Genomic DNA, 57,671 nt, shown 5'->3' with positions numbered 1-57,671 from the left:
TAATCGTTACTAAATTTTACGATAACGATATTGACACGCCTCCTGTATTAGCGCTCGGCGACGAAATACATGCTATAAATGATGTCGCAATCCATGACATTGTTTCTAAACAACTATCGATAACATCAAGCTCTACGAAACACGGAAAGATGGCGTGGATAGCGGACGAAATTCTTCGCTCAGACGATCAACAACTAAAAATTACATATAGTCGTGGCGGAAAATCTGACAATAAAATAGTGCCCCTATATGATATGCAAACGAGTGGTATGTTTAGCCAACCAAAAACTCAACCTGTGGGGTATAAAATTATATCTGACAACATAGGCTATTTAGACCCCAGCAAAATCCAAGGCGATGACATGCCAGCGATAAAAGCAGCGTTCAATGAAACCAATAGCATTGTGGTTGACCTCCGGAACTACCCAAGGTTTATAGTGCATGAACTAGGTGGCTGGCTTATTAAAGAGAAAACTCCTGTAGCAAAATTAACGACTTTTAATATCGATAACCCAGGTGAGATAGTTAATCTCACTATGGACTACATTGAACCGCGTAATGAACATTACGACAACCCCATAGCGGTTTTGGTAAACGAGAATTCTAAGAGCTTACCTGAATATACTGCTTTAGCATTAAGGGCCACGCCAAAAGCAACTGTTTTCGGACGAACGACTGAAGGAAGCGATGGCAACATGTCTCACATTCTTTTACCTGGACCGATTAATACAGCGTTTTCTGGTATAGGCGTTTTCTATCCAGACGGAAAACCAACACAACGTATCGGTATAATTCCTGACATTAGAGTTGGTCGAACCATCGAAGGCATCAAAGCCGGTAAAGATGAAGTGTTAGATGCTGCAATTAAATTCTTAACCGATAAACATAAAGAAAAAATTGCGACAGCAAATTAAATGACCAATTAATAACTGAACGTAAATTCTAAATTCAGAATTTATTCTGTACAAAATTAAGGCGACGCTACGTAAATTATTCAAGGGTAAGTCTAGTAACTTTTATCAGATTTCACGTAGCGTTGCTTATTTAATATCCACAAACACAGGGAAGCGTGATGATGCGGACTTAGTAAGAGATTTTTTACTAAACGAATGACAGTATTCAACACGGAGTAGCACAAAGAACTGCAACGCATTTGGTAAACGAAGCTAGAATGCCCCCTTGAAATTCAAAATATCATAGTGCGCATAATCTATATTATGTTAAATCCTATTAATGTGAGATTATAAGACATATGATTTGTGCGACAGGCAGTCCTTAATTACGCAACTATCTTAACCCTCTCTAATGTCCAATACTCTTAAGTATTGGACATTAGGTAATTCGGTAAATATAATCCTTCATCAATCCAGTTCCACGTATTTTGTCATTTATGCAAGCAACGCCGCTTATCGATACTTTTGATAACCTTAAACAGCAACAAGCATTAGTTAGAGATCGATACCTTCATAATAGCTATCCAGATCTCGCTCATTTCTTGGAATCACTATCACCAACTATTTTAGATATCGAAAACGAGCTTTGTTTTGTGATGGAATTTCTCTATTTAATGGGACGCAAATCAAATGGCACTTATATGCGTTTTCGAAACGAAATTGAGCGTTGGTGTCTTTATTGTTGGCAAGCACGTGCTAAAAGTATCTTCGATGTAACCCGCAAAGATCTCGAAGCCTATATCGATTTTGTGTATCAGCCTGATAAGGATTGGATTGGCACTTCGGTTCAACAACGCTTTATCGACGTAAATGGTTTAGCAAAATCAAATCCTAAGTGGCGTCCGTTTGTGGCCAAACTTGCAAAGTCGCTTACCAAACGAAATCCGTCACAATCCGCACCCGTTGATAGTTACCGTCCTTCGCAAGAATCGCTAGTGGCGACCTTCACAGCGCTAAGCGTTCTTTATCAACACGCGCAAATGGAAGATGTTTGCGATAAAAATTACGTGCCTGTCGTTAAAAAATCTTGTCCATACTTAATTAAGCAAGTTCAACGAAAAACGCCTGACACGCTTAATCAACTGCAATGGGAATATGTGTTAGGCATCACCAAAGAATCAGCGGATGAAAATCCAAAATTTGAGCGCAATCTGTTTATTATTGCGACATTAAAGAGCCTATATCTTCGCGTTTCAGAGCTGTCTGAACACGCGAAATGGTCACCAAAAATGTCTGATTTTTCAGTGGATGATGATGGATTTTGGTATCTAACAGTATTCGGAAAAGGTAATAAAGTCAGAGACGTAACTGTGCCAGAGGCATACATGCCCTATTTAAAACGTTATCGTGTGTCACGTGGGCTGCCTTCCCTACCCGCGCCTGATGAAGATACGACTATGCTCAATAAATTACGTGGTGCGGGCAATCTTACTGCACGTCAAATTCGACGCATTGTCGAAGAAAGTTTTGACCTAGCTATCGCAGCATTAAAAAAGGATGGTTTTGTAGATGACGCAAATTACTTAATGGCTGCGACAACACACTGGCTTCGTCATACGGGCGCTACTGAAGATGCAGGTAGCCGGCCACTTAAACATCTTGCCGACGAACTTGGCCATGCATCATCAGAAACCACTGACCGAAATTATATTCAAAGTAATATCAAAGATCGCGCGCGCTCAGGACAGCATCGCAAAGTTTGATAAACGAGAATTACGACACGCACGTTACAGCGTAATTTTAATTGCTTGTTTCAACTAACCCCGCTATCTTTTCGCAAAAGATTCGCCATAAGTGGCTAAAATACCAGCAAACAGTTTTTCAGTTAGCACATGCTAAAACGCTAGCACGGTCCAGTTCACAGTTAATCTACTTTCGCAACATTTCTTTTACAATAAAGGTTTCAGGCAAAATTTTGCGACTAATGTCCAATTTCCTATCTTAAATCCCATAGTTTTACAACTACTTTATCTTGATCTACTTGTCTTGACTGGGCAATATTTAGCCGCTAACTTAATGAAAACGTGAAAGTTCGAGGAAGATTATGGCGAAGTCAATTTTGGTTTTATCAGATATCAACGAGTCTGGAAATTGTGCGTTAAACAAGGCACATGAAATAGCGGCACCTTTAGGTGAGCAGATTGAAGTGGTACGTTTTGTTAAAACGGGCAGTAATCAGAATAACCCAAGCGATATCGCCGCCACCAAAGACAATCTCCAAGCTTCCATCGACCGCATTTTTGCTGATTACCCTCACAAAGAAAACATCATCAACCAAGTAGTGGTTACCGACGACATTGTAAGTTGGGTTAACACGCACTGCGAAAATAATGATTTTGATTTAGTGGTTAAGGCAGGACATCGCTCTGAAACCTTCTTCCACACGCCTTGTGATTGGGAGTTAATTCGCACATTGCAGGTTCCTGTGTTAATCGCCAGCCAACAGCATTGGCGTAACAAACACGCAATTTTGTCAGCAATAAACCCCGATGCAAAAGACGATGCTCACAAAGCGTTAAACGACACCATTTTGCAATGGAGTAAGAAATGGGCACACACGTTCGGTTCAACAGTGAATGTAGTCTATAGCCTTCCAGTACCAAACATCTTAAAAGAACTCGATATAATCGACATGGAAGAATACGCCAATAAACACCGTGTTGAAGGTGAGCAAAAAGTGACAGCGTTGTTAGAAAAACACGGTTTAGCTGACGCTAATATTCACATTACTGCAGGTGCACCAGATCGCACTATTCCCCACTGCGCTAATGAGCTTAAAGCAGAATTAGTCATTATGGGAAGTACAGGTAAAAGCGGCCTTAAAGGATTAATCTTTGGCAATATTACCGAGAAAGTAATGCACAATCTGCGCACCGATTCTCTCTCTATTGAACTCGAGAATAATTAGTTCATTGCACCTAAGTTAAGTAAGTACGCTGGTCAACAATAGCAATGCCGCGAGAGGAAAATATGTCGCAAAAAACAAATCCAATTGTTCACTATGTCATTGTTTGGCCATTAGTACTTTTTGCATTTTGGCTATTACTCTCTGGATTTTTTAAACCTTTGTTGCTCGGATTAGGTGTGGTTTCGGTAGTAACTGTTGTTTCATTACTTTACAAAATGGACAAACACGACGAACAGACTCAGCCACTACCTCTTTCTCCTCGCTTTTTCGCTTACGTTGGATGGCTATTGGTTCAGGTTTTTAAATCCGGTATTCAAGTAACAAAACTAGTTTGGACACAGGGAAAAACTGTCGAGCCGACATTAGCTACATTGTCTATCAGAGATAAATCTGTCAACACTCGTGTGCTTTATGCTAATTCCATTACTTTAACACCTGGTACGCTGTGTATCGATATTGATGAAGAGAACGTTACCGTCCATGCCCTACAACATAAATCTGTTGAACAACTTGATAAAGGTGAGATGGCGCGAAGGGTTGCTAACGTCAATAAAGAGGGAGAATCATCATGATTTTGGCGGCAACTTCCATCGCAATTTTATCCGTAATGGCTTTAGCACTCGCCAGAGCGTTAAAGGCAGAAACTGTCTACGACCGCATTCTCGGCGTAAATATGTTTGGCACTAAAACCGCCCTCTTTATTGCAGTAATGGGTTTTTTAGCTGGCCGACCAGATTTTCTCGATATTGCAATTGTTTATGCGTTGATTAACTTCATTGGCATGGTCGCGGTGTTGCGTTTTTTTGAATACACCTGTGACAACGCGGATAGCGGCGTTGAGGAGCAATCGAAATGATTTTAGACGTGTTGAGCGCTATTTGTTTATTACTAGGCGCATTTTTCAGTCTGACAGGTGCCTTTGGCTTATTTCGGTTTCCGGATTTTTTTACCCGAGTTCACGCTGCCAGTGTTACGGATTCGATTGTGACTCTCTTAATTGTTGCGGGCTTAATGCTGCGCACTGACTTTGACTTGGTCACAGTAAAACTACTATTTATCGCTATCTTCCTATTGCTAACCGGACCGACTGCGTCACATGCTTTAGCAAAGTCGGCGCGTCATGGTGGTCTGTTAACGATGCCGGAATCTAAGAGTAACCAAAAGGACAGCAATTCATGAATGAGTTTATCGATATTGTCTTGCTTGGGATGCTTGCAATTACCGCTCTTGGCGTCATTGTTCTAAAAGATCTGTTCGCGGTTGTCATGCTGTTTGGCGTTTACAGCTTGTTGTCAGCGTTAATCTTTGTCAATTTAGACGCAGTCGATGTGGCGTTTACAGAAGCCTCTGTTGGTGCAGGAATTTCAACGGTTCTTATGTTGGGCACGTTAGCGCTAACCGGGCGTAAAGAAAAGTCGACTAGTACCATAAAACTCATGCCTTTGCTCGTCGTGTTGGTCACTGGCGGTGCGCTTTTGTATGGCACGTTAGACATGCCGCCATTTGGCGATCCAAATAACCCTGCGCATCAGCATGTCGCTCCGCGTTATATTGAAGAGTCTCCAAAAGAGATTGGCTTGCCAAATATGGTTACCTCGGTATTAGCGAGCTACCGTGCTTTCGATACCTTAGGGGAAACAGCCGTGGTATTTGCTGCGGCAATTGGCGTTCTTAGCATTTTGGGACTCCCAAAATCTGAACGCACTGCACTAGCATCGGGTCTTCAATCGCACTTGGTACTAAAAGTCGTTGCCAAACTCATTATTCCACTAACAATTTTGTTTGCCCTCTATGTGCAATTCCACGGCGATTATGGACCCGGCGGCGGGTTCCAAGCTGGGGTTATTGCTGCTGCAGCAATCATTCTTTACGCATTGGTCTTTGGATTACCTGTCGCACTCAAGGTATTGCCACCAAGTACGCTTAACATTCTTGTTGCAAGTGGCGTCCTTATTTATGCAGGCACTGGGCTAGTAAGTTTTGCACTTGGCGCTAACTTCCTCGATTACAATGTTTTAAGCAGCGATCCTGTCGCTGGTCAACATCTCGGCATCATTCTTATTGAATTAGGCGTCGGTATTACTGTATTCGCAGCGATGCTAAGCATATTTTTCGCGTTTGCTAATCGCGCTGAAAGGAAGAATATCTCATGAGTTTTGTCACCGATTATTACAACTACTGGGTCGTAGTATTTTTAATGATGGCAGGGTTTTATGTTGTCATTGCAGCAAATAACTTAGTCAAGAAAGTCGTTGGCTTGGGAATATTCCAGACGGCTGTGTTTATGATGTATATCACTATCGGTAAAGTCAAAGGCGGCTCCGCACCAATAGTGGCTGAGGGCGTTGAGAGTTTCTCTAACCCGCTACCTCATGTTCTTATTTTAACGGCGATTGTGGTTGGTGTTGCCACCACTGCCGTCGCCCTCGCCTTAATTATTCGTATCAAACAAGCCTATGGCACGATTGAAGAAAATGAATTTGAAGACAAGGAAGATCTTATCTAATGATTGACCAACACCTTGCTATTCTGCCAGTCGTGCTGCCTTTAGTTGCAGCGCCCCTGTGCTTTATTCTACCAAGACATTCACTTGCTTGGCTCGTTGCCTGTGCAACCAACTTCGTTAGTTTTGCCGTCGCGCTATCCTTATTGTTACTCACCATGGAACAAGGCGTAGTTAGCTATGCGGTTGGCGGCTGGTCCGCGCCGTGGGGGATCGAAATGCGCATCGATGTCGCAAGCGCCATCGTTCTTTGCGCGGTGAGCGGCATTTCATCCCTCGTTTTAATTTATGCCAAAGACAGTATTGCCCATGAAATAGCCGCCGAGCAATGCAGTCTGTTCTATACAGCCCATTTGCTGTGTTTAACCGGGCTATCAGGCATTCTAATTACAGGCGATGCCTTTAATTTGTTCGTATTTTTAGAAATCTCTTCGTTAGCAACATACACCTTAGTAAGTTTAGGGCGTGATCGCCGCTGTTTAACCGCTGCATTTCGCTACTTAATTATGGGCACCATCGGGGCAACCTTTATTTTGATTGGTGTTGGCATGCTTTACATGAAAACCGGCACCCTTAATATGATGGATTTGAGTGAACGCCTCGCGTTACTCGATGGCAATCGCACGCTTAACACTGGACTGGCGTTTATTTTGATCGGCGTTAGTATCAAGCTTGCCCTCTTTCCTCTGCACATGTGGTTACCACCGGCTTACACACATGCACCGTCGGTGGTTAGTGCGTTTCTCGCAAGTACCGCAACTAAGGTTGCTGTGTATGTAATGATCCGCTTTATCTTCACGATATTCGGCGCGAGCTATGTGTTTGAAGAAATGGGCATGAGCATCATCTTATTAGTGTTAGCGATTGTCGCTATTTTCAAATGCTCTTTCATGGCCACCGTCCAAAGTAACGTGAAGACCGTACTTGCCTACAGTAGTGTGGCGCAAATTGGCTATATGATTTTAGGTATTAGCCTTGCGACGTCACTTGGATTAATGGCGGGCTTGCTCCATATCTTTAATCACGCCCTCATGAAAGGCGCGTTGTTTATGGCAGTAGGATGCGTCGCGCTACGCACAGGTTCTGTAGATATTAAAGCCTTCCAAGGTTTGGGTCGTAAGATGCCGTGGACGATGGCAGCGTTTACCATTGCGGGATTAAGTATTATTGGTGTGCCGCTCACTGCGGGGTTTGTCAGCAAGTGGTATTTAGTCACTGCGGCGCTTGAGCAGCAACACTGGCTGATAGCATTCTTCTTATTAGCAGGCTCTTTATTAGCAGTGGTCTATATCGGACGAGTATTAGAAGCTGCCTATTTTCAAAAAGCTGAAAACGATGTGTCCATTCAAGAGGCTCCTCTACTTATGTTGATCCCTATGTGGCTTTTAGTTGTTGCGAATATCTATTTCGGTATTGATACGTCAATGACAGTAGGCGCAGCAGAGTCTGCAGCACAGTGGTTGACCACAACAAACGTTACGGAGGCTAACTAATGGATTTATGGACAGCCTTTGATATGGGGCAATTAGTCAATGCTGCTATAGTGACGCCTTTAATAGGGGCGATACTTGTGATGTTGCTTGGAAAACAGCCCAACTTGCGCGAAGCCGCATCTATCAGTACTGGTGTGGTATTGTTTAGCATTGTGTTAGCCATCACGACGCGAACCTTTGAGCTGTTTCCTACGCAATCTATTGAGACGGCTACACAGTGGATCAGCATCCTACCTAACTTAGCCATTGAATTTTCAGTTGAGCCACTGGGTGTCTTATTCGCGCTGGTTGCAAGCCTGCTATGGATAGTGACAACAGTGTACGCCATTGGTTATATGCGAGGTCACGGTGAAATAAATCAAACGCGATTCTTTACCTGTTTTGCGCTAGCAATCAGCACGGTGATGGCGATTTGTTTCTCCGCTAACCTACTGACTCTATTTATCTTTTACGAACTACTAACGTTATCGACATTTCCGCTCGTAACCCATGCAGGTACTGAAGATGCAAAACGTGGCGGGCGTATTTACTTAGGTATCTTGTTAGGCACCTCGATCGCGTTCCTATTGTTTGCCATTTTAATTACTTGGGTCACAGCAGGTACGTTAACCTTCAGCGAAGGCGGTATATTGTCGCAACCGTCTAGTTCAACGACTGGGCTACTCTTAGTGCTGTTTTGTTACGGTGTTGGTAAAGCGGCCATTATGCCGTTTCACCGTTGGTTACCCGCGGCTATGGTGGCGCCAACGCCTGTGAGTGCCCTACTACACGCGGTGGCTGTCGTAAAAGCGGGCGTGTTCAGTATCCTTAAAATTGTGATTTACATTTTCGGTATTGAATCACTCACTCAGATCCCAACAGCAGATGTCATGCTCTATATCGGCGCTGCCACAGTGCTACTTTCATCATGCATCGCAATGACCAAGGACAATTTAAAGGCACGTCTGGCATATTCGACTGTTAGTCAGCTCAGTTATATTGTAGTAGGTGCGCTGCTCGCTTCATCGGTTGCGGCTGCTGGTGCAACGCTGCATATTGCGACTCACGCCATCGGTAAAATTACCCTATTCTTTTGTGCAGGCGCCATTATGGTGGCTTCACACAAGAAGAACATCAGCGAAATGGTAGGTCTTGGTCGTGTTATGCCCTTCACCATGGCAGCATTTGCAGTGGGAGCGCTCAGCATCATTGGCCTGCCACCGCTAGCCGGTACCTGGAGTAAATGGTATTTGGTTGTTGGTGCGCTCGATAGCGACAAACTGATTATCGTCGCGGTATTAATGATAAGTTCGCTGCTTAACATTGCGTATTTATTACCAATTCCAATCAAAGCATTCTTCGCGAAACCTCAGGATGGCGAAAATACAGAGAAAAAAGCATGGTCAACCGCCGAGATTAAAGAAGCTCCGCTCCCAAGTTTATTAGCCATTGGCTTCACGACACTAGGCTGCTTTGTGTTGTTCTTTTACCCGCAACCATTAATTGCGCTAATCAACCTAATTCCCGGTGTTTCCACTGGCATAAATGGAGGCTTCTAAAATGAAAGAGAATGAACAGCAAGACTTCTTTGATAAGCCTTCCAATATTCAGATGATGCTCAGAGTGTTTTACGTACTTTGCGCCGTTTTAGTATTGGTTGATTTCGTTGTACATCGCCACATCTATCACGATTGGGAGAACATTCCCGCTTTTTACGCCATTTATGGATTTATTGGTTGTGTTGTCTTGGTATTAATTGCTAAAGCCATGCGCAAAGTGTTAATGAAAGAGGAAGACTACTATGATAAGTAGCTTGTCACAGATGCTACCATCGCTGCCGCCTTTCTTGCCCTTGATGATTGGCGCGCTTGCCGCAATATTTTTACGTGGTTACCTGCGCAGCTTCATTATGCTCATTACCCCGATCTGGGGTGCACTTGCGCTAGCTGGTATTGAGCCAGGGGTGTACTGGAGTTTTGAATTTATCGGTTACCAATTAGAGCCAGTTCGGGTTGATAAATTAAGCTTAATTTTCGGCTACCTCTTTCATTTAGCTGCTTTTATTGCGGTCATTTATTCATTACATCTAAAAGACACCATTCAGCACTTCGCTGGTCTTAGTTATGCATCTAGTGCTGTTGGCGCTGTGTTTGCGGGCGATTTGCTGACCTTATTTATTTTTTGGGAATTGTTAGCACTCACCTCCGTGTTCTTGATTTGGGCTAGACGCACCGATCGCGCTTACAGCGCTGGCATGCGCTATATCATGATCAAGGTATTATCTGGCGTATTATTGCTCGTTGGCACTATTATTTTTATTCATCAGACAGGCAGTGCCCGCTTTGAAGATATTGGTCTTGAGCATGAGGGAATGCTCAACATAGGTGCATGGTTAATCTTTATTGCATTTGGTATCAAATGTGCGTTTCCCTTTGCCCATACGTGGCTTACCGACGCCTACCCTGAGGCAACACCGACCGGTACTGTCTTTTTGGCGTCATTTACCACCAAGGTAGCCGTGTATGCCCTAGCACGTGGTTTCGCAGGCACTGAATTGCTGGTATGGATAGGCGTTACTATGGCATGTTTCCCTATTTTCTATGCGGTAATAGAAAATGATCTACGCCGAGTCCTAGCCTATTCGATGATTAACCAAATTGGTTTTATGGTTGTTGGCGTTGGTATAGGAACGTCACTGGCGTTAAACGGCGCTGTTGCTCATGCATTTAATGACGTCATTTTTAAAGGGCTGTTAATGATGAGCATGGGCGCAGTACTACACATGACAGGTCGAATAAATGGCTCTGAGCTCGGCGGCCTTTATAAGAGTATGCCCAAAACCACAATATTATGTGTTGTCGGGGCAGCATCAATTTCCGCCTTCCCGCTGTTTAGTGGGTTCGTGTCAAAATCGATGATCATGAGTGCCGCTATAGCAGAGAATTACGAAGTTGTTTGGTTGCTGCTATTGTTCGCTGCGGCTGGTGTATTCCATCACGCGGGCATTAAAATTCCTTATTTTGCCTTTTTCGCTCACGACTCGGGCATCAGGACCACTGAGCCACCAAAGAATATGCTTGTTGCGATGGCACTAGCAGCAATCTTATGTGTTGTTATCGGTAGTTTCCCAGCATATACAGTCTACGCGTTATTGCCATGGAACGAGCACTATCAACCTTATGATGTGACACATGTGTTAACCCAGCTTCAACTATTGTTCTTCTCTGCAATGGCGTTTGTATGGCTTAATCTGAAAAACATGTATCCGCCAGAGCTGCCTTCGACCAATCTCGACACAGACTGGCTCTATCGAAAACTCGCACCTGCATTCGTTAAGCCGATATTTAGCGCATTGCGTAACAGTGTTGAACTAGTAGAAAACGCTGTAATTGCGGGCGTTAAAGGTCTTATCAATCAGTCGTACGATGGGAAAAAAGAACGACCACGTGGCTATTTCGCCAAGCTGTGGCCCACCGAAACTATGGTGATGTGGGTAGCGCTGCTGTTAGGCGGGATTTTGCTGATGTATTACTTTTAGTACGGCGGGCGTTAAATCGACTAGTTAAAGAAAAAGCCAAGCAACAGCTTGGCTTTTATATGTTTAAATGACTTCCGTTGTTGCAACGACTTCTTTATTCCACACTTGAGGCGCTGTTGAGTTAAAGCGAGAGATTGTTTTCTCGCTATCGCCTTTGAGTAAATAGTATTGGTTTTGATAAATATTCCAACGGCATAAGTCAATTGGCGTCACTTCTGACGCGTTAACGGAATCGACCGCTTGTGAGCGCTCTAACGCTGCGGCGACTAATTCAGAGCAGAAAAATTTACTGAAATCTTCATCATTCCCACCGATTATCGAATTTGTATCAAAGAGTTTTTCGAACGCGTCGACTGCAGACATCAACGCCTGCCCTAGATCATAAGAAATCGCTTGTTGAGATTGATGATAGAGAAAGTCAAAAAAGGCTTGGGCATTAAATCGGTGCTGACGAAGCTGCTCGGATAATGGTAACCACCACACATCGCCATCGTAGTCTTCCAAAACCTGACTAAAACGCGAAATTGCTACCCCTTTTTTCCCTGTTGATTCGATAATCTGATTAAAAAACTGTCCGTCACTTGCATCAGGTAACTGCGTTTTTAGAATAATTCCGACATGAGATACTTGCGAAAATGTCGCTAGTTTAATGACTTTGGAGAATGCACCGTTGCCGCCAAAGGCAATCACATCACCCGGTTGCATTTGGGCCCTCGCTTGTTGATATCCAAGTTGTTGCGCTTTCATTTGCCATCCCTCCATGGTCAATTTCAAATTCTCAAAGAAATACTATTTAGATTGCCTTAAAGAATAATACTTAAAGACCATTAGGTTGTCGAACATGAGTAAAATTGAGTAATCGAGCTCAAACGAATTCGAAAGACAATTGACCTAACGCATAACTACTTTGATTAGTTAATTATCCGAATAAATATTGATCTTTATCAATATCGGCGTATAGTTTCAGAAAATACTGAAACTTCAGAAGGTAATAGTCTAATGATAATAGCACCTAAATTAGAATCCTTTGTCATGCATTGTGGCGAAATGGGCAGTCGTTGGGGATTTAACCGCACAGTTGGCCAAATGTACGGTTTGATGATTATTTGTGAGGAGCCATTAACGGCAGTAGAGTTAGCGGAAACACTTAATATTTCTCGCGGCAATGTCTCTATGGGCATCAAGGAATTACAATCTTGGCGTTTAATTAGCGTTACCCACAAACCGAAAGACCGAAAAGAATATTACTCGCCTGCTGGCTCAATCTGGGATATGGCGATTCGCGTATTTGAAGAGCGCCGCAAACGAGAGGTTGACCCTACCCTGTCTTTACTTCGCGATAATCTACTTGATGAACCGACTAACGAAAAAGAAGAATATGCGCATAAGCAGCTCCATGAGATCCATGATCTGTTAGAAACCGTCACTCAGTGGGCTGGCGAGCTGCAAACAATGAATCCGGAAAACCTTACAACCCTCATGAAATTGGGTTCTGGTGTCAGTAAGGTACTGGATATAAAAGACAAACTACTTGCCAATAACAGCTAAGGAGATGTCATGATTGAAGAAACACTGATGCTGTCGCGTATTCAGTTTGCCGCCAATATAAGTTTTCACATTCTATTTCCGACAATCACCATCGCGTTAAGCTGGTTTTTAGTTTACTTTAAGGTAAAAGCCAATATCACCAAAGATCCTGTGTGGATGCGCATGTATCGCTTTTGGGTCAAAATATTTGCCCTTTCCTTCGCTATTGGCGTTGTATCTGGCGTTACCATGTCTTTTCAATTCGGTACGAACTGGCCTCAGTTCATGGAAAAAGTCGGCAATATCGCAGGGCCTTTGCTCGGCTATGAAGTACTCACCGCATTTTTCTTAGAGGCGTCTTTTCTAGGTATCATGCTCTTTGGTATTAAGCGAGTGCCGCCTGTTGTTCATACCATCTCAACGATAGTGGTTGCCGTTGGCACTAGCTTATCAGCATTTTGGATCCTCGCGTTAAACTCGTGGATGCAAACGCCTCAGGGCTTTGAGATGATCGACGGTGTAGCTTACCCGACGGACTGGTGGGCAATTATATTTAACCCATCTTTCCCTTATCGTTTAGCGCATATGCTTATCGCTTCTGGATTAACAGCGTCATTTTTAGTCGCTGGTATTACAGCGTATCGTTTGCTTAAAGGTGACAACAAAAAAGCACCAACCAAAACGCTGAAAATTAGTTTAACCGCGGCGATGATCTTAACAACTTTACAAGTCTACGTTGGCGATTTACATGGTTTGAACACGCTTAAGCATCAGCCTCAGAAAGTTGCTGCCATGGAAGGACTTTGGGAAACAGAATCTGGCGTACCTTTATTACTATTTGCAACCATCGATGAAGAAAATCGTGAAAATGGTTTTGAAATCGCGATTCCTAAACTTGCTAGTTTGATCTTAACCCACGAATTTGATGGTGAGCTTAAAGGACTTAATGAGTTTGAAGGTAATCACCCACCAGTAGCCCCCGTTTTTTATGCTTTTCGCATTATGGTCGGTCTGGGATTCTTCATGTTGGCCGTCTCTTGGATAGCCCGTATTACCTTGGCAAGAAGGAACGAATTACCGAATTGGATGCTTAAGATTCTCGTCTTGATGACATTTTCGGGATGGATCGCTACGTTAGCTGGCTGGTATGTCACTGAAATTGGACGCCAACCATGGCTAGTCACTGGCGTACTAACGGTCAAAGAAGCTGCAACTGACATTGCGCCATCGAATGTGATGTTCTCACTCGTTGCATACTTAATTACTTATGTTGTGGTGATGTGGGCGTATTTACATACGTTACTCGTCATGAGCCGACGTGCCGTTGAAGTAGAAGAAATTTCTGATAATGAGTACTACTCTCACACCCAACCAATGAAGGAGGCTTAAATATGTTTGGTCAAGAAGCACTCGCACTGATCTTTGGCGGCTTAATGGCGCTAACTATTTTGCTATACGCTATTCTCGATGGTTATGATTTGGGCGTTGGTATGTTGTTGCCACTAGAAAACGACAAGCAAGCAGACGAAATGATCGCCTCGATCGGCCCGTTTTGGGATGCCAATGAAACTTGGCTAGTAATGGCAATGGGCCTTCTGTTTATTGCCTTCCCACTCGCTCATTCCATGGTGTTTAAAGCCCTTTATTTACCAACATTGGTGATGTTAATTGCGTTAATCATTCGTGGAATTGCGTTTGATTTCAGAGCCAAAGCCCTATTTACCCATAAACCGATTTGGGATCGCGCCTTTAAATACGCATCACTAGTCGCTTCAATTGCGCAAGGCTACATGCTTGGCCAGTATGTTGTTGGTTTTGAGCAGAATAGTACAGCGATTTTATTTAGCTTGCTAAGCGGAATTGGCGTTGCCATGGCCTATTCATTGATTGGTACTGCCTGGTTAATCATGAAATGTGAGGGAGATTTGCAAGTTAGAGCCATTCGCTGGTTCAAGATTGCGCTCATCGTTGCGGCTATTGGTGTACTGCTGGTGTCGATAGTTAATCCTATGGTCAATAGTGATGTGGCAAAGCGTTGGTTTAATACCCCAGCCTATTGGCTGTTGCCAGTTTTATGCGTTGCATGTTTCGCCATTGCCTATGTAGAAATTAGTAAGATACGAGAGCGTAAATGGCAAGACACTACCAACGATGAGCGCTGTTGGGCTCCATTCCTGTGGACGGTAGCGATATACGTTTTATGCTTTACAGGTTTTTGTTTGAGCTTTTATCCAGAAATTGTCCCGGGCAAACTTACAATTTGGGAATCGGTGGCTGCGCCACAAGCACTAAACTTTTTACTGTGGGGGGCCATGATTGTTATACCGACGATCTTGGCGTATACGGCATACTCTTATCGCGTGTTTTGGGGTAAGGTATCGCCATTACAGTACTATTAAACGACATTATTTAAATAATTTACGAAAAAAGGGCTCATTTGAGCCCTTTTTTAATCTGCATGAAATAAAGTAATTAATCAATTTCAACCATTTGGCGTTTATCCGCAGACCAAGTCACGTGATATTTCTTACCTGGTGCCTTATCAACACGCTCAAAAGTATGAGCGCCAAAGAAATCACGTTGGGCTTGGAGCAAGTTTGCTGGTAGCGTATCCATACGGTAAGAATCATAATACGCAAGCGCGGAGCTAAATGCACCACAAGGAATCCCATCCAAGGTCGCTTTGGCAATTGCATGACGCCAGTTGTGCTGATATTTAGCAATTTCCCCCGCAAAGTACTCATCTAACAATAAGTTGCCTAAATCTGAATCACGATTATAAGCATCGGTAATTTTTTGTAGGAATGCCGCTCTAATGATACAACCTGCGCGCCATATTTTCGCAATGCCGCCAAAATCAATTGGCCAGTTTTGTTCACGAGCCGCTAGTTTAATTAATTGGAAACCTTGTGCGTAAGCAACAATTTTTGAGCAATAAAGTGCATCGTGGATCTGCTCGATACAATCTTTGCGCTCTTGCACGTCTACTTGTGCGATTGTTGGGCCAGTTAGCAATTTCGCTGCGCGAATACGGGCGTGTTTTAATGTCGATAGTGAACGAGCGAATACGGATTGTGCAATGGTTGTCGCTGGCGCGCCTACCTGCAGTGCACCAACCGCAGTCCACAAGCCTGTGCCCTTTTGACCTGCTTTATCTAAAATTACATCCACCAATGGCTTTTTCGTTTCTGGATCGAATTCACGCAGCACATCGCTACTAATTTCCATCAAGTAACTATTTAGAATACCGTTGTTCCATTGCTCGAAAATATCGGCGATTTCCATAGGCGACATAGATAATGATTCACGCATAATGTGGTATGCCTCGCAAATCATTTGCATATCAGCATATTCAATGCCGTTATGAACCATTTTTACGTAATGGCCACTGCCCGCTGGACCAATATAAGTAGCACAAGGCTCACCTTGAGGTAATGGCTGCGTATGGTGAGTTCGCTCAAGTGCACGACCTGTTTCTGGGTCAACTTTGGCGGCAATAGCATGCCATACTGGCTCAATGCGCGCCCACGCGTATGGGTCGCCGCTTGGCATTAAACTCGGGCCAAAACGTGCCCCCACTTCACCGCCAGATACCGCCGTGGTAAAGAAGTTAAATTTACCGCGATAGCGCTTTTCACGCTCGATAGTATCGGTCCAAAGGCTATTGCCAGTGTCGACGATAATATCATCAGCCTTAATCCCCGCGTCTATTAACTTGCCACACACGTCATCGACTGGCGCGCCTGCAGGGATTGACAAAATAATAAGATGCGGTGCTTTTAGTTTACCGAGCAATTCAGTGAACGAGTGACATGGGATTATGCGAGGTTCAGTAGTTGTGTTTTCTGCTGCATCGGCACTTAATGTCTCTTCAACCTTATTGTGGTCAAGGTCGAAGCCTGCAATTTTATAACCATTATCCGCAAGGTTCAGTGCGATGTTTTTACCCATAACACCTAAACCGATAAAACCAATGTCGCATAACGCCGTTTGTTCTGTCATCTTTTGTACCTTAATGCAGAGGATTGTGAAGTTGGCGCGGAGTATAACTTAATTACTATGTAAAAATAATACCAATCCTGAAATTCTCTAAACTAATTTCGCCGTAGTTAATGTGCTTTGCGTCATAAAATGTCACCTAAAAGCATTGGTATGTGTAATTTTGTTACATTAATGTGATATTCCTACGGTTTGTGAGGCTATTTCTAAAAATTCTAACTCTTGACTATTCTTCAATCGATTTTGGGTTTATTATTTTTCAATCCCCTTCATTTTCCTGAACTTACATACAAAGATGAACCAATTTTTAGATCTTAACTTTATGGTGACCCTACTAGGGCTTTTCGGTATCGCTGTTTTTGCAGTATCCGGTGCCTTAGACGCTGCACGTAAAGAAATGGATATCCTTGGTTTTATGTTAATTGGCACCGCAACAGGCCTCGGTGGCGGTACTATTCGCGACGTCCTTTTGGGGAACCTGCCTGTTTACTGGATTATGGATGCGACATACGTTGGATTGTGTATGTTGATGTCGCTAATGACTTATTTCATCGCGCCAAAACTAGAATCACGAACCAAAGCGCTAATTTGGATGGATGCCTTAGGGCTCGCCCTGTTTTGTGTGACAGGCACTCAAATCGCGGCATCGGTTGGCGCACCGCCGTTAATTTGCGTTTGTATGGGTGTTGTTACTGCCTCTTTCGGTGGCATTATTCGTGATGTGTTGTGCGGTTATGATTTAGTGTTAAGTAACAGAGAACTTTACGTAACCACAGCCGTTGCTGGTGGTTCAGTATATTGGTTGTTACATTGGGCTGGCGTATTAGAAAGTGTCGCAATGTTAGGTGGTTTTCTTGCGGCATTTGGCCTGCGCAGTGCCGCAATCATTTGGGGGCTGTCCTTACCCTCATATCAATCCAAACGATAGATTAGATGTTAATCACGAGCTTATTGAGTTCGAATTCTTGGTCCATCAGTTGGCCTATAATATTTTCGCCACAAAGGTGATGAGCATATTGCATGTGAAGACATCTCACTTTAGTCCAATTAGTGATACCGCCGATGCCGTATTGTTCAAAAAGCTTTATATACCCAAGGTCTTCTAGCCGAGCATTATCTTCTGGAAGCATCGCCTCCCAACGCGCTTTAACATATTGCTGATGGTTCTTGTAAAAAACATCACGCAAGTCTTCGTCTTCTTCTAAGCGCTGCTCTATCGATTTTGTCCAACCACTGGTTTCAATTTTATTGATTGCCTTGTGTAAATCTTTAGAACACAGCCAATACATTGTTGGGAAAGGCTTATCCGCCACTAAGCTCCTAGTTTGCAGTACCGTTGGTATTCCTTTTTCAGTTTCATGGGCAATTTTGATGACACCACGTGGCATTCTACCAAGCTGTTGGTTAATGATTTCAAGTTGCTCTTGTGTTAATTGACTATTGGACATGCTCTGACGCTCTTTTGAAAAAATTCGCGCGATTATACAGATAATTTTGTTGTTTTGACTGTAATTGTTGTATGTTCTGGTAAAATCCGCCGCAATAATTTGATCTGTATTGAAAATTAAGGGCTCCTTTTGCAATTACGCGACATCGATAAAGCGACTTATCGCAAACATTTTAAGCACACCACTTTTGCAGCCATTGGTTGTTTGATGGTCGGAGCACTAGCTATTTCGACAACGCTAATAGCGCTGTTTGGAAACCCACAAGGCAGTAATTTCAATTTCAACTTAACCGGTGTGGTTGTAACTATTGTATTAATGGCCATCGCAGCAAGTCGATTAAAGGACAAGCCTTATTTTAGTGAGATTGTATACGTGTCAAAACTTAAGTTTGAATTGTCACATATTAATCGGAAATTAAAAGCCATCGAAAAATCAGTGGCGAATAACAACCCTGATGCGTTTGATATCATGGCCTTTTATTACCAAGCAACGCGTCAGGTTTGGGAACTCGATGATAACAACATCACTTTGAGTGAGTTGAACGTCAAGGAAGGAAAATTCTTTGAGAAAGTCAATCAAGCAAACTTTCAAACCGATGTGAACCGCTATTCACGTGATTTATTAGAGCAATTTTCATAAGGAAATTTCGTGCATCAATTAACGAACGAACAAGAGCAACAACTTTCTCATTGGCTAAACGATGAAGCGCCTAGCCAAACCCTGTGCCTTAACGCAGTTAAAGGATATCTATTTGCTGTAATCGCCAGTCCTGATCCGATAGAAGTGTCACAATGGCTGCCAGTAATTTTTAACGACGAGGCCGATAAAATCCCAGATGAAATCACCATGATTCTGGCACAGCTTTATAATCACACCAGTGATTTGGTGTTCGACGAGGGTTATGCACTGCCAAAAGTCACTGAGTTTTCTGAGGAAATGGTCGAAGCCAACTTTCTCAGTGGTCATCCGTTACACGAGTGGTGTTATGGCTTTGCTTGTGGTGCAAACTTCTATTCAAATAAATTACTCGATAACATGACTGAAGAGTCTGAAATTCTTGAGTCGTTCACATTAGCCATTATGGCATTAACCTTCTTCGCCGATCGCCAGATGGCACAAGAAGTGGTGGATAGCCAGGATAATAGCAACATTAATCTTTTTTCCCCTATTATGTATCAAATGATTGTTGATCTTGTACCTGAATACGCTGCACTCGTAGAGCAAGCTGCGTTAAGTACCGGACTTTACGATTTTGAAGAGTCTGAAGGCTGGGGTGAAGAATAAAGTAAAGTTTAAAAAGTCTGCTAAGCTAATAATATAGTCTTAGGTTAAAAGAGGTGTCCGATGCATTTAGATCTCGATATTCATAATTACTATGAAAAGTTAATGATTGAACACCTCGTTTCCCATCCCGAATATGGTGAATTTGATAAAGAGTTTATGGCAGACGTATGCTGTTTAGCGCTGACACAATTACCCGCCCGTTATATCAGACATGAAATTGATATGTCTTTCTATCTTAGCTCGGATGATCGTCTCAAAATGAATTATCAAGTTGATCAAGCAGTAAAGGCGGCAATTGAATATCTACGTAATAAAGCCGAGCACCGCCCGCAAGCACAGTAACTTTCGATTAGCGAATTACGTTAATGCTTTGCTGATAAAACTTGGCTTTTCCGCCTTGTTGCCACGTCAAGGTCAAGCGCCACTCCATCACAGGTAATGCACAGGCACCTAGTAAAACTTTAGTCGTATAGTTATTGTCTTTGTCGTTATTGGGTTGAAAAAAAACCGGAACTATTCCCATATCCATCGAGATGCCTTCCAATTTTCCTTGCAGATTTGACACGGTACCGTTGAATGATGCTTGCATTTCAAATAGCTCTTCAGCCCGCATCTTAACGGGAACAGAGAGCGTGATTTCCGCTGCATTAAAAGTCTGGTATTGAGTAACTTCTTTCTGCGATTCTTGCGTGTCGTTACAGCCTGCTAAGGCAAGTAAACTGGCTAGTAAAATTCGTTTCATTTGCTTACAAATTGATTTTTGATGCACGGATTATAGCGATATTTTTGCAACTTTCTGCGTATAAAAGCGTCACTTAGTTAATATTTGTCAAAATATTTCTGAATTCTCCTTCTGCAAATTTCATCTTTGATCTAAATCAAGCTACAATACCGCCGTTTTAACGTATGATAACGCTGCAAATTGGTCATGGTGGAACCGTAATGAAACCATAGCTAATGCAGCACGGGTCCTTAGTAATTTTTATAAAAATAATTAAGGTTTTCAGCCGTTACCTTCGGGTTCGGCATTCACAAGCAAATGTAAGCACTGGAAGCAATAAGATGAGTCACACTAGTCCATCACACGCTGATTATAACTACACTGTTGTCCGCCAATTCGCGATTGCCACTGTAATTTTGGGGATTGTGGGTATGGCAGTTGGTGTATTTATCGCAGCACAGCTCTACTGGCCAAGTTTAAATTTCGATACTCCTTGGTTAACCTTTAGTCGGTTACGACCGCTTCACACTAACGCCGTAATTTTCGGTTTTGGTACAAGCGCCCTTTTCGCAACGTCTTACTACGTTGTTCAACGCACCTGTCAAGTCAGGTTATTCAGCGACAAGCTTGCCGCATTCACCTTCTACGGTTGGATGGCAATCATCGCATCAGCAGTTATCACTTTACCACTAGGTTACACCTCGTCTAAAGAATACGCTGAATTAGAATGGCCAATCGATATCGCTATCGCGGTAGTATGGGTTGCGTATGCCATCAACTTCTTTGGCACCTTAATGAAACGTAAAACGTCGCACATCTATGTTGCGAACTGGTTCTACGGTGGTTTCATCTTAGTTGTAGCTATCTTACATATCGTAAACAGTGCAGCAGTACCTGTATCATGGTTAAAATCTTACTCAGCATACGCTGGTGCTACCGATGCAATGGTGCAATGGTGGTACGGTCATAACGCGGTAGGTTTCCTATTAACTGCTGGTTTCTTAGGTATGATGTACTACTTCGTTCCTAAGCAAGCTGAACGCCCGGTTTACTCTTACCGTCTATCTATCGTTCACTTCTGGGCGTTAGTTGCACTATACATTTGGGCTGGTTCACATCACCTTCACTACACAGCGCTTCCTGATTGGACGCAAACTGTAGGTATGGTTATGTCTGTTATCTTATTCGCTCCTTCTTGGGGTGGTATGATCAACGGTATCATGACGCTATCAGGTGCATGGCACAAATTACGTACTGACCCTATTCTGCGTTTCTTAATCGTTTCATTATCTTTCTACGGTATGTCTACCTTCGAAGGCCCAATGATGTCTATTAAGACTGTAAACGCATTATCTCACTACACTGACTGGACTGTTGGTCACGTACACTCTGGTGCATTAGGTTGGGTTGCAATGGTTTCTGTTGGTGCGCTATACCACATGATCCCACGTCTATACGGCAACACTCGTATGTACAGCAAGTCACTGATTAACACTCACTTCTGGTTAGCAACTATCGGTACAGTACTATACATCGTAGCTATGTGGATCTCTGGTGTTATGCAAGGTCTAATGTGGTCTGCTGTAAACGCTGACGGTACTCTAACTTACAGCTTCGTAGAAAGTGTTGAAGCATCAATGCCATTCTACTTAATGCGTACTATCGGTGGTGCATTCTTCTTGTTCGGTATGTTCATCATGCTTTACAACGTTATTAAAACAATTGCTGCGCCGAAAGGCTCACTAATCGAAGAAGAAGCGTAAGGAGCGAATGATGTTTAAAAAATTAAATCATGAACGCGTTGAAAAGAACGCTGGCTTACTTGGTATCTTTACTATCCTTGCGATCAGCTTTGGTACATTGGTAGAAATTACGCCAAACTTATTCTTAGAAGAAACCAACCGCCCTATCGATGGCATGAAGCCTTTAACGGCACTGCAGTTCGAAGGTCGTGATATTTACATTCGCGAAGGTTGTGTTCAATGTCACTCGCAAATGATTCGTCCGTTCCGTCATGAAACAGAGCGTTACGGTCACTACTCATTAGCTGGTGAATCTGTATGGAATCACCCATTCCTATGGGGTTCTAAGCGAACTGGTCCTGATTTGGCACGTGTTGGTGGTCGTTACAGCGATGCATGGCACGAAGCACATCTAATCGATCCTCGTGCGGTTGTGCCTGAGTCAAACATGCCAGGTTTCCCTTGGTTGGCTGAAAACACGTTAGACGGTGAATTGACTGCTCAGAAACTTAGCATCTTCAAGAACACCTTTGACGTTCCTTACACCGACGCTGACATTGCAGGCGCTAAAGATGCTGTTAAAGGCAAAACTGAGATGGAAGCGTTAATCGCTTACCTGCAGTCACTTGGCACGAACCTAAAATAAGGAGTTCCCATGGATTACGGTACATTTCGTGGCATCGTAACAGTGGGAATGCTGATTTTGTTTATCGGCATTTACGCTTGGGCTTACAGCTCACGACGCAAGAAAAGCTTTGATGAAGCAGCAAACCTAGTATTTGCTGATGAGCAACCAAAACAGAAAGATAAAGATCAGGAGAAGAGTACACATGAGTAACTTCTGGAGTGCTTGGATTATAGCCGGATCACTTATTGTTATCTTTGGCTGTGCATATTTATTACGCATGGTTATCGTTGACACTATGGGTGAAGAAGGCAAGGAAATGTCGCACAAGTTTGACGGCATTGTTGAAATGAACAACCCGCTTCCACGTTGGTGGACAATCATGTTCGTAGTGAGCATCATTTGGGGCTTAGGCTACTTCATCGTGTTTGGATTAGGTAGTTACCAAGGCATCATTGGTTGGAAGAGTGCGAATAAGCAAGTTTATTCACTTGCTGATTCTAAAGCGCAAAACGCAGCCTCTCGTGCCAATAACGAACTTGTTCAATACGTTAACGAATTAGACACTGCTGACGCCGTATACGGTAAAACTTATGCGAAATACGCAGCAATGTCTGTTGATGAGTTAATGCAAGACGAAGAAGCGTTAAAAGTTGGTCAACGTCTATTCATCCAAAACTGTGCCCAATGTCATGGTAGTGATGCACGTGGTCAACGCGGCTTCCCTAACCTAACTGACAACGATTGGTTATTCGGCGGTAGCTTTGACAAGATCAAAGAGACTATCAATGACGGTCGTATCAGCACTGGTATGATTGCATGGAAAGACGCGCTAGGCGGTGACGAAGCGGTTAAAGACGTAGTAACTTATGTACGTAGCCTAAGTGGTCGTAGTGTAAACACTAAAGACGCAGCGGCCGGTAAACTTAAGTTTGGTCTGTGTGCTGGTTGTCACGGCATCGACGGTAAAGGTAACCAAGCGCTTGGTGCACCTAACCTAACTGATAACATCTGGTTATACGGCGGTTCTACTGCTGCTATCACTGACTCAGTTGCTAAAGGTCGTGCTGGTGTAATGCCACCTTGGAGAGATATCCTTGGTGAAGACAAGGTTCACGTATTATCTGCATACGTATACAGCCTGTCTAACAAAAAATAGATTGTAACAATCTAATGAGGGGCTTCGTGTTGCGAAGCCCCTTTTTTTAAGATAAAAATCCACATCGAGTGTGTTACCGTTAGCAAAATCTTTTTGAGTTAACGCCAATACATTTATCCACTGGAGTTTTTTGTGAACAAAGTAGAACCATGGTACAAACAAGGCTGGCCTTGGGCGTTAATCATCCTTCCTCTTATCGTTGTTGTCGCCTGTGTCATCATGTTAATGATAGCGATCGAAAACAAACCAGATCTCGTCGCCGAAGACTACTATAAAAAAGGTAAAGCGATTAATGTCGACCTTTCTCGCCTCGATAAAGCATATCGATTAGCGCTTAAGTTCCGTCTAAACGTTGAAGGTGAAAACATCAAACTTACTCAAACGTTTGGCGAGCCACAAAATGCAGCCCTCAAACTGCGTTTTATCCACCGTACCCAAAAAGCGAAAGACTTCGAGCTTCTATTAACTGCAAACGCTGCCGGCGAGTTTGAGCAAACGCTTAACAAGCCACTTGAAGGCAAGTGGACTATCCAATTAGAATCATTCGACGCCAGCTGGCGCATTCAAACCGTCGATAAGTTCCCAACAGATATCGACACTATGTTAGATTCATTCGCAAATAGAATGTAATGACACATCATCACGATTGTTTCCACTGTGGGGAGGAGATCCCCACAGACTTTGAGCAGTCCGTAACCATCGACAATAAACCACAGCCAATGTGCTGTATCGGTTGTGCTGCCGTAGCTCAAACCATTGTCGATAATGGATTAACGGGTTACTACCGCCATCGTACTGAAAAAGGTGTTAAAGGCGCAGAGCTGGTGCCGGAAGAACTGCGGACACTCCAATCCTATGATCTGACTGAAATCGAGCAAGAATTTACCGTTGAAAGTGGAGATGTAAAAGAAGTCATTCTTACCGTCGAAAATGTTACCTGTGCAGCTTGTGCATGGTTAATCGAACGTAAACTGGCGACTATTGACGGCATTATCCAATCGAGCGTAAATACGTCGAGTGCTCGCTTAAGTATCAAGTGGCAACACAAAATCCTTAAGCTATCGGATATCTTGTTGGCCCTTGCTGAAATTGGCTATAAGGCCTACCCGTTTAAAGCAGACGTCGCTGAAGAAAATGAAGTTGCCAGCGCTAAAGCCTATCTGCGCCGGGTTACCATTTCCGGCCTAGCCACGATGCAAATAATGATGTTTGCTATGGCGACCTATGTCGATATGCCAGGTGAAAGTAGCACATTAACTGAGGGCTTTAGCGACTATTTTCGCTATGTGAGTTTGCTCTTTGCTCTCCCCGTTGTCTTTTATGCAAGTTTGCCTTTCTACAAGAATGCTTTTAGCGCCCTTTTAGCAAAACGGCTTAACATGGACGTTCCTGTCTCCATTGCTATTTTGTTGTCATTTTTCGCCAGTGCTTATGCAACTCTAACCGATCAAGGTGAAGTTTACTTCGAGTCAATTTGTATGTTTGCGTTCTTTTTGTTGCTTGGTCGCCATCTAGAGCAATCAGCGAAACGAAAAGCAGCGCAATCGAGCTCTAACTTACTCAAACTCATTCCGTCTACTGCAAGTTTGATGGAGGGCGATGACATTTCTAGCGTGCCAGCAAAAACTCTTAAGAAAGGTCAACGAGTGTTGGTTAAGCCCGGCGAAGTGATTCCATGTGATGGCGTCATCGCGACAGGTAAAAGTCACTGTAATGAAGCGGTATTAACGGGTGAACAACTGCCAGTCGCAAAGAACGTTGGTGATTGGGTATTTGCCAGTACCATCAATAACGATCAGACGCTTGAAGTGATTGTTAAGGAAGAACGTGGCGGCCAATTAATCACCAAGATAATTGACCTACAAGAAAAAGCGTCGAATGATAAACCTAAGCTAGCGACTATTGCTGATACGCTTTCAAGCTACGTCGTTATTGGTATTCTGCTGCTTGCTGCTGCGACTTACATTGGCTGGTATTTTATTGAACCAAGTCATGCGCTTTGGTATTCACTCGCCGTCTTAGTTGCTACCTGCCCTTGTGCACTTAGTTTGGCAACGCCTTCAGCCTATACCGCTGCAACCACCAAACTACAGCAGTTCGGGTTATTGGCTAAACAAGGTAAGACCTTAGACACGCTAACCCAAATCAACCATATCTGTTTTGACAAAACAGGGACGCTAACCACTGGTGAGTTTTCCGTTGATAAAGTGATTTTGGCGGATACATCATTTTCGCAAGAAGCAATCCTTGAGCTTGTTAGCGCAATCGAGCTCCAGTCTAACCACCCTATCGCGCAAGCATTTAGTCAATATGATAGCAGTACTAATACTGTAAAAGACTTGCAAACAGTACAAGGTGGTGGCTTGAGTGCCAATGTCAATGAATCTGTTGTTAGGATTGGTAGTCAGAATTTCGTTTGCCAAGAAAAAGCCTTACCTCAAATTTTTGCTGAGCACGTGAGTCCAAGCCACAGCGTCGTCATTTTTGTTAGCATTAACACACAATGCGTTGCCAAAATTGAGTTAAGTGACAGTATCCGTGTTGAAAGTAAACAATTGGTGACTGCACTTCACGCCCAAGGCATAGAAACAACTATGCTCACAGGAGATAGCTCAGATAATGCGAAGTTTGTCGCGCAGCAACTTGGAATTAAGCATCTACGCCAAGGGCAATCGCCGCAAGACAAGCTTAATTACCTTAAGAATACTCAGCAAAACAATACTATCGTGGCAATGTTTGGCGATGGCGTTAACGACGCACCAGTACTTAGTCAGGCTCATCTGTCATTTGCGATGGGAACTGGCGCCGATATTGCCAAATCTTCGGCTGATATTGTAATCTTGCACAATGATTTAGCAGCGATTAGCAAAGCGATTGAACTCGCTAAACGTACCAAGCGCGTTATAAAACAAAACTTCGTTTGGGCACTGGGTTACAATCTAACCGCTGTTCCTTTTGCGGTTGCCGGTTGGCTTCCACCTTGGGCGGCAGCGATTGGAATGTCCCTAAGCTCTATTATCGTCGTGGTGAATTCACTGCGATTATTAAAGGTAAAATAATGAACATTATTCTGCTCCTTATTCCCGTTGCTATTGGCGTGGTTATTCTTGCCTGTTATCTGTTTATTTGGGCAGTAAAAACAGACCAATTTGAAGATTTGGATCGTCAAGGCTCCAACATCCTGTTTGATGACGATGTAAAATCGGGCAAAGATAAGCCACCGCAATAGCAAGGAATTGAGTTTGGCTAACTATGATTTTTGGGCTGCACTTGTCGTTGGGTTATTAAGTGCAGGCCATTGTTTTGGCATGTGTGGTGGCGTAGTAGGCGCTTTCTCGTCCAACATCCCTCTACACCATCGCGTGAGTAAAGCACATCGTATTCAATACGTGCTCAGCTACAACATCGGTCGTATAGCCAGCTATACGCTAGCAGGCGCGTTCATCGGTTACTCGGTGAGCTTCTTCGCGTTAAAATCATCATCGGTTCTCTATTGGCTACAATTTGTCGCTGGCCTGATGCTCGTCCTGATCGGGTTATATTTACTTGGCGTCGGTAATGCGGTGCGTAAGACTGAGCTCATCGGCAAACATTTATGGCCGCGTATCGCGCCATTTGCCAATAAATTTATTCCTTTTAAATCTCCCCTTTCAGCAATGCCATTCGGTTTAGTATGGGGCTGGTTACCTTGCGGACTGGTTTATAGCACGCTGACATGGTCTGCAGCATCTGGCTCAGCACTAAATGGCGCCTTGATCATGTTAGGCTTTGGTCTAGGTACACTACCGGCAATGATCTCAATGGGTTTTTTCTCTGAACAGCTCAAGAAGCTGTTAAATAATAAGGTAATCAGAATCTTATGTGCCTTGGTAATTCTTGGCTACGGCTTAGTGATGATGAGTAAAACCTTGATCCCTTTTATAATTTGATCTCGCTCAACCTTCTTTTAGATGATAACATTACGCAAATTAATCCTAAATGTTTACGAAAGGTGTGTAAATGAGCAGTAGTTCATGTTCAGGTGTTGGTAGCATTCATTGTCAAAGCTGCAGTATGTCTGACTTGTGTATTCCTTTTTCATTAAATGAAACGGAAATGGATCAACTCGACAATATCATCGAGCGCAAAAAGCCAATACAAAAAGGCCAAATCATTTGTAGCGCTGGTGACAAGCTAAATTCGATTTTCGCTATTCGCTCTGGCAGTTTTAAGAGTTACACCCTAAGTAGCGACGGTAACGAGCAAGTTGTTTCCTTTAACCTTGCTGGCGATATCATCGGTTTTGATAGTATCGGTCGCGGTGTCCACCAAAGTTTTGCCATCGCCCTTGAAACTGCGATGGTTTGTGAAATCCCGTTTGATACAGTAGAACAATTGTCTGGTCGTATGCCTCGCCTGCGCCAACAAATGATGCGCTTGATGAGTGATGAAATTCTCAATGATCAAGCTATGTTAATGCTGCTAAGTCAACGCAATGCGGAAGAACGATTAGCCACCTTTATTAGCTCCTTAGGTGAACGTTTTGGTGAGCGCGGATTTTCTTCGAAGGAATTCCGTTTGACAATGACACGTGGCGACATCGGGAATTACTTGGGTTTAACGGTTGAAACGATTTCTCGATTATTAGGTCGCTTTAAGCGAGATAAGATTATCGAAGTGACGGGAAAATATGTCACTATTCTCGACAAAGATGCATTAGATACAGTCGCAGGCGTCGTTAAAGACTAATTCTAGTCGTCAATTACCCTAATTATTGAAAGCCGATGATTTATCGGCTTTTTTTTGATCTAAATTCGCTTGGGGTTCGACTAAAGTTGGCATACTATAGAAATAGTTAACAGCGAAAGAGACTTAAATTATGATGGAATACAAGAATATATTGGTAATGGTTGATCCAACTAAAGAGGAGCAACCTAGCCTAAAACGCGCTGTATTTCTCGCCCGTAGTTATGGCGCAAAAATCTCAGTGATTTTATGTGTTTATGATTTATCTTATGAAATGACATCCATGTTGTCGCAGGAAGAGCGCGATTCAATGCGTAAAGTCGTGCTTAGCCAACACGAGCAATGGCTAAACGAAGTCATAGCCGACTACAGTGACGTAGCAATGGAAACAACTGTTGCATGGCACAACCGCCCTTTCGAAGCTGCCATAAAACAAGTGTTAGCCAATAAACACGACCTTTTAGTTAAAACAACTCATCGTCATGACAAGCTAAAATCAGTCATATTTACACCGACCGATTGGCATTTGTTACGTAAATCGCCTTGCGACGTGTTACTAGTAAAAGATCACGATTGGCCAGTCGATGGCACCATAGCCACCGCAGTTAATTCTGTTAGCGAAGATAGTGACCATATCAATCTTAATGCTAAGGTACTGCAACATGCGGTCGATATGTCGAAAGTGATCAATGCCAACGTTAAAGTCATTAACGCGTATCCTGGCACACCAGTAAATATCGCCATAGAGATCCCAGAGTTTAATAGCAGCGAATACAACGATAGCGTTAAAGCGCATCACGATGAAAAAACTAAGGCACTTGCCGCCGATTTCGGGATTGACGCAACTGACTGTATCGTCGAAGAAGGCCTCGCTGAAGACGTGATACCCCGCATCTCAACAGAGCTTGACGCAGAGCTGGTGATTATCGGCACCATCGGTCGTACTGGTTTTTCAGCGGCATTTATCGGCAACACCGCGGAACATGTTATCGATGGCATTAACTGTGATCTACTTGCCGTGAAACCAGACGGCTTTGAATGCCCAGTGGACGAAGATTAGCCTACGTTCAATATTTTAGAAAAAGGTCGCATTTGCCCAGCGTGCTGAGCTAGCTTTAGCAGCGCGTTTGGGTATAATGCGGCCTTTCTTTTTAGCAATTGTTTTACTATGTCTGATCAAATCACTTCCCAGCAAGCGGCTGATGAAAAAGCGCTTAAAAAACTCGATAAAAAACTTAGCCGCAATGTCGGCAAGGCCATTAGTGATTTCAACATGATTGAAGACGGCGACAAAATCATGGTGTGTTTGTCTGGTGGTAAAGACAGTTACGCAATGCTAGACATCTTATTAGCGTTAAAAAAACGTGCCCCCATCCACTTTGACGTTGTCGCAGTAAACCTTGATCAAAAGCAGCCTGGCTTTCCTGAAGAGGTTCTACCTAACTATTTAGATAGCATTGGCGTCGATTATAAAATTGTTGAAGAAGATACCTATTCAATTGTGATGGACAAAATCGAACCGGGTAAAACAACCTGTTCGCTTTGTTCTCGCATGCGCCGCGGCATTTTGTATCGCACAGCCACCGAACTTGGCGCAACAAAAATAGCACTAGGCCATCATCGAGATGACATGCTAGAGACCTTGATGCTCAACATGTTCTACTCAGGTAAACTAAAATCTATGCCACCAAAACTTGGTAGTGATGATGGTAAGCACATTATTATCCGCCCGTTAGCATACTGCGTAGAAAGTGATATCGAAAAGTTTGCGAGCTTAAAGCAGTTCCCAATCATTCCATGTAATCTTTGTGGCTCACAAGAAAACCTACAACGACAAGCAGTTAAAGCCATGCTTAACGACTGGAGCGAGCGATTTCCTGGCCGAATCGAGTCGATGTTCACCGCGATGCAAAACGTAGTGCCGTCGCATTTAGCCGACCACCAGCTTTTTGATTTCAAAAATATTGAGGCAGGTGACATGATTGATGGCGGTGATACCGCTTTTGATCAAGAAGTAAAACCGCAACCACTAGAAAAAGACAACGCAGTACAGATTGTCGAACTCTAATGAATTTCTAATCGGTATGTGAAAACAAAAAATCGCTGAACACCAGCGCTTTTTTTATAGAAAACTCTTTAACTTTATATTGCGCCTTACTTCGCGAGGACAGGAGTCACGCTAATTAGTTTGCCGTTGAAGTAAATCTTGGCGTCCTCCGCCAAGGTTTCAATGACATTAGTTGTAAGAGAGACGTCGTTGCCCTGTTCATTCACTAATACGTTCTCTCCTTGGGTTATTTTCAAACTCACTGCCTTATCAAAACTCAAGGACAATGCAGCAACCTCAGGCATGAAATAGCGACCAGGCCAGCCAGCTAACGTACTGTACAAGTCTTTAAATTGTCCAAGCCAAGACTTGACGTTTTTCGCTGTAACATCTTCTAATTCGAACTCTGCGACACTAATTTTCATCGAAAGATGACAAGTTATCTCTGACTTAGTTTTAAAACGTATCGCAGCGTGATCTTGTTTCAAAGATTTATCAAGTGGTAATAACAGTGCGCCATGCTTATCTGTTAGTACTTGGTATTGTTTTTCACCATCCCCTAAATAGACAGCGTCGGTAGGACAAACCGCGTCTTTGCCAGTTTGTTTTAATACAAAGTTGAGTTTAAGCTGAGAAAACTCCGATTTCTTCGACGTTTTTAAACTTTTGTATAAACCAGCATAGGTAAACGCAGTTTCTTTAAGATCTTGACTAGAATTCTTAGTTTGCTGCGCATTGCTAATCGGCGAGAAAGCAAATAATAAAGCAACACTGGTTGCAGCAAGTGTTTTACACATCATAAATAAGCCTTGTTGTGACGTAACATCTGAAGTAGTTCGAATACATATTCTTCACCGCGCTCTGAGTAGCTCGTCAGGCCAGGTGCAAGTTTAGCCGCGGTCACTGCCTCGTTGTTTTGGCGCAATACACCTCGAACGTCTCGCAAGTGACGATAAGCAGGATGGGTATTTAGATTATTAAGGTAACTAGCGATAGATTCATCGACGCTCTTAAACACTTTGACTTCGTGATTAGCATCTTCATTGCGCGCGCTTGGCACCAAGCCACAACCTTTGCTAAAACACCACTGGCCGAAGAAGTTGAGGCCCAAACGTGCAAATCTCGATGTGCCCCAGCCTGACTCGTTGGCTGCTTGCACCATTACCAATTCGTTAGGGATGACATCGACTCGATGTAACAGCTTTTCGATAGTTTGCAGCGAAAAATCTTCATCACTTAGTTTGTAACGATGCAAAATATCTTCAAAGCGATCGGGTATCTGCATGTCGTTGGCGAAGCCTGCTTTGAGATCTAACAAATATTGACGGTCTAACGCTATGGCACGATTGGCGTTAACAATGCCGGGGCGAATAAAGTTAAAAAACGCCCTCTTCTTCTCTTTGACGTCTGTCATCGCCGAAAATGCTGGAATGACATCTTTAGTCGGCAACGGCTGCTTGCCGACAATAACAGGATCTTTAGTCGTAAACTGACGGTTAAAGGTCGACTTTAATAACACAATCGCCAACACTAGCAATGTTAGTGCTACGACAAATTTTGCAACAAAACCAAATCTCATCGACAACTCCTTATAGAAATCACGACACTGCTAGGTGCCTTCGCCATTACTCTTTATCGAAAAAGTGGCAATACAAAATGCCCTTCGCATTGACATAGAAAGGTATCGTCAAAATCAATGCGATGCCGAACGTAAAAAACGATGCAATGATTAGAATGAATAGAAAAGTGTACATTTGAAGTACGAGGCCTGCGTGCTCATAACACTTTTTCATGCTCTGCTTTACTGCTTCTAACATCGGTAAACGATAGTCCACCATCAAAGGCTGAGCCATTGAGATCATCGCGAGAAGAAATAGCCCGGGTAAAATTAACAGCGCCATGCCGATTTGCACGAAGATAAACGATATGATGGCCAATATAATAATTTTTGGTGCATCAGGTAGAATCTTAAAAATATCAGAAGTATTAAGCGTCAGGCCTCGTGATGCTTTAACGCCCATCAGCATAAAGCCTATCTCTATTGGTGTTAGCAAAACACTAACCAAAGTCACCATATTAGCTTTGTGTTGCAGCGCTTCGAGTGCGGCGGGATCTGTTAAATCAATATCGCCAATATAAGTGTTGGCTGCATAGGTTGCGATGACGATAATCGCGACAATAAGCGGTAGAAACGCTATAAAGTTTGATTTAGTTTGCTTGAATGCTTGGCTGAAGATTTCAGACAGTTTGATGGTCGATTGTTGGCTCATAGTGGCAAAAAGTAAAAACACAATGGCGCTATTATAAAGGTAAAGTGTTGTTTATAAAATCATTCAGGTCATATTTATGCTCCGGACGTCAAAAACCTGTTACAATTTATCGATAACACTAAACAGGATGATTAGTTATCCTTAAACTCAGTGTATATCGTTTCAATACGCGTGCGCGGTTGAAGAATACTCATTAGTTTTAATCATTTGGAATCAATTTATGTCAGATAAACCCAATCTGTTTGTCAGAATTATCCGCGGAATTTGGTGGGCAATTAACAACACCCGTAAACTTCTCCTCAATCTTATCTTCTTCGGTATATTAATCGCTGTCATCGCGGCGTCAGGAAGTGATAACGTTATCCAGCCTCCAAAAGGCGCTGCACTGGTGGTTAATATCAGCGGCGCTTTAGTTGAACAAAAACAACCAACAGACCCTTTTGATGAAATTGCTCGCGATGCCTATGGCCAATCAAAAGAAAACGAAACCTTAGTAAGTGATGTTATCAAAGCTATCGAGCAAGCTAAAAATGATGATCAAATCAAAATGCTTGTCTTGAGTAACGGCGGCATGAGCTGGGGTTCATTAGCTAAGCTTCAAGAAATTGGCGCCGCTATTAATGATTTTAAGACCAGTGAAAAACCAGTTTACGCCGTCGGTGGTGGTTATTCACAAGCGCAGTATTACTTAGCCAGCTACGCTGACAAAATCTTTATGAACCACGAAGGCAATGTGTCTTTAGACGGCTATTCACGCTATCGCATGTATCACAAAGGCCTTTTAGATAAGCTAAAAATCAATTCTCATATCTTTCGCGTAGGTACCTATAAGTCGGCGTTGGAGCCTTATCTTCGCAATGACATGTCACCAGCTGCGAAGACTGCCAATATGGCTTGGTTAGATGACTTATGGGGCGCTTATGTGCAAGATGTTGCTCGTGAACGTGCAATGACGCCTGAACAAGTAGACATGCCGATCGATCAGTTTTTATTAGCACTTGATGAGGCCCAGGGTGATTTAGCAAAAGCTGCGTTAAATATCGGCTTAGTAGACGTGATTGATTCAGATCTCAACATCACAAAGGCGCTAGTCGATGTTGTAGGTGCTTCTAAAAACAAAATGTCTTACAACAAGATCACTATGGATGATTACCTAACTTATCGCGAGACAATGCCTACATCATACGAGCCAGCGACTGAGCGAAATATCGCGGTAATCGTTGCTAAAGGCACTATCTTAAACGGTAATCAGCCAACAGGTACTATCGGCGGTGTTAGTACTTCGAAGCTACTGAAAAAAGCGCGCTTAGATGACAAAATTAAAGCGGTTGTTCTGCGCATCGATTCAGGTGGCGGCAGTGCTTATGCTTCTGAGCAAATTCGCACTGAAGTATTGGCACTCCAAGCCGCTGGCAAACCAGTGGTAGCCTCGCTTGGCAGCGTAGCAGCATCAGGCGGCTATTGGATCGCAGCAAGCAGCGATAAAATCATCGCCCAACCAACAACCATTACTGGTTCAATTGGTATCTTTGGCATGATCAACACCTTTGAAAATACCCTCGCAGAAGTTGGCGTATTTACCGATGGCGTAGCAACAAAAGAACTCGCTGGATTATCAGTGACTCGTGATTTACCACAGGTTTTTAAAGATATGATGCAATTACATATCGAGCATGGTTATCGCCAGTTCTTATCCCTTGTTGCAAATTCACGTAACATGACGGTAGAGCAAGTAGATCAAATCGCCCAAGGTCGTGTATGGTCAGGTCAAAAAGCCTTTGAATTTGGTTTAGTTGACCAGCTAGGTAATTACGATGATGCGGTTAAAGCAGCGGCACAATTAGCAAACCTTGAGACTTACTCAACCAAAATTATCGAGAAAACCCTAACACCGATGGAACAATTCTATCGCGATGTATTTAACACCGCGGTTGATTCAATGGGTATTGAGCCTTCACAACCAACGGTTATTGGTCGTTTACTCGGTGAGGTTAGCACAAGTCTAGAAACCTTTAATCGTTTTGACGATCCGCAAAATGCTTACTTGTATTGTATGGAATGTACACGCTAATCATTAATCTCTTCTAGTTTTTAAAATGCCAGCCTCGTGCTGGCATTTTTTATTGACGCTTATCGGCTCCCTTACTCTTCAAAAAGGACTTGGTTCATCAGCAATTTATGGTAACCTTGCGCCTAAATTTAGCTATTTAGAATGACTAATATGTCTAAGAAACGAATTTATATCGCATATACAGGTGGCACCATTGGCATGACATTATCGCCAGACGGTTTTGTGCCACAAGCAGGCTTTTTAACCCAATGTGTTAGCCAATCTGCCGAGTTTTCCCGTAGCGAAATGCCTGAGTATACAATCAATGAATACTCGCCATTAATTGATTCATCTGACATGCGTCCAAGTGACTGGCAACGCATTGCGCAAGATATAAAAGAGCGCTACGACGATTACGACGGCTTTGTTATCTTGCACGGTACGGATACCATGGCCTATACGGCATCGGCTTTATCGTTCATGCTCCAAGGATTAACCAAACCTGTGATTGTGACTGGGTCGCAAATTCCGTTCGCACAGCTTCGCTCTGATGGTCAGTCTAATTTGCAAAACGCCCTCTTTCTCGCGGCGTATTACCCAATCAATGAAGTCACCTTATTTTTCAACAATAAATTAATGCGTGGCAATCGCTCGACCAAAGCCTATGCTGATGGCTTTAACGCATTCGAAACCCCTAACCTGCCAGAGCTACTGAATGTTGGGATAAACATCGAATTGGTGGAAGGTAAAATCAACGAACCAGCAACCAAGCCATTTCACGTTGCAGATATCACTAGCCAAGCGGTTGGTGTTGTAATGCTCTACCCGGGTATTAATGCGTCAGTGGTTGCGAATATTATCCAGCAACCAGTTAAGGCGTTAATCATGCTTAGTTATGGTGTTGGGAATGCGCCGCAAGATCCTGCATTGCTTGATGTCTTAGCGAAAGCCAACGATAACGGCATTGCCATTGTAAATCTAAGCCAGTGTCAACGCGGTAAGGTCAATATGGCTGGCTACGCAACAGGCGCAGCACTGGCAAAAATTGGCGTGATAAGTGGCAGCGATATGACGATTGAAGCGGCGCTTACGAAACTGCATTGGCTGCTAAGTAACGATGAAGATTTCGAAAATATTAAGCGTTTAATGCAGACAAATATTGCAGGGGAGCTTTCCGACTAACCTGCTTTTAAATATCTATGGGTAAAGTGCCAGTCGGTGCTTTACCCTGACACAACACCTTAGCAATTGCTTCAAATGCTGCACCATACCAATCACCTTTCTCATCTTGATGACAATTGGCGTCAAAACTCGCTATCGCATAACTTGCCGCGCCGATGAATGCTTCACAATTATAGGGCGCTTTTAACGAAACAAAAACACTGCCCTGCGTTTGTTCTTTCGCCAGTTGTAGAAGTCTTAACGCGTTACGATTATTAAGATTGTCGCCTGCTCGCTCGCTACCTAGGTCATCCATTCCACCAAATGTAACAAGACTTTTTTTGTCTTCAATACCAACAATAGTCAGCGATTGCTGATTTAAATTAACGTCACCAATATCTTGTAAACTCAGACAAGTAATTACCTGTTTACTATCCTGATTTATTGTGTGAATCGCCCTGCGAAGCGCCAGTGCTTGGCCCAAGTCAGGCATCACAATGTTAAGGGAAACATCCTTAGTGTTGGGGATTGGAAAATCGGACAGTGACACTAGTGAATCGAATGCGAGTTTCCTTTCCAATTTGCGCTGTTGCAGTAAATCAGGTTGGCATTGCTGTGGCTCTAGCTTGCCTTTTACTTTTTTGATTCGGTTAAACGATGCCATGATTGTTTCTTTAAGCATCTCATCTTCCATCACCTCATCAATCAATTCATTGACCAAGGTGTAAAATGCTTTAACACCGAGAGGCGTATGGAGTTTAAACGGCATCAACGCAATATCAACGCCTGCTTTAAAGGTTTCCAATACAGCCTGTTGTGGCGATAGAAAAGCACTAATGCTCGCCATATCCAGTGCATCAGTAATCACAATGCCTTCAAAGCCGAGTTGCTCTCGTAGCAGTTTTTGAATAATTTCGAATGACAGTGTTGCCGGCCGAATCATTTCCTTGCCATCGGCATTAATCAACGTTGAACTATCTAGCGCTGGATACTGGATATGTGCCGTCATGATCATTGAGCAGGCGCCAGAATCGATAGCATTTTTAAAAGGAAGTAAATCAACGTTATTTACGGTATCAATATCATGCGCTACAAGAGGCAACCCGGTATGGCTATCGGTGTGTGTGTCACCGTGACCAGGAAAATGTTTGTAAGTTGCAATCACATCATTCGCAAACATGCCGCGTGCCATTGCAATACCGAGTTCACTGACCTGATTCGCTGAATCGCCAAACGCACGAACATTAATGACCGGATTTTGATGATTGACATTTACATCAACGGTTGGTGCATGATTGACATTTATACCAAGCGCACTGAGCTGCGCACCGATCGCCTTACCAACTTGTGTTGCATAAGACTCGGCTTGCTGATTGGTTGCGCCAATTGCCATGTTGCCGCTAAACGCCGGCCATGTCGTTTGCGGTAACCGTGTTACACGCCCGCCTTCTTGGTCAATAGAAATGAAGCTTGGTAGTTTGGCTGAACTTACTAGGCTAGCCTTTTGAATTTGGCCAGTGAGCTTAGTAATTTGCTGTGCATTGTGGCAATTTTCACTAAAAAGAATTACACCACCTAGGTTTAAATCAGTGAGCGCTTGGCTGATCGCTTGTGGTAATTCAGTAACGTCTTGTCTACACTCTGGTGCATTGTCGGCAGATTGGTAACCAACAAGCTTATTGCTTAAATCTACTTGTGAATTTTCACTGTAATAGCGAATATCCACCATCAACTTTTGGCCAATCGCAATCGCAAGCTGTTCTCTAGCCGTCGCTGATGGTGGATTCATTGATTATTGTTCTAGTTTTTGACGGACAATTTCATTGTCGTTAAATTGATTGCGTAATTGTGATTTGCTTTGATGATTAATTACGCCGCCTTTACCAACGGTCATGTGATCAGTTTGCTCTAAATGCGTACCTTGATACAACATCATTGCTTGCATTGCCTGCTCGCGCTGCTCAGCTTCAAGAGCAACTCCATTTGGCCACTTACCCGTTTCAACCGCTTGTTTTATTACTTCGTAAACCCGTGGCGACATTGCATTAATCAGATGGTCGATATTCATTAGCGTTCACTCTTAAATTTTTTGTTGATGTAGGTAACTCTTACGCGGTTTATCAAGTGCCACGTTAAGCCTAGAATCAATCCACCAATTCCTATTGCACTTTGCATTTGTTCATCGCCGATAGGATCGTCTAGATAATAGAAAATGAAACCACCTATACTAATGATCAGCGCAAACATCGTTTGCATTTGAATGGACTGAACTACCTTGATACGCTCTACGCGTTTTGCGCTTTCTTGTTGCTCTCGCGTTTGCGCTGTCATCGACATATCACAATGGGGACACTCTTTGACTTTGTCCGAAGTTTGCTCACTACAAGCGGGACATTTAATAATGGCCATGCTTAACCTATTGCTTTTGTTATATGCCGTTGATCCTACCTGAGCACTTTTTTAAAGTAAATAAAAAAGCCCTCATAGTGAGGGCCTTAGAACTAGAACGTTAATCAATCACTAATCGTTAGGGTTAAAGTTCTTCCAGTAATCTTTAACGGTAGCTTTCATTTCTTTCGCTAGCATCAAAATACCGAATAAGTTTGGAATGGTCATTAATACGATTGCAACTGCTGCGAGTGTCCATACCAGTGTTGTATCGGCAAAAGATGCCCAGAAGAAGCCGCCAACATAGAATACGCGGTAAGTATTAACCCATTTACTGCCCCAAAGATACGTCACGGCGCGATCACCATAGTACGACCATGCAATAGCTGTCGAGAATGCAAACAATAATAAACCAATTGATACGATGTACTGACCGTATTCGCCAAAGTACCCTTGTTTAAATGCAATCGTTGTTAGTTTGGCTGAGTGCACTAGGGATTTACCTGTAACTTCGACGGCACTATTGGTTAGCTCACCATCGACGATTTCAAGTGAGCCGTTATATGGCTGACCGTCGATGCTATAAGAAACATCTTCAGCGATAGAGCGAGAAGCCAACAGGGTGTAACCAGTATTCGTTGGTTGGCCATCGATAACTTGGAATGAACCATTAAAGTTGGTTAACGTTGTTTCTTCTTCATTAATCAAGTTGTAAAGCTCTTTGCGGTCACTATCAACCTTGTCGCTCACCGTACCTGTTAAGTAAGTCATGTCAGAACGTTGGAATTCGTTCTCAAACTTTTGATTCCACACGCCAGATGACAAAATTACCATACCAGTTAGCGTACAGATAATAATGGTATCGATGAATGGTTCAAGAATTGACACCATACCTTCAGCGACTGGCTGATCTGTTTTTGCAGAAGCGTGAGCAATAGGTGCACTACCCTGACCCGCTTCATTCGAGAATAAACCACGATTTACACCGCGGTTAAATGCGTAAGCAAAACTAGCACCTAAGAATCCACCAACAGCTGCTGATCCAGTAAATGCATACTCAAATACTGATAAGAACGAAGGGACTAGATTATCAATGTTATAAAAGATAACCGCCAACGCACCAATGATGTATACCACTGACATAAATGGCACTATGGTCGACGTTACTTTAGCAATACGTGAGATACCACCTAAAATAACTAGTGCAAGAATGATTGAAAGCACGCCACCAGCAAGCATACGATCAATACCAAATGAATCCTCTAAGCCAACAGTAATATTGTTGACCTGTGGCATGTTACCCGTACCAAACGACGAAATAATGGTTGCGATAGCAAAGATAACCGCCAACCACTTCATGTTTAACCCTTTGTCCATGTAGTACATTGGACCACCAGCCATGGTACCGTCTTCTACTTGATCGCGATATTTGTGAGAAAGTGTTACCTCAACAAATTTCGTTGTCATACCGAAAAACGCTGTCGCCCACATCCAAAACAGTGCTGCAGGACCACCTAAGAACAGCGCAAACGCCACACCACCAATGTTACCGGTACCAACGGTACCTGATAGTGCTGTCGCAAGCGCTTGGAAATGGGTTGTATCACCTTTGTCTTCTTTCTTGGCGTATTTGCCCGTTACGACATTCCACGCATGCTTGAAATAGCGCACCTGAGGAAAACCTAGGTAAATGGTGAAAAAGAGGCCGGTACCTAACAAGAGGAACGGAAAGTATTGGGCACTTCCAAGATAACTATCGAGAAGTGTTAAAAAATTATGTATGGCTTCCACACTAACTTCCTTTATTTATAATTATATTTTTTGTAACGCCGACGATCATAACTGAAAGATAATTAACAATTAAGCCGACAGTATTGGTTTTTATTGTAAATCGTTGTTACGCAAAGTTGACGCATTGCGTGATGGTATAGCACAAACAAAAAACCCACCTTGCGGTGGGTTTCTTACTAACAATTTATTTTGCAGGGCTGCTAACACCCGCTGCAATAAATGGGATAACGCGGTGGATCAAACCTTCGATATCAACATCGGCGTTAAAGTCCGCTTTCGCGATATCGATAAGCGCCTTGCTTGACCCCATTGTAAATACCACAGAACCAAGCGTGAAGTGAAGACGCCAGAAGATCTCTTCACTCGATAAGTGTGGATTTGCTTCACGTACAACATGGTTAAACAAACTTACCACCTTGCCGTAGTTGGTCATGATATACCAACGTAAGTGCCCTTGGCTTTCAAGATAACCACGGCCTAACAAGCTTAAAAACACTGTTGTACCTTGATGTCTATATGAGTCTAGTGATAACAATGGCTCGATTAAACAATTAAACACTTGGATTTGATCGATGCGCTCTTGCTTGTCGATTAGCGATTGTAAGGTCGATTCTAAAGCAGGCGCAAAGACGTCTAGGTAGCGAGCTAGCACTGCTTGGATCAATTCTTTTTTAGAGCCAAAGTGATAATTCACCGACGCAAGGTTTACTTCAGCTTGGCTGGTAATTAATCGCAGTGACGTGTCAGCAAAACCGCGCTCTGCAAATAGTTGCTCGGCAGCGTTAAGAATTTTTGTTTTTGTGTCTATTTTCTGCACACTACTTTTCCCGTGATTAAACAAACGTTTAAAATACAACGCTTGTACAAATTGTGTCAAGGGGGCAAGTATACGCTATAAAATTTCGAAAAAGAACCTTGTTTTATAGCCGTTTATTGCCCTTTTTACCTGTAGTTACGTTATTTTCTGCATAAAAAAACACCGTTTAATTACAGAAATCAAACGGTGCTTTACTAAATAACACTAGCTGATGAATTTACTACTATAGATTAGCGAGTATATTTGTTCATCCAATTAAGTACTGCATCATACCATTGCACTTTATTGTCGTTATTTAAGATCCAGTGATTTTCTTTCGGAAACACAATCAGCTGCGAATCGATGTTTTTACTTTGTAAAACTGTAAAGGCAGCGAGCCCTTGGCCATAAGGTACACGGAAGTCTTTTTCGCCATGGATAACCAACATTGGCGTTTTCCAATTTTCAACATAGTTTACTGGGTTAAACTTCTCATAGTTCTTTGAAACCGCTTCGTAACTACCACCAAAATCAGTGCTTGGGAACCACAGCTCTTCAGTGACGTTGTAGAACATGCGCATATCAAATAGACCAGCGTGATTCACCAGACACTTGAATTGATCACTCCAATTACCAGCAATCCAGTTCACCATGTAACCGCCATACGACGCACCTAACGCACAGGCATTGTTGCCATCGAGCCACGGTTGTTGCTTGGTCACGGCCGCCATGCCCTTTTGCAGATCTTCAAGTGGTTTACCGCCCCAATCTTGATTAATTGAGTCGGTAAATTCTTGACCATAGCCCGTAGAACCATGGAAGTCGATCATCACAACACCATAGCCTGCACCAGCCCATAGTTGTGGATTCCAACGCGTTGACCACGAGTTTCCAAATGAGCCTTGAGGACCGCCGTGGATCAAGAATGCCATTGGGTATTTTTGCCCAGCCTTAAAGCCAGCTGGCTTCACCCAATAACCGTATACCGTCTCGTCGTTCCAACCTTTAAATGAGAACTGTGAGAATTGTCCAAAATCGACGTCTTTTAATTTCTCTTTGTTGATATCAGTTAGCTGCTCGATGTGACCACCATCAAAACTAACCTTGTATAACTGTCCAGGGTTATTTAGTGCTTTTTTGCTAATCACAATATCTTTGTCGGCAACACCTACAATCCCTGCACTACCATCGCTATGGATTTGCTTGATATCGCCAAACTGAATATTGATCATAAAGAGAGATACCTGACCGAGATCTTGCGCAGTCACAATCAAATTTCGACTATCAGGTGCGAAAGCCATTTGTCTCACCGAACGATCCCACAATGGTGCAACTTCTTTTACCGTACCAGTAACCAAATCCTTTAGCATAATGGCAAAACGATCTGACTCAGCACCCGGTTTAGACATCGCGGCGTATGCCATGTAACGGCCGTCTGGCGAAAATGTCGGATGCGCATCCCATGCTTTATTTTTTTCAGTGAGATTAACGCGATCTTTACCGTCTAACTTGACCTGCCATAAATCAAAGTTGGTGTGCATCGCTTGGTCTTTACTCGGCGCTTTTGCTGAGTAAACAATTGCCTGATTATCTGGCGTAAAACTGACTTCTTCCATCCCTGAGAAAGGTTTCGCTGGAATATCTGTCGCTAAACCTTGTGTGACATCGGTAACTTGGGTTATCACCTTTCCGTTAAGTCCACCAACAAATAAGTGTTTATAACTGCCATCGTTCCACGTATCCCAGTGACGCACCATCAATTGGTTATACACTTTGCCAGCGTTCGGCTTGTTAGCGATTTGTGCGAATTTGTCCTTACTACATTTTAAATCACTACATTCGTTAAATACCGCCATCGTCAGCACGATGTGTTTACCGTCACCCGATAGTTTAAATCCATCAACGTTTAATGGCAGATCAGTTACCTGCATTGCTTCACCACCAGTGAGTGGCAATTGCCATACCTGTGAAGAGCCACTGCGGCTAGACAGAAAGTAGACAGACTTATTATCAGGACTAAACACGACACTGTGCTCTGTCGTCGCATTATTGGTCAGTTGTTTATCATTGGTTTTACTATTGAGGGATTTTAGGTAGAGGTTTGAAACACTCTTACCATTGTTAACTTGTTTAAAGCCATAAACTAGTGCACTACCGTCCGGTGATACGGCACTTGAGTGAATCGAATCTAAGTTAGTGAGTGTTCGAACGTCGAACCCTTTGGCAATTGCGCTTGGTGCGGCAACTAAGCCGGCGGCAATCATTAGTGTATTTAGCGTTGAAAATCGACGTTTCATGTCAATAAGCCTTTAAAATATGAGAATAATTATTTTTGTATAGGGTATACCAGTTTGCGCATTGCGATGCAATGAAATCGTCTAAATGACGAAGCTCCTTTACAAAAAAGGCACTCTATTGAGTGCCTTTTAACCGATAATCACTAATTATCTATGCGGGATCTTGCAATTTAACTTTCCAAGTAGCTGGTCCCGTATCATGGGCGTTATCACCAGTTGAATCTACCGCAACAGTAACAGGCATGTCCTCTACTTCAAATTCGTAGATAGCTTCCATACCAAGTTCTGGGAAGGCAACTACTTTTGCTTTCTTGATGGCTTTAGATACAAGGTATGCAGCGCCACCAACAGCCATTAAATAAACTGACTTGTTATCTTTGATAACTTCAACGGTCGCTGGGCCACGCTCTGCTTTACCTATAGTACCAAGCAGGCCAGTCTCTTCTAACATCATCTTAGTGAACTTATCCATTCGGGTTGACGTTGTTGGGCCAGCAGGACCAACAACCTCATCACCAACAGCATCAACAGGGCCAACGTAATAGATAAACTTACCGTTGAAATCAACACCTGCAGGTAAACCTTCACCAGAAGCTAATAGATCTTGAATCTTCTTATGGGCAGCATCACGACCCGTTAAGATCTTACCGCTTAACAAGACGGTTTCACCCGTTTTCCACTCAGCAATATCTTCTTTAGCTAAGTTATCAACGTTTACACGGCGCACATTTTCTCCGACTTCCCAGGTGATTTCTGGCCAGTCTTCAAGTTTTGGCGGCTGAAGATCAGCAGGACCACTGCCGTTAAGATGGAAATGTACATGGCGCGTCGCCGCACAGTTTGGAATCATCACTACAGGTTTAGACGCGGCGTGCGTTGGAGCAGATTTGATTTTAATATCTAATACAGTATGCACACCGCCAAGGCCTTGTGCGCCGATACCTAATTTGTTTACACCGTTGAAGATGTCTAAACGCAATTGCTCTTCACCAGACTGTGGGCCTTTTTCGATAACCTCGTGAATATCGATGCTTTCCATTAGCGCTTCTTTTGCCATAACAGCCGCTTTTTCAGCGGTGCCGCCAATGCCTATGCCTAGCATACCTGGTGGACACCAACCTGCACCCATGGTTGGTACTGTTTTTAGAACCCAATCTTCAATCGAATCACTTGGGTTTAACATCACCATTTTTGATTTGTTTTCACTACCGCCGCCTTTGGCTGCAATCATAACTTCAACTTCATCACCTGCAACCATATCGATATGAACAACGGCTGGCGTATTATCACGCGTATTCTTACGGCTGCCAGCAGGATCGGCAACAATAGAAGCGCGAAGTGGATTGTCAGGGTTGTTGTAAGCGCGACGGACACCTTCATCAACCATTTCTTGCACTGTAAGATCAGAATCCCAACGCACGTTCATGCCGATTTTCACGAAACAGGTAACAATACCAGTGTCTTGACACAGTGGACGGTGTCCTTCAGCTGACATGCGAGAGTTAATTAAGATTTGCGCCATGGCGTCCTTAGCAGCACTGCTTTGTTCAGTGTTGTAAGCTTTTTCCATCGCATCAATAAAGTCTTTCGGGTGGTAGTAAGAAATATATTGCAGCGCGTCTTCGATACTCTCGATAAAGTCTGCTTTTTTGATAACTGACATTAAAATCCCCTGTGGATTGGACTATTGCTTGTGATTATTAGATAAGATTTAGCACAACTTAAGCATATTGGTATTAATGATCAACACATATGGCTGCGTAATGGCGCTAAAACTTTTTATTATTTAAGTATATAATACCCCGCATTTACTTCAGTAGCCAAGTGCTACCAACGTCCAACAGCAGTAATAGGTTAAAATGTCCGCAGCGATTTTCCAAAGCCAATTAACAATTCCTCTTTCTCCTCGCGAACTATTTGCTCATTTTGCACAGATTCCTTGGTCGATGTTTCTCGATTCTGGCAACTCTCCTCACGTTGATGCGACAACTGACGTTATTGTGTTCGAGCCAGCAATGACATTACTCAGTGACGAATCGTCAACAACTATCGTCAATCGAGAGACAGGGAAAACCGATGTCCACAACGGCAATCCTTTTGATTTGCTAGAAAAGTCGCTTGCATCCATGACGTTTGCTACGGCCTCATCTCAACTCCCCTTTACTGGCGGAGCTGTCGGATTATTTAGTTATGATTTAGGACGTTATTGTGAACAGCTTTCTTCGATTGCAAAATCAGATATTGACGCGCCTTTAATGGCGGTGGGCATTTATCGCCATGCCATTGTCTTCAACAAGGCTACTCAGCATTACACCCTTGTATCGCAAAGTGATGAACACGGCCATCAGCAAACGTTGTCAGATATTTATGACCGACTTGAGTCTAAACCACAGCTAGCGTCATTTAAGGCGATGAGTGGATGGCAAAAACAAATTGACTTTGCGCAATATCAACAAAAATTTCAGCAAGTTCAGAATCATTTACGTGCTGGTGATTGTTATCAAATCAACCTTACGCAGCGCCTCTCGATGGGCTATCAAGGCGATGAATATAGAGCCTATCAATTGCTGACAGATGCTAATGAGACGCCCTTTAGTGCGTTTGTAAGACTAGACGATTGTGCAATTTTAAGTGTTTCACCTGAGCGATTTTTACAAACCAAAGACCAGCAAATCGAGACTAAGCCAATTAAGGGCACCATGCCGCGGTATCGAGATCCGGTAAAAGATCAAGCGTCGGCACAAAGGTTACGTAATAGCGAAAAAGATCAAAGCGAAAACCTAATGATTGTCGATCTCCTTCGAAACGACATTGGCCGAACTGCTGTCGCTGGTAGCGTTGCAGTACCTAAGCTATTTGATATTGAGAGTTTTGAAAATGTACATCATCTGGTGAGTACAGTTACAGCTCAGTTACCTAAAGATGTCTCCCCTATTCAACTATTGCGTGATGCCTTTCCTGGTGGCTCAATTACAGGTGCACCAAAAATTAGTGCCATGAATATTATCGATTCCCTTGAGCCATCACGACGTAGTGTCTATTGTGGCTCCATCGGCTATATCAGCGCTAATGGCAATATGGACACCTCTATTACCATTAGAACCTTGCTTGCGACCAAAGATCTAATGTATTGCTGGGCTGGCGGTGGTATTGTTGCTGACTCAATCTGTGAATCAGAATATCAAGAGTGCTTTGATAAATTGGCGTCTATCATGCCTGTGCTGCAAGAAAGTTGACGACTGAATCGCCAATAACACTAACTTAGGCAAATGGAAGGACCAGCGACATGAATCGGCAGCAATTGATTACCCGGTTTAACCTCAGAGCGTTATCCCATACACAATTGAGTGTTAAACACCTGCGCCTTAAACAAAGTGCCGTGCTTCTGCCTCTTATCGAGCGTAATGGTGAAATGGTACTGTTGCTGACCAAACGCAGCCCTCATTTAAGACATCATCCCGGACAGATCAGCTTTCCGGGTGGCAAATTCGACCAAGAAGACGGCGATTTAAGATACACAGCAAAACGAGAAACGTTTGAAGAACTTGGTATTGGCGCTAGGGATATTGAATTATTTGGCGAGCTCCCCCACCACGACACCATCACAGGCTTTAGAATCAAACCTTACATCGGCTTTGTGAAAAGTGATGTTGACTTTACCGTCAACGACGGCGAGGTGAGTGAATTAATTGAAGTACCAGTAAAAGAGTTTCTGAGTAATCCGCGCCACTTCATCTTGCCCATTGTACGCCCTCAAATCAAAGTCGATGTCTATTTTAAACCCTGCCAAGGCCACGCAATTTGGGGAGCAACAGCGGCCATTATTGAGCAGTTTAGATTACTGCTTGAAGACTAAATGAAGACTAAATCTTCCAGCAATATTAGATCTAAGGGTCAATTGCACCTAGGAGCATCACAGCTACAGCTGACACAATGAACAACAGAACAATCGCCATTGAAAAGCGTTTGTGATACGTAATATTGAGATACCAGTTGAGTAGCAAACTTATAAAACTAGTGACTGCACAAAACCACAATAAATATTTGAGTCGTTCAAACACGTCCTCCAGCCAATTCTCTCGCACCTCAATCCCAAAGTAGTTGGTCACCACCGTCGCCATTTCAGGTCGCGCATTATCGAAAATTATCAACGCATAGATAATTAAACACCAACCGACAATAGTCATGGCGTAACTCAATAAATGTATTTTATCTAACAGCTTTTTTGTCATAACAGCCCCACTGATAACTATAATTTTAAACCATCGCCGTAGTGAGTGCCCAAAAATTAAACCGTTAACAAAATAATTTATCAAATATGCCGTAATAAATGCCCTTTAGCCCTTGTGTATTCGATAAAGCCAAGTAGTATTGCCAGACTACATTATTAATTTAAAAAATATCTTTGGAGTATAGTTTAATGAGTTTGGCCACTGTAGCCGATATTCTTGCTGGCAAAGTCAGTATCGGCGAAATTACCACAGTTAAAGGATGGGTTCGTACTCGTCGAGATTCTAAAGCTGGGATCTCATTTTTGGCGATTTACGATGGTTCAGGTTTTGATCCAGTACAGGCGGTTATCGAAAATACTCTAGAAAATTACAATAACGACGTGTTATCGCTTACTGCTGGCTGTTCAGTTGCAGTAACAGGTAACGTGGTTGAGTCGCAAGGTAAAGGTCAAGCCTTTGAACTGCAAGCAACCGCTGTAGAAGTTATTGGTTTAGTTGATGAGCCAGAAACTTACCCAATGGCGGCTAAGCGTCATTCTATTGAATACTTACGTGAAGTTGCTCACCTACGTCCTCGCACTAACATCATTGGTGCTGTTGCTCGTGTTCGTAACTGTTTATCACAAGCAATTCACCGTTTTTACCACGAGCAAGGCTACATTTGGGTTAGCACGCCACTTATCACAGCAAGTGACTGTGAAGGCGCTGGCGAAATGTTCCGCGTTAGTACCTTAGATAACGAGAACCTGCCGTTAGACGACAAAGGCATGGTTGATTACGACAAAGACTTCTTCGGCAAAGAGACTTTCTTAACGGTATCTGGTCAGTTAAACGCTGAAGCTTATGCGTGTGCCATGGGTAAAGTGTACACCTTTGGTCCAACGTTCCGCGCAGAAAACTCAAATACGACACGTCACCTAGCTGAGTTCTGGATGGTTGAACCGGAAATCGCCTTCGCTGAATTAAGCGATGCCGCTGATCTTGCTGAAGCCATGCTGAAATACGTCTTCAAAGCCGTACTTGAAGAGCGTCCAGATGATATGGCCTTCTTCCAACAACGCGTTGATAAAGATTGTATCAGCCGTATGGAGCAAATGATTGATTCAGATTTCGTACGCATGGATTACACCGACGCCATCGAAATCTTAAAAGCATCTGGTAAGAAATTCGAATTCCCAGTTGAATGGGGCGTAGATTTATCATCTGAGCACGAACGTTACCTTGCAGAAGAGCACGTTGGCGCGCCAGTTATTCTGCAAAACTACCCGAAAGACATCAAAGCCTTCTACATGCGTATGAACGATGATGGCAAAACGGTTGCAGCAATGGATGTATTAGCCCCAGGCATCGGTGAAATCATCGGTGGTGCACAACGTGAAGAGCGTCTAGATATGCTTGATAAGCGTATGGCGGAAATGGATATCGATGCGAGCCACATGGGTTGGTACCGCGATCTACGTCGTTATGGCACAGTGCCACACGCTGGTTTTGGTCTTGGCTTCGAGCGTTTAGTTTCATACGTAACTGGCGTACAAAACATTCGCGACGTTATCCCATTCCCACGTGCACCACGTAGCGCTAACTTCTAATTAGGAAATTTGCGAAATTAACATTAAAAAAGGAGCTATTAAGCTCCTTTTTTATTGCGGCTCGATTGTCATTGCTTACGACCAGTAACTAACGTTTTTTTCTATTACTGGCGGCTTGCGGCATAGGCCATTACCCTCCTCTGTACCTAAATATAAAAAGCCGACTAATTCGTCTTGCTCCGCCAAGTCAAATGCCTGACGCACGATTGGGCTATTTACAATATCACCAGTACGCCAAATACCATTATAGCCATAGGCCATTGCCATCTGTTGCAGTGATAACGTGGCACAACCAGCAGTCTGGATCTGTTCGATGCGTGGAACCTTTGGGTGCTCTTTATAACGGGCAATTACCGCGATAATCAGTGGAGCGCGATATGGCATTTTTTCAGCCTTTGCCAATTTAGCTTCATCGGCTCCAGCGTTTGTCATCGCTTCAACGAATAATTCACTTAAACGATCGAGTCCCCCGCCTTGGATCACTACAAAATGCGCTGGTTTCAAACCACCATGATCTGGCGCCCGCATTGCCACCGTAAGCATATGCTCAATTTCTTGAGCCGAGGGTGCGGGTGATGTTAGTTTTCCGCAGGAATAGCGACCTTCGAGAAAATCAATCGCGGCCTGATTTCGTATCATTAGTTCTACCTTCTGTTCTAACTCGTTTCTTTTTAGTTTCGTCGTTACTTGTTAACGGACGGAATATGACCAAGACGTGCGCCACCAATGAGGTGCATATGAAGGTGATAGACTTCTTGACCACCGAAATCGCGACAGTTAACTACGAGGCGATAGCCATCTTCACTAATGCCTTCTTGGCGCGCGAGTTTAGCGGCAACAGTAAACAAGCGACCTAGTGTCAATTCATCTTCTTCTGTCACGTCATCGACGGTTGGGATAACTTTATTAGGAACAATTAGAATATGCGTAGGAGCTTTTGGCGTGATATCGCGAAACGCGGTGACTAATTCGTCTTGATAAACCATATCAGACGGAATTTCTTTGCGGATAATTTTGCTAAATAGAGTATCTTCGCTCATGGTAAGCCCTTAAATTCATTAGAAACTAAAGGCTATGAGTTTAACTGATGTATTAGCGTTTTGGCACTAAAAGTTGTGGATCAACACGTTGATTATTCCAGTTCATACGCCAATCGAGATGAGGACCAGTAGAACGGCCCGTGTTACCAATCTCAGCGATAAGGTCACCTTGCTTCACTTTATCTCCCGCTTTGACATGCCCTTTACTCAAATGAAGAAAGGTCGAGCTAACTCCCATACCGTGATCAATAATTAAGGTACCGCCGGAATAGAACATATCAGGTACGTAAAGGCGAACGATACCATCAGCTGGCGCAACAACAGGTGTTCCAATGGGTGACGCCATATCTACGCCGTAATGCGGCCGCCCCATTTTTCCATTGTAATAACGAACTGAGCCATAAACACCGCTAATGCGGCCAGGCGCTGGCCAAATGAAGTTTTGTGCAAAATGTTGACCGTCCGACCAAATGGCACGTGCCGCTCTAACCTGTTTAGCATCTTTTTGCGCGCGGGCGACATTCTTTGGATTAGGGTTAGTGATTTTTTTGCTGATGCCGTTCACACGGCTTTCACGATACTTTCGCTTATTCAGTAGAAGGTCACGATTTAAAGTTTGTTCACCAAAGGTGAAACTAAGCTGATTTTCCAATTTAGCATCACGACCAAAACCTATAACGAAAGTGCCATTGTCGGCAACGGCCACCTTCTTGTCGTTTAAAGTAATCACGGTGTTAGGGCGTGTCTTGCCAACGAGCAATGCGCCTTGGGTAAACTCGCCTTTAAGGGACGTAAATTGAGTAAGTTGTCTCTCTTCTGCTGCAACACTTGCGCTAGTCGCTAGCGATAGCGCAAGCAATAATGAGTTCATCTTGTTCATGTCATTTTCATCCCTTTTATTTCAGTTCGCTTTAATCGCGTCTTTAATCAGACACTAAGCGTCGTATTTAGCGCGCACCATGGCCCCTTTATCTACGCCTTCATAACCAATAACGCTAATTTCATCGCCTTTGTGATCACTGGCTAAACTGTGTGCTATGTAGTGTGTTAATTGCTCAACCGTGGTGTCAAAATCAACAACTTCACAGACATCGATTGGAATAATAAGTTCAAAGCGTCCTTGTGGAGCATCATAAGCAACACTATGCATATGAGGAACATGACGCAGTGGCTCTAGCGCTTCTGGAATGGTGATGTCGTCACTCGATACCAAATCTTCCTCGGTAATTAAATAAATATCTTGCCAACGCAATGCCCAAGCATGCTCTAACGCTTCATCTTTTTCACCATTGCGCTCAATCTCAATAATACTGCGATGACCATGCGCAATACGCTGACAATTACCATCGTGTTTCTTTAAACCGTGACTGTAATGATAATAAGCGCCAAAAATTGGCTCTGGCGCTAGTTTTAAAACTAATCCAGTAACATTCTCTGGCAGTACTTTCATGATAGCGGCTTCAAGATGTTCGATAATGCCATTTTCTTCGACACTGTCTTTATCAATTAAACAAAACGCCTCGTGTGGGCAATTTAAGTAAATCGGTAATTGTTCTGGACGGTCGAGTAAAATTTGGGTGGATTCTTCAAGCACATTAAACGAGATGCATTTGTTTTGCGCTGGTACCAATAATTTGTGATCCACTTCATTATCAATGACGGCCTTAATTTGTTTTTTTACCAAACCAAAGTCCAGCACCATGCACTCGTCGTTTAAACTGCCGTCTAACTCGATGTCAACGATTAGACTCTCGCCGACCATACCGCGTTCACTACACAGGTATGAATAGTCAATAACGGTCAGATTGTTTACAAATAATTTCATGAGATTTCCTAACTTGGGCGGAAAGACAGTCCACCATACAATGTTTGGCGATTATACCGATATTTAAGCTCGTTTATCGCCGACAATCAGATGCACTGCGATTATGTGATCGCGACATCAATATAAATTCTCTTGCTATTCAGTGTCGCTGGATAGACGACGAGTTAATTGGTCACGCAAATTAGGCGGGATACCAACGATGGTCACCGTATCGTTATGCAAATCCACAATCACACGCTCGCCTAAATGCTTTTGTTCAAAACCAACAGTCACACCACCGCCGGTGCCAGAAAACTTTTTGAGCTGACGCAGCGTTGTGCGATCACCTGGGATTTCATCTTCTAGCTCGTAGCCTTGTTGCTCAACAAACTGATAGAGACTCGATTCACCATCCTGACTTACTGATTTCGATAATGATTTTATCCCGATCTCTTCACCGCTATCGATTTTATCTTTACAGTAATCGAATACTTTTTCGCGATATTGCTCTTTTTCACTACGATCAAATTCATTGGCGGCACAATAGTCTTCTACCGCGTTCATTAAGCTCTTATTTTGCTCCTTAACGTTAATGCCTTCTTTACAGCCCATAAAATCAAGAAAGAAGTCAGACACTTTGCGACCAGCCCGGCCACGAATAAAAGAAATATAACGATTGGAATCTGGTTGTGCTTGCCACATGGTTAAATCGATACGCGCAGCTAGTTGGAGGTTATTAAGCTCAAGATGCTGGTTTGAACTTACTTCAAGCGTTTCATCGACGGCAATTGAGTCTTTAGGCGAAATGAGCGCCACAAACAAATAGTTACTAGCGACATGGGTATAATTGGCCAGCATCAAATAGCCTTGCTCAGCAAAGTTGTATTTCATCAATTCGGTTTGCAGCAATTTAATCGCTTGTTGCGAGAAAGAGACAAAATCGTTGTCGTCATCTAAATAGTCGGTTAACGCGCGAGAAAATTGCGGGGCACCGTCGGTGTCGTCGGCAAAAAAACCGTATCCCTTCCCTTGCTTGCTATTATAGATGCGATGAAGTTCGCTCACTAAAGTTTCTACGTCATGGCTTAATGACAATACCTGATCACGCGCTTCAAAGGTCACGTCACCTTCGCTGGTGGTATTGAGTTGATGTAAAATTATGTGGCGAATCGAAACACTCATTTGTTATTAGTCCCAAGCAAAAATTTGCTGTATTATAGCCATGTTTTATGCCAATTATCCCGAAGTAATTCTCGTTTAGTGTGAGATTGTGCAAAATAGCGACATCGGAAATAAATAATTGGTTTTCTGTCTATCGACATTACCAGCAAAGAGAACAACATGGCTGTAAATTCAAAATACACTAATGAACAGGTTGAAAACCTCATCATGCAATTACTTACTGTGCTAGAAAACAGTCAATCAAAAGCTGATTTGAGCTTAATGGCGTTGGGAAACGCTGCAACTTCTGTGATTAACAATAGTGTAAGCCCAGCACAGCGCAAACAAGTCGCAGCTAGCTTCGCTAAAGCGCTCGAGAATTCAGTAGAAGTCGATCTTCATTAAGAGCGCTGGCGTATATCGATAAGGCACGCCCAGTCATTGCGACTTGCGTGCCTTTTTTACGCATGTGATAATCTGCTGATTGTTATAAAGTATTTGTATATTTAAGTAACCTTTATTGGTCGCTTTCCGAGTTGGAACAAACTATGGTAGACAATTCAAATTCCTATAAAGACCGCGTCTCTCGCCTGATCAGCTGGGGCCATTGGTTTATGTTTGCCAATATTCTGCTCGCGATGCTAATGGCGGTGCGCTATATTTTTGCCGCCGACGGTCAAGCCACGCTACTTTCAGTTATTTACGTGATGGCAACTTGGGTTGGACATTTCGGCCTACTCGGTATCATTTGTTATGTGGTGGTGTTATTTCCACTTACCTTTGTATTTCCCAATTCCCATATTCTCAGAGGCGCAGGGGCAGTACTCGCCACCCTAGCCATAGTCGCATTACTGGTCGACGGCAGTGTTTACCAAAACTACCAGCTCCATTTTAACCTTTTCGCTTTCGATCTCGACGGTTTCAATCTTAACAATACCATTGGGTGGAGCTCGATTAGTCTATTTCTGATTGCCCTATTAGTCGTTGAGCTAACCATAGCCAACTTAATTTGGAAGCGGTTGCAAATCATCCGTCAATGGGATGTCGGTCAAAAGATCACGTCAGTTTTCGGCGTTATGTTCCTATTAAGTCACCTAATGCACATTTGGGCCGATGCAGTTATCTACCGACCAGTTTTAACCTTTGATCAAATGTTTCCGTTTTCTCACGAATCAACAGCGCGCAGTTTTATTAAGCGCCAAGGTTGGTTGGATGAGCAACACGAAACTGCCTTAACCATTAACAAGAGTGCAAAAGCAGTAAATTACCCCTTAGCACCATTAATGTGTCAACCCACTGATAATAACCTGTTGATAGTGACCATTGCTCGTGTAAATCAAGACTTGGTGACAGAAGAAATCATGCCGAACCTTTATCAGCTAACCCAACAAGGGCTATCGGCAAACAATCATATTACTACTGCACTGTATGATGCTGATGCGAGTTTTGGTTTTGAGACTGGCTTACCTGCGATTTACAAGCCGGCTTTTAATCAGCAGAAACTATCAAGCCCGCTCATTGAATTAACCAATAGCAGCCTAAGAAAAACCTTTGGCGCTCATCAAGACAGCCTTGACGATAAAGACGCTCTGGCGGTGGATAGCAAAAATGTTGACGAGTTAATTCAATGGATAAAACAAGCGCGCACAACTCCTTATTTCGGTAACTTAACACTTTATGCCAGCCAGCAATTAAGCATTGGTAACAATCCGTTGCTTAGTTTTGAGACGAGCCAATTACAAAAGGGCTCCGCACCACAGCGCGTGCTGGCCACGCAATACATTAATTCCCTGCACTATACAGATGCATTAATAGGCAAATTACTGACTCATATTGACCTTAGTAAAACAACCCTTGTTGTCACTGGACTGCGCGGCAACGATTTAAACCGTTTATACAATCAGGCATCGTCTGATTATTCGCAAGTAAACGTAAGTGTTCCGTTAGTGATCGTTGGACCACAATTTTCGGCCTTAACGGTCAATAAACCTACTTCGCATTACGACGTATTACCGACATTACTCAATAGTCATTTTCAATGCGGCAACCCTGCCTCAGACGTGAGCGTTGGTTATGATTTAAAAAGCACGCAGCACAGCGATATGTTTTATTTAGGCGATGCCCAAGGCTTTGCCTTATACAAAAATGGCAACAGTACGCAGATCGACCGTCAGGGACAATATCGTTTCTTCGACAAAGATTACATTAGGCAAGACAGCGGTAAGTTATCATTCCAATCTTTAATTGATTTGATGGCAAACATCGAGCGCTTTGAGCCGTAGCGTTAAAACCAGTATTACAACCGTTAAGAGTCAGGATTTATAATGGCGTTTCAACATTTAACCGTTCCACAATTAGAGCAATTGATAAGCGAAGGCACCAAAGTCAATATCGTCGATACGCGCGACCCTCAGACGTTCGCGCTTTCTCACATCCCTAATGCCTTTAATCTCAATCAAGGTAATTTAGAACAGCATCTAAGCGAATTGGATATGGACGAACCATTGGTGGTTTGTTGCTATCACGGGATCAGCAGTCAAGGTGTCGCGCAGTTTTTATTTGAGCGAGGATTTGAAGAATCTTATTCTCTCGATGGCGGTTTTGAAGCCTATGAGAATTATCAGCGTTCTAAATAACCTAAACTAGAAATAGAATTAAGGCCAATGATACTGGCCTTAATTATTTTCTTATTGATTTATTGGATACGATATCTAGGTAAGTAGAAACTAAAGCTTGTCCCCTCCTGCTCCTCGCTTTCAACTTCGATATCACTTTGGTGGAGTGCCAATAACGCTTTAACGATAGCTAAGCCAAGCCCAGCATTTCCCGTCTCACTGTCTACTTTATTACTCGCCCTAAAGTGTGCTTCAAACACTCGTGGTAATTGATCTTTACTGATCCCCACACCACTATCTTGCACGGTAATGTGGACCTTTTCTTGATTGTCAAAGTTGACTAAATCAAAACGGATGACAATACGCCCGCCAGGTGGAGTGTGTCTAATAGCATTTGCGACTAAGTTACCAAATACTCGTTCGAGTTTTGCGATATCTGCATCCACTTGCAAGGACGTGTCCTTCGGGCTAACGTCGAGTTCAACACCTGCTTCCTTAGCACGTAAATCAAATGAATCCATGATGTCCTGAGCTAGCTCGGCAACCGCAATAGGCTCTCGATGCAATTCAACACTACCAGTTTCTAGGTGCGCCAGTTCGAACACTTGTTCAACTAAACCACTCAGCACCAACGCATTGCGATGAGCGACATCGATGTAGTGCGCACTGCTTTCATCCGCTTTCGCTGCAAATTGCTTTTGCCATGTTTCGATGTAGCCTGTGAGCGAAGAAAGTGGCGTACGTAAATCGTGAGAAATATACGACAACAGCTCTTTGCGTTGGATGTCCTTTACTTTAAGCTGTTCTAGTTGCTCGGAGATCTGCTCTGACATTTCATCGATCACGGTTGCAAGCGCAACTTCTTCATTAGAGCTAGTCCAAGATGTCGAGCTCTTTACAAGGTTTAGCCGTTGATTCTTATGCCACAGTTGCTGTTGTTGATACATCAGTACGTTGCAGGTCATTTTTGTTAAAGGTCGTGTGATTAGCCATACCAAAATGGTGCCAACAAACAGTGCAAACAACAACGCAGAGCCACCAAGGATTAAGGATTCACTTAGCAGCTTATTATTAGTTAGATTTGCAATAATCTTGTCTTCTAACTCTGAGCCAATAATGACATAGAGGTAACCTTGTAACTGTCCTTGATAGTTAATTGGTGCAGCAGAGAAGATTTTCTTGCGACTTGGATGACGAGGATCATCACCAAGTAGCGGAAACTGTACTTGTGGACCAATAAACGACTTTACTGGCTTTAAATCGATACTGGTGCGTTTGATTTTTCCTTCTTCTGCAGCATGTGCCAAGAGTTTGCCTTGAGTATCAGTAACGTATATCTCGAACGCCGGCCCTAGCAGCATCATATTGTGAAAGGTATACTTTAAGGCCTTAGGGTCGATTTCACCGTCTTTGAGAATTTGTGCCTCAACTAACATATGGGCCGCAAGTTCTTGATGCAGCGCTTGGGTCGCCTGCTGTTCGTAGCTCTTAGACGAGTTTTCAAGAAACCACAAAAACATTAGCGTGATGCTTAAAAAAACGAGTACGAATAATACGTTTAGTCGAAAGGTAATGCCTTTGAAAATAGTCATCGTTAAGTTCCTTTACGCCAAATATTCAAATTTGTAGCCAACGCCCCAAATGGTGTGAACGACTTTCGGCAGACTTTTACAGGCTTCAAGTTTCGCGCGTAAGCGATTGATATGAGAATTTACGGTATGTTCGTAGCCAAGGTGGTTGTAGCCCCATACAGAATCAAGCAATTGACTGCGACTAAACACCTGCCCAGGATTGCTCGCTAAAAAGTGAATCAAATCAAATTCGGT

Annotated in this window: 60 protein-coding genes (2 of these 60 cut by a window edge); 38 read left to right on the top strand and 22 right to left on the bottom strand. The window is 43.2% G+C overall.

The window, feature by feature from the left end; translation table 11 throughout:
• The 12 genes from MHM98_RS09665 to MHM98_RS09610 form a co-directional block, all read left to right on the top strand.
• On the top strand, nucleotides 1-914 hold the 3' portion of the coding sequence (locus MHM98_RS09665) for a S41 family peptidase (RefSeq protein WP_239439066.1). Its footprint begins 832 nt before the window's first position; only the last 914 of its 1,746 coding nucleotides appear in the window; its start codon lies off the left edge, out of view; its stop codon occupies nucleotides 912-914.
• Between the two features lie 476 nt (nucleotides 915-1,390).
• Entirely contained in the window at nucleotides 1,391-2,656 is a 1,266-nt protein-coding gene (locus tag MHM98_RS09660) for a site-specific integrase (RefSeq protein WP_239439065.1), read from the top strand.
• Between the two features lie 341 nt (nucleotides 2,657-2,997).
• Complete coding sequence (locus MHM98_RS09655) at nucleotides 2,998-3,861, top strand: universal stress protein (RefSeq protein ID WP_239439064.1); 864 nt, start codon at nucleotides 2,998-3,000, stop codon at nucleotides 3,859-3,861.
• Nucleotides 3,862-3,923: 62 nt separating this feature from the next.
• Entirely contained in the window at nucleotides 3,924-4,433 is a 510-nt protein-coding gene (locus tag MHM98_RS09650; RefSeq protein ID WP_239439063.1) for a Na+/H+ antiporter subunit E, read from the top strand.
• Nucleotides 4,430-4,717: an MrpF/PhaF family protein gene (locus tag MHM98_RS09645; RefSeq protein ID WP_239439062.1), complete on the top strand. Its 288-nt coding sequence runs from the start codon at nucleotides 4,430-4,432 to the stop codon at nucleotides 4,715-4,717. Before MHM98_RS09650 ends, MHM98_RS09645 begins: the two co-directional genes overlap by 4 nt.
• Complete coding sequence (mnhG, locus tag MHM98_RS09640) at nucleotides 4,714-5,040, top strand: monovalent cation/H(+) antiporter subunit G (protein WP_239439061.1); 327 nt, start codon at nucleotides 4,714-4,716, stop codon at nucleotides 5,038-5,040. Before MHM98_RS09645 ends, mnhG begins: the two co-directional genes overlap by 4 nt.
• Complete coding sequence (locus MHM98_RS09635; protein WP_239439060.1) at nucleotides 5,037-6,014, top strand: DUF4040 domain-containing protein; 978 nt, start codon at nucleotides 5,037-5,039, stop codon at nucleotides 6,012-6,014. Before mnhG ends, MHM98_RS09635 begins: the two co-directional genes overlap by 4 nt.
• Complete coding sequence (locus MHM98_RS09630; RefSeq protein ID WP_239439059.1) at nucleotides 6,011-6,367, top strand: cation:proton antiporter subunit C; 357 nt, start codon at nucleotides 6,011-6,013, stop codon at nucleotides 6,365-6,367. Before MHM98_RS09635 ends, MHM98_RS09630 begins: the two co-directional genes overlap by 4 nt.
• Complete coding sequence (locus MHM98_RS09625) at nucleotides 6,367-7,857, top strand: monovalent cation/H+ antiporter subunit D family protein (protein ID WP_239439058.1); 1,491 nt, start codon at nucleotides 6,367-6,369, stop codon at nucleotides 7,855-7,857. Before MHM98_RS09630 ends, MHM98_RS09625 begins: the two co-directional genes overlap by 1 nt.
• On the top strand, nucleotides 7,857-9,395 hold the full coding sequence (locus MHM98_RS09620; RefSeq protein ID WP_239439057.1) for a proton-conducting transporter membrane subunit: 1,539 nt from the start codon (nucleotides 7,857-7,859) through the stop codon (nucleotides 9,393-9,395). Before MHM98_RS09625 ends, MHM98_RS09620 begins: the two co-directional genes overlap by 1 nt.
• A 1-nt stretch (nucleotide 9,396) precedes the next feature.
• Entirely contained in the window at nucleotides 9,397-9,648 is a 252-nt protein-coding gene (locus MHM98_RS09615; RefSeq protein WP_239439056.1) for a hypothetical protein, read from the top strand.
• Nucleotides 9,638-11,374 (top strand): Na(+)/H(+) antiporter subunit D, encoded by a 1,737-nt coding sequence (locus MHM98_RS09610; RefSeq protein WP_275441512.1) that lies wholly within the window; start codon nucleotides 9,638-9,640, stop codon nucleotides 11,372-11,374. The genes MHM98_RS09615 and MHM98_RS09610 overlap by 11 nt, the downstream gene beginning before the upstream one ends.
• 63 nt (nucleotides 11,375-11,437) lie before the next feature.
• Here the strand turns inward: MHM98_RS09610 and MHM98_RS09605 are convergent, their stop codons facing one another.
• Nucleotides 11,438-12,121, bottom strand: coding sequence for a hypothetical protein (locus MHM98_RS09605; RefSeq protein WP_239439055.1), 684 nt, complete (start codon nucleotides 12,119-12,121; stop codon nucleotides 11,438-11,440).
• Between the two features lie 252 nt (nucleotides 12,122-12,373).
• On the opposite strand from MHM98_RS09605, the gene MHM98_RS09600 reads away from it, so the two are divergent.
• From MHM98_RS09600 to MHM98_RS09590, 3 genes are read left to right on the top strand one after another with little or no spacing between them, the layout of a single operon-like run.
• Nucleotides 12,374-12,922: a MarR family transcriptional regulator gene (locus MHM98_RS09600; RefSeq protein ID WP_239439054.1), complete on the top strand. Its 549-nt coding sequence runs from the start codon at nucleotides 12,374-12,376 to the stop codon at nucleotides 12,920-12,922.
• 12 nt (nucleotides 12,923-12,934) lie between these two features.
• Nucleotides 12,935-14,290, top strand: coding sequence for a cytochrome ubiquinol oxidase subunit I (locus tag MHM98_RS09595; protein WP_239439706.1), 1,356 nt, complete (start codon nucleotides 12,935-12,937; stop codon nucleotides 14,288-14,290).
• Nucleotides 14,291-14,292: 2 nt separating this feature from the next.
• Entirely contained in the window at nucleotides 14,293-15,300 is a 1,008-nt protein-coding gene (locus MHM98_RS09590) for a cytochrome d ubiquinol oxidase subunit II (RefSeq protein ID WP_239439053.1), read from the top strand.
• A 73-nt stretch (nucleotides 15,301-15,373) separates the two neighbouring features.
• Here the strand turns inward: MHM98_RS09590 and gndA are convergent, their stop codons facing one another.
• On the bottom strand, nucleotides 15,374-16,903 hold the full coding sequence (gndA, locus tag MHM98_RS09585) for an NADP-dependent phosphogluconate dehydrogenase (RefSeq protein WP_239439052.1): 1,530 nt from the start codon (nucleotides 16,901-16,903) through the stop codon (nucleotides 15,374-15,376).
• Between the two features lie 292 nt (nucleotides 16,904-17,195).
• Between gndA and MHM98_RS09580 the strand changes: the two genes are divergently transcribed.
• Nucleotides 17,196-17,828 carry a trimeric intracellular cation channel family protein gene (locus tag MHM98_RS09580; protein ID WP_239439051.1) on the top strand — a complete coding sequence of 211 codons (633 nt, stop codon included), beginning with the start codon at nucleotides 17,196-17,198 and terminating at the stop codon, nucleotides 17,826-17,828.
• Nucleotide 17,829: 1 nt separating this feature from the next.
• Here the strand turns inward: MHM98_RS09580 and MHM98_RS09575 are convergent, their stop codons facing one another.
• The gene (locus MHM98_RS09575; RefSeq protein WP_239439050.1) at nucleotides 17,830-18,348 is read right to left on the bottom strand and encodes a DUF501 domain-containing protein; all 519 of its coding nucleotides are present in this window, start codon (nucleotides 18,346-18,348) and stop codon (nucleotides 17,830-17,832) included.
• Nucleotides 18,349-18,477: 129 nt separating this feature from the next.
• Here MHM98_RS09575 and MHM98_RS09570 point away from each other — a divergent pair, with 129 nt between their 5' ends.
• From MHM98_RS09570 to MHM98_RS09560, 3 genes are read left to right on the top strand one after another with little or no spacing between them, the layout of a single operon-like run.
• Nucleotides 18,478-18,987, top strand: coding sequence for a DUF3087 family protein (locus MHM98_RS09570; protein ID WP_239439049.1), 510 nt, complete (start codon nucleotides 18,478-18,480; stop codon nucleotides 18,985-18,987).
• A 9-nt stretch (nucleotides 18,988-18,996) separates the two neighbouring features.
• Entirely contained in the window at nucleotides 18,997-19,632 is a 636-nt protein-coding gene (locus tag MHM98_RS09565; RefSeq protein ID WP_239439048.1) for a UPF0149 family protein, read from the top strand.
• A 60-nt stretch (nucleotides 19,633-19,692) separates the two neighbouring features.
• Nucleotides 19,693-19,974 carry a late competence development ComFB family protein gene (locus MHM98_RS09560; RefSeq protein WP_239439047.1) on the top strand — a complete coding sequence of 94 codons (282 nt, stop codon included), beginning with the start codon at nucleotides 19,693-19,695 and terminating at the stop codon, nucleotides 19,972-19,974.
• Nucleotides 19,975-19,981: 7 nt separating this feature from the next.
• On the opposite strand, the gene MHM98_RS09555 is transcribed toward MHM98_RS09560, so the two are convergent.
• Nucleotides 19,982-20,374: a hypothetical protein gene (locus tag MHM98_RS09555; RefSeq protein ID WP_239439046.1), complete on the bottom strand. Its 393-nt coding sequence runs from the start codon at nucleotides 20,372-20,374 to the stop codon at nucleotides 19,982-19,984.
• 320 nt (nucleotides 20,375-20,694) lie between these two features.
• Between MHM98_RS09555 and ccoN the strand changes: the two genes are divergently transcribed.
• The 11 genes from ccoN (at nucleotide 20,695) to ttcA (ending at nucleotide 30,672) form a co-directional block, all read left to right on the top strand.
• Nucleotides 20,695-22,116: a cytochrome-c oxidase, cbb3-type subunit I gene (ccoN, locus tag MHM98_RS09550; protein WP_239439045.1), complete on the top strand. Its 1,422-nt coding sequence runs from the start codon at nucleotides 20,695-20,697 to the stop codon at nucleotides 22,114-22,116.
• A gap of 10 nt (nucleotides 22,117-22,126) precedes the next feature.
• A complete protein-coding gene (gene ccoO / locus MHM98_RS09545) occupies nucleotides 22,127-22,741 on the top strand; it encodes a cytochrome-c oxidase, cbb3-type subunit II (protein ID WP_239439044.1) in 615 nt (204 codons plus the stop codon).
• Between the two features lie 9 nt (nucleotides 22,742-22,750).
• Nucleotides 22,751-22,933 carry a cbb3-type cytochrome c oxidase subunit 3 gene (locus MHM98_RS09540; protein ID WP_239439043.1) on the top strand — a complete coding sequence of 61 codons (183 nt, stop codon included), beginning with the start codon at nucleotides 22,751-22,753 and terminating at the stop codon, nucleotides 22,931-22,933.
• On the top strand, nucleotides 22,926-23,879 hold the full coding sequence (gene ccoP, locus MHM98_RS09535) for a cytochrome-c oxidase, cbb3-type subunit III (protein ID WP_239439042.1): 954 nt from the start codon (nucleotides 22,926-22,928) through the stop codon (nucleotides 23,877-23,879). Before MHM98_RS09540 ends, ccoP begins: the two co-directional genes overlap by 8 nt.
• 132 nt (nucleotides 23,880-24,011) lie before the next feature.
• Nucleotides 24,012-24,509, top strand: coding sequence for a FixH family protein (locus MHM98_RS09530; RefSeq protein WP_239439041.1), 498 nt, complete (start codon nucleotides 24,012-24,014; stop codon nucleotides 24,507-24,509).
• Nucleotides 24,509-26,938, top strand: coding sequence for a heavy metal translocating P-type ATPase (locus MHM98_RS09525; RefSeq protein WP_239439040.1), 2,430 nt, complete (start codon nucleotides 24,509-24,511; stop codon nucleotides 26,936-26,938). The genes MHM98_RS09530 and MHM98_RS09525 overlap by 1 nt, the downstream gene beginning before the upstream one ends.
• Complete coding sequence (gene ccoS / locus MHM98_RS09520; protein WP_239439039.1) at nucleotides 26,938-27,108, top strand: cbb3-type cytochrome oxidase assembly protein CcoS; 171 nt, start codon at nucleotides 26,938-26,940, stop codon at nucleotides 27,106-27,108. Before MHM98_RS09525 ends, ccoS begins: the two co-directional genes overlap by 1 nt.
• A 13-nt stretch (nucleotides 27,109-27,121) precedes the next feature.
• The gene (locus MHM98_RS09515; RefSeq protein ID WP_239439038.1) at nucleotides 27,122-27,808 is read left to right on the top strand and encodes a sulfite exporter TauE/SafE family protein; all 687 of its coding nucleotides are present in this window, start codon (nucleotides 27,122-27,124) and stop codon (nucleotides 27,806-27,808) included.
• 70 nt (nucleotides 27,809-27,878) lie between these two features.
• Nucleotides 27,879-28,607: a fumarate/nitrate reduction transcriptional regulator Fnr gene (fnr, locus tag MHM98_RS09510; protein ID WP_239439037.1), complete on the top strand. Its 729-nt coding sequence runs from the start codon at nucleotides 27,879-27,881 to the stop codon at nucleotides 28,605-28,607.
• 130 nt (nucleotides 28,608-28,737) lie between these two features.
• Nucleotides 28,738-29,664 (top strand): universal stress protein UspE, encoded by a 927-nt coding sequence (uspE, locus tag MHM98_RS09505; RefSeq protein ID WP_239439036.1) that lies wholly within the window; start codon nucleotides 28,738-28,740, stop codon nucleotides 29,662-29,664.
• A 108-nt stretch (nucleotides 29,665-29,772) separates the two neighbouring features.
• A complete protein-coding gene (gene ttcA / locus MHM98_RS09500; RefSeq protein WP_239439035.1) occupies nucleotides 29,773-30,672 on the top strand; it encodes a tRNA 2-thiocytidine(32) synthetase TtcA in 900 nt (299 codons plus the stop codon).
• 86 nt (nucleotides 30,673-30,758) lie between these two features.
• Here the strand turns inward: ttcA and MHM98_RS09495 are convergent, their stop codons facing one another.
• Genes MHM98_RS09495 through MHM98_RS09485 form a run of 3 tightly spaced genes read right to left on the bottom strand, consistent with a single transcriptional unit; the run spans nucleotide 30,759 to nucleotide 32,942 of the window.
• Nucleotides 30,759-31,451 (bottom strand): DUF2987 domain-containing protein, encoded by a 693-nt coding sequence (locus MHM98_RS09495; RefSeq protein ID WP_239439034.1) that lies wholly within the window; start codon nucleotides 31,449-31,451, stop codon nucleotides 30,759-30,761.
• Nucleotides 31,448-32,230, bottom strand: coding sequence for a glucosaminidase domain-containing protein (locus MHM98_RS09490; RefSeq protein ID WP_239439033.1), 783 nt, complete (start codon nucleotides 32,228-32,230; stop codon nucleotides 31,448-31,450). The genes MHM98_RS09495 and MHM98_RS09490 overlap by 4 nt, the downstream gene beginning before the upstream one ends.
• A 46-nt stretch (nucleotides 32,231-32,276) precedes the next feature.
• The gene (locus MHM98_RS09485) at nucleotides 32,277-32,942 is read right to left on the bottom strand and encodes a hypothetical protein (protein WP_239439032.1); all 666 of its coding nucleotides are present in this window, start codon (nucleotides 32,940-32,942) and stop codon (nucleotides 32,277-32,279) included.
• 199 nt (nucleotides 32,943-33,141) lie between these two features.
• Here MHM98_RS09485 and sppA point away from each other — a divergent pair, with 199 nt between their 5' ends.
• Complete coding sequence (gene sppA, locus MHM98_RS09480; protein ID WP_239439031.1) at nucleotides 33,142-34,992, top strand: signal peptide peptidase SppA; 1,851 nt, start codon at nucleotides 33,142-33,144, stop codon at nucleotides 34,990-34,992.
• A 150-nt stretch (nucleotides 34,993-35,142) separates the two neighbouring features.
• Nucleotides 35,143-36,153 carry an asparaginase gene (gene ansA, locus MHM98_RS09475; protein WP_239439030.1) on the top strand — a complete coding sequence of 337 codons (1,011 nt, stop codon included), beginning with the start codon at nucleotides 35,143-35,145 and terminating at the stop codon, nucleotides 36,151-36,153.
• 7 nt (nucleotides 36,154-36,160) lie between these two features.
• Here the strand turns inward: ansA and MHM98_RS09470 are convergent, their stop codons facing one another.
• The 7 genes from MHM98_RS09470 to MHM98_RS09440 form a co-directional block, all read right to left on the bottom strand.
• Nucleotides 36,161-37,921: a glycoside hydrolase family 3 protein gene (locus MHM98_RS09470; protein ID WP_239439029.1), complete on the bottom strand. Its 1,761-nt coding sequence runs from the start codon at nucleotides 37,919-37,921 to the stop codon at nucleotides 36,161-36,163.
• Nucleotides 37,922-37,924: 3 nt separating this feature from the next.
• Nucleotides 37,925-38,200 (bottom strand): DUF1315 family protein, encoded by a 276-nt coding sequence (locus tag MHM98_RS09465; protein ID WP_239439028.1) that lies wholly within the window; start codon nucleotides 38,198-38,200, stop codon nucleotides 37,925-37,927.
• Nucleotides 38,200-38,541, bottom strand: a complete 342-nt coding sequence (locus tag MHM98_RS09460) for a hypothetical protein (protein ID WP_239439027.1) — start codon at nucleotides 38,539-38,541, stop codon at nucleotides 38,200-38,202. The genes MHM98_RS09465 and MHM98_RS09460 overlap by 1 nt, the downstream gene beginning before the upstream one ends.
• Nucleotides 38,542-38,652: 111 nt before the next feature.
• Nucleotides 38,653-40,311 (bottom strand): AGCS family amino acid carrier protein, encoded by a 1,659-nt coding sequence (locus tag MHM98_RS09455; protein ID WP_239439026.1) that lies wholly within the window; start codon nucleotides 40,309-40,311, stop codon nucleotides 38,653-38,655.
• Nucleotides 40,312-40,495: 184 nt separating this feature from the next.
• A complete protein-coding gene (locus MHM98_RS09450) occupies nucleotides 40,496-41,128 on the bottom strand; it encodes a TetR/AcrR family transcriptional regulator (protein WP_239439025.1) in 633 nt (210 codons plus the stop codon).
• A 230-nt stretch (nucleotides 41,129-41,358) separates the two neighbouring features.
• The gene (locus MHM98_RS09445) at nucleotides 41,359-43,404 is read right to left on the bottom strand and encodes a S9 family peptidase (protein ID WP_239439024.1); all 2,046 of its coding nucleotides are present in this window, start codon (nucleotides 43,402-43,404) and stop codon (nucleotides 41,359-41,361) included.
• Between the two features lie 151 nt (nucleotides 43,405-43,555).
• Nucleotides 43,556-45,067 (bottom strand): fumarate hydratase, encoded by a 1,512-nt coding sequence (locus tag MHM98_RS09440; RefSeq protein ID WP_239439023.1) that lies wholly within the window; start codon nucleotides 45,065-45,067, stop codon nucleotides 43,556-43,558.
• 196 nt (nucleotides 45,068-45,263) lie between these two features.
• On the opposite strand from MHM98_RS09440, the gene pabB reads away from it, so the two are divergent.
• Nucleotides 45,264-46,640, top strand: coding sequence for an aminodeoxychorismate synthase component I (gene pabB / locus MHM98_RS09435; RefSeq protein WP_239439022.1), 1,377 nt, complete (start codon nucleotides 45,264-45,266; stop codon nucleotides 46,638-46,640).
• A 50-nt stretch (nucleotides 46,641-46,690) separates the two neighbouring features.
• A complete protein-coding gene (locus MHM98_RS09430; RefSeq protein WP_239439021.1) occupies nucleotides 46,691-47,260 on the top strand; it encodes a CoA pyrophosphatase in 570 nt (189 codons plus the stop codon).
• Between the two features lie 31 nt (nucleotides 47,261-47,291).
• Here MHM98_RS09430 and MHM98_RS09425 read toward each other — a convergent pair whose 3' ends face one another.
• Entirely contained in the window at nucleotides 47,292-47,636 is a 345-nt protein-coding gene (locus tag MHM98_RS09425; RefSeq protein ID WP_239439020.1) for a hypothetical protein, read from the bottom strand.
• Nucleotides 47,637-47,824: 188 nt separating this feature from the next.
• Here MHM98_RS09425 and asnS point away from each other — a divergent pair, with 188 nt between their 5' ends.
• Nucleotides 47,825-49,225 carry an asparagine--tRNA ligase gene (gene asnS / locus MHM98_RS09420; RefSeq protein WP_239439019.1) on the top strand — a complete coding sequence of 467 codons (1,401 nt, stop codon included), beginning with the start codon at nucleotides 47,825-47,827 and terminating at the stop codon, nucleotides 49,223-49,225.
• Nucleotides 49,226-49,300: 75 nt separating this feature from the next.
• On the opposite strand, the gene MHM98_RS09415 is transcribed toward asnS, so the two are convergent.
• From MHM98_RS09415 to yejK, 5 genes are all read right to left on the bottom strand, one after another.
• On the bottom strand, nucleotides 49,301-49,864 hold the full coding sequence (locus MHM98_RS09415) for an NAD(P)H nitroreductase (RefSeq protein ID WP_239439018.1): 564 nt from the start codon (nucleotides 49,862-49,864) through the stop codon (nucleotides 49,301-49,303).
• A 44-nt stretch (nucleotides 49,865-49,908) separates the two neighbouring features.
• Complete coding sequence (locus tag MHM98_RS09410) at nucleotides 49,909-50,265, bottom strand: HIT domain-containing protein (RefSeq protein ID WP_239439017.1); 357 nt, start codon at nucleotides 50,263-50,265, stop codon at nucleotides 49,909-49,911.
• Nucleotides 50,266-50,317: 52 nt separating this feature from the next.
• On the bottom strand, nucleotides 50,318-51,145 hold the full coding sequence (locus MHM98_RS09405) for a M23 family metallopeptidase (protein ID WP_239439016.1): 828 nt from the start codon (nucleotides 51,143-51,145) through the stop codon (nucleotides 50,318-50,320).
• A 54-nt stretch (nucleotides 51,146-51,199) separates the two neighbouring features.
• Nucleotides 51,200-52,090, bottom strand: a complete 891-nt coding sequence (locus tag MHM98_RS09400) for a 6-carboxytetrahydropterin synthase (RefSeq protein WP_239439015.1) — start codon at nucleotides 52,088-52,090, stop codon at nucleotides 51,200-51,202.
• A gap of 135 nt (nucleotides 52,091-52,225) precedes the next feature.
• Entirely contained in the window at nucleotides 52,226-53,251 is a 1,026-nt protein-coding gene (yejK, locus tag MHM98_RS09395) for a nucleoid-associated protein YejK (RefSeq protein WP_239439014.1), read from the bottom strand.
• A 159-nt stretch (nucleotides 53,252-53,410) separates the two neighbouring features.
• Here yejK and MHM98_RS09390 point away from each other — a divergent pair, with 159 nt between their 5' ends.
• The 3 genes from MHM98_RS09390 to glpE all read left to right on the top strand — a co-directional run bounded on the left by MHM98_RS09390 (nucleotide 53,411) and on the right by glpE (nucleotide 55,866).
• On the top strand, nucleotides 53,411-53,635 hold the full coding sequence (locus MHM98_RS09390; protein WP_239439013.1) for a DUF1414 domain-containing protein: 225 nt from the start codon (nucleotides 53,411-53,413) through the stop codon (nucleotides 53,633-53,635).
• A 143-nt stretch (nucleotides 53,636-53,778) separates the two neighbouring features.
• Nucleotides 53,779-55,512, top strand: a complete 1,734-nt coding sequence (locus tag MHM98_RS09385; protein ID WP_239439012.1) for a DUF3413 domain-containing protein — start codon at nucleotides 53,779-53,781, stop codon at nucleotides 55,510-55,512.
• A gap of 42 nt (nucleotides 55,513-55,554) precedes the next feature.
• Nucleotides 55,555-55,866: a thiosulfate sulfurtransferase GlpE gene (gene glpE, locus MHM98_RS09380; protein WP_275441501.1), complete on the top strand. Its 312-nt coding sequence runs from the start codon at nucleotides 55,555-55,557 to the stop codon at nucleotides 55,864-55,866.
• A 59-nt stretch (nucleotides 55,867-55,925) separates the two neighbouring features.
• On the opposite strand, the gene MHM98_RS09375 is transcribed toward glpE, so the two are convergent.
• Entirely contained in the window at nucleotides 55,926-57,437 is a 1,512-nt protein-coding gene (locus MHM98_RS09375; RefSeq protein WP_239439011.1) for a HAMP domain-containing sensor histidine kinase, read from the bottom strand.
• 12 nt (nucleotides 57,438-57,449) lie between these two features.
• On the bottom strand, nucleotides 57,450-57,671 hold the end of the coding sequence (locus MHM98_RS09370; protein WP_239439010.1) for a response regulator transcription factor. 477 nt of this gene lie beyond the right edge of the window; 222 of the gene's 699 nt are visible here — the last part of the coding sequence; the start codon falls outside the window, past its right edge; its stop codon occupies nucleotides 57,450-57,452.

The sequence above is a fragment of the Psychrobium sp. MM17-31 genome (assembly GCF_022347785.1).
Classification (GTDB): domain Bacteria; phylum Pseudomonadota; class Gammaproteobacteria; order Enterobacterales; family Psychrobiaceae; genus Psychrobium.
The sequence above is the reverse complement of the archived record's forward strand: the minus strand, read 5'-3'. Positions and strand labels throughout refer to the sequence as shown.

Bases quoted from the DNA above. Each gene is read 5' to 3' on its own strand.
- MHM98_RS09470 (WP_239439029.1), bottom strand. From the start codon at position 37,921: ATGAATCCACCATCAGCGACGGCTAGAGAACAGCTTGCGATTGCGATT.
- MHM98_RS09605 (WP_239439055.1), bottom strand. From the start codon at position 12,121: ATGAAAGCGCAACAACTTGGATATCAACAAGCGAGGGCCCAAATGCAA.
- ansA (WP_239439030.1), top strand. From the start codon at position 35,143: ATGTCTAAGAAACGAATTTATATCGCATATACAGGTGGCACCATTGGC.
- ccoO (WP_239439044.1), top strand. From the start codon at position 22,127: ATGTTTAAAAAATTAAATCATGAACGCGTTGAAAAGAACGCTGGCTTA.
- yejK (WP_239439014.1), bottom strand. From the start codon at position 53,251: ATGAGTGTTTCGATTCGCCACATAATTTTACATCAACTCAATACCACC.
- gndA (WP_239439052.1), bottom strand. From the start codon at position 16,903: ATGACAGAACAAACGGCGTTATGCGACATTGGTTTTATCGGTTTAGGT.
- MHM98_RS09410 (WP_239439017.1), bottom strand. From the start codon at position 50,265: ATGAGCGAAGATACTCTATTTAGCAAAATTATCCGCAAAGAAATTCCG.
- MHM98_RS09540 (WP_239439043.1), top strand. From the start codon at position 22,751: ATGGATTACGGTACATTTCGTGGCATCGTAACAGTGGGAATGCTGATT.
- MHM98_RS09495 (WP_239439034.1), bottom strand. From the start codon at position 31,451: ATGATGTGTAAAACACTTGCTGCAACCAGTGTTGCTTTATTATTTGCT.
- MHM98_RS09580 (WP_239439051.1), top strand. From the start codon at position 17,196: ATGAACCAATTTTTAGATCTTAACTTTATGGTGACCCTACTAGGGCTT.
- ccoN (WP_239439045.1), top strand. From the start codon at position 20,695: ATGAGTCACACTAGTCCATCACACGCTGATTATAACTACACTGTTGTC.
- sppA (WP_239439031.1), top strand. From the start codon at position 33,142: ATGTCAGATAAACCCAATCTGTTTGTCAGAATTATCCGCGGAATTTGG.
- MHM98_RS09525 (WP_239439040.1), top strand. From the start codon at position 24,509: ATGACACATCATCACGATTGTTTCCACTGTGGGGAGGAGATCCCCACA.
- uspE (WP_239439036.1), top strand. From the start codon at position 28,738: ATGATGGAATACAAGAATATATTGGTAATGGTTGATCCAACTAAAGAG.
- MHM98_RS09615 (WP_239439056.1), top strand. From the start codon at position 9,397: ATGAAAGAGAATGAACAGCAAGACTTCTTTGATAAGCCTTCCAATATT.
- MHM98_RS09625 (WP_239439058.1), top strand. From the start codon at position 6,367: ATGATTGACCAACACCTTGCTATTCTGCCAGTCGTGCTGCCTTTAGTT.
- glpE (WP_275441501.1), top strand. From the start codon at position 55,555: ATGGCGTTTCAACATTTAACCGTTCCACAATTAGAGCAATTGATAAGC.
- MHM98_RS09425 (WP_239439020.1), bottom strand. From the start codon at position 47,636: ATGACAAAAAAGCTGTTAGATAAAATACATTTATTGAGTTACGCCATG.
- MHM98_RS09655 (WP_239439064.1), top strand. From the start codon at position 2,998: ATGGCGAAGTCAATTTTGGTTTTATCAGATATCAACGAGTCTGGAAAT.
- MHM98_RS09600 (WP_239439054.1), top strand. From the start codon at position 12,374: ATGATAATAGCACCTAAATTAGAATCCTTTGTCATGCATTGTGGCGAA.
- MHM98_RS09440 (WP_239439023.1), bottom strand. From the start codon at position 45,067: ATGTCAGTTATCAAAAAAGCAGACTTTATCGAGAGTATCGAAGACGCG.
- ccoP (WP_239439042.1), top strand. From the start codon at position 22,926: ATGAGTAACTTCTGGAGTGCTTGGATTATAGCCGGATCACTTATTGTT.
- ccoS (WP_239439039.1), top strand. From the start codon at position 26,938: ATGAACATTATTCTGCTCCTTATTCCCGTTGCTATTGGCGTGGTTATT.
- MHM98_RS09660 (WP_239439065.1), top strand. From the start codon at position 1,391: ATGCAAGCAACGCCGCTTATCGATACTTTTGATAACCTTAAACAGCAA.
- MHM98_RS09430 (WP_239439021.1), top strand. From the start codon at position 46,691: ATGAATCGGCAGCAATTGATTACCCGGTTTAACCTCAGAGCGTTATCC.
- MHM98_RS09555 (WP_239439046.1), bottom strand. From the start codon at position 20,374: ATGAAACGAATTTTACTAGCCAGTTTACTTGCCTTAGCAGGCTGTAAC.
- MHM98_RS09465 (WP_239439028.1), bottom strand. From the start codon at position 38,200: ATGAATATCGACCATCTGATTAATGCAATGTCGCCACGGGTTTACGAA.
- MHM98_RS09460 (WP_239439027.1), bottom strand. From the start codon at position 38,541: ATGGCCATTATTAAATGTCCCGCTTGTAGTGAGCAAACTTCGGACAAA.
- MHM98_RS09375 (WP_239439011.1), bottom strand. From the start codon at position 57,437: ATGACTATTTTCAAAGGCATTACCTTTCGACTAAACGTATTATTCGTA.
- MHM98_RS09575 (WP_239439050.1), bottom strand. From the start codon at position 18,348: ATGTCCAATAGTCAATTAACACAAGAGCAACTTGAAATCATTAACCAA.
- asnS (WP_239439019.1), top strand. From the start codon at position 47,825: ATGAGTTTGGCCACTGTAGCCGATATTCTTGCTGGCAAAGTCAGTATC.
- MHM98_RS09415 (WP_239439018.1), bottom strand. From the start codon at position 49,864: ATGATACGAAATCAGGCCGCGATTGATTTTCTCGAAGGTCGCTATTCC.
- MHM98_RS09635 (WP_239439060.1), top strand. From the start codon at position 5,037: ATGAATGAGTTTATCGATATTGTCTTGCTTGGGATGCTTGCAATTACC.
- MHM98_RS09650 (WP_239439063.1), top strand. From the start codon at position 3,924: ATGTCGCAAAAAACAAATCCAATTGTTCACTATGTCATTGTTTGGCCA.
- MHM98_RS09560 (WP_239439047.1), top strand. From the start codon at position 19,693: ATGCATTTAGATCTCGATATTCATAATTACTATGAAAAGTTAATGATT.
- MHM98_RS09490 (WP_239439033.1), bottom strand. From the start codon at position 32,230: ATGAGATTTGGTTTTGTTGCAAAATTTGTCGTAGCACTAACATTGCTA.
- pabB (WP_239439022.1), top strand. From the start codon at position 45,264: ATGTCCGCAGCGATTTTCCAAAGCCAATTAACAATTCCTCTTTCTCCT.
- fnr (WP_239439037.1), top strand. From the start codon at position 27,879: ATGAGCAGTAGTTCATGTTCAGGTGTTGGTAGCATTCATTGTCAAAGC.
- MHM98_RS09645 (WP_239439062.1), top strand. From the start codon at position 4,430: ATGATTTTGGCGGCAACTTCCATCGCAATTTTATCCGTAATGGCTTTA.
- MHM98_RS09445 (WP_239439024.1), bottom strand. From the start codon at position 43,404: ATGAAACGTCGATTTTCAACGCTAAATACACTAATGATTGCCGCCGGC.
- MHM98_RS09405 (WP_239439016.1), bottom strand. From the start codon at position 51,145: ATGAACAAGATGAACTCATTATTGCTTGCGCTATCGCTAGCGACTAGC.
- MHM98_RS09590 (WP_239439053.1), top strand. From the start codon at position 14,293: ATGTTTGGTCAAGAAGCACTCGCACTGATCTTTGGCGGCTTAATGGCG.
- MHM98_RS09610 (WP_275441512.1), top strand. From the start codon at position 9,638: ATGATAAGTAGCTTGTCACAGATGCTACCATCGCTGCCGCCTTTCTTG.
- ttcA (WP_239439035.1), top strand. From the start codon at position 29,773: ATGTCTGATCAAATCACTTCCCAGCAAGCGGCTGATGAAAAAGCGCTT.
- mnhG (WP_239439061.1), top strand. From the start codon at position 4,714: ATGATTTTAGACGTGTTGAGCGCTATTTGTTTATTACTAGGCGCATTT.
- MHM98_RS09400 (WP_239439015.1), bottom strand. From the start codon at position 52,090: ATGAAATTATTTGTAAACAATCTGACCGTTATTGACTATTCATACCTG.
- MHM98_RS09630 (WP_239439059.1), top strand. From the start codon at position 6,011: ATGAGTTTTGTCACCGATTATTACAACTACTGGGTCGTAGTATTTTTA.
- MHM98_RS09620 (WP_239439057.1), top strand. From the start codon at position 7,857: ATGGATTTATGGACAGCCTTTGATATGGGGCAATTAGTCAATGCTGCT.
- MHM98_RS09390 (WP_239439013.1), top strand. From the start codon at position 53,411: ATGGCTGTAAATTCAAAATACACTAATGAACAGGTTGAAAACCTCATC.
- MHM98_RS09385 (WP_239439012.1), top strand. From the start codon at position 53,779: ATGGTAGACAATTCAAATTCCTATAAAGACCGCGTCTCTCGCCTGATC.